Annotated in this window: 57 protein-coding genes and 1 pseudogene (2 of these 58 only partly in view); 47 read left to right on the forward strand and 11 right to left on the reverse strand. The window is 42.7% G+C overall.

Annotated elements, in window-relative coordinates; genetic code table 11:
- From hrpA to ACTJIX_RS00825, 6 genes and pseudogenes are all read left to right on the forward strand, one after another.
- Positions 1-2,080 carry the 3' portion of an ATP-dependent RNA helicase HrpA gene (gene hrpA, locus ACTJIX_RS00800; RefSeq protein ID WP_314295855.1) on the forward strand. Its footprint begins 1,808 nt before the window's first position, so 2,080 of the gene's 3,888 nt are visible here — the last part of the coding sequence; its start codon lies off the left edge, out of view; its stop codon occupies positions 2,078-2,080.
- Positions 2,081-2,110: 30 nt separating this feature from the next.
- On the forward strand, positions 2,111-3,223 hold the full coding sequence (locus tag ACTJIX_RS00805; protein WP_004892730.1) for a beta-ketoacyl-ACP synthase III: 1,113 nt from the start codon (positions 2,111-2,113) through the stop codon (positions 3,221-3,223).
- Between the two features lie 15 nt (positions 3,224-3,238).
- On the forward strand, positions 3,239-4,006 hold the full coding sequence (locus ACTJIX_RS00810) for a lysophospholipid acyltransferase family protein (protein ID WP_005222562.1): 768 nt from the start codon (positions 3,239-3,241) through the stop codon (positions 4,004-4,006).
- Between the two features lie 149 nt (positions 4,007-4,155).
- Positions 4,156-6,201: a hypothetical protein gene (locus ACTJIX_RS00815; RefSeq protein ID WP_314295846.1), complete on the forward strand. Its 2,046-nt coding sequence runs from the start codon at positions 4,156-4,158 to the stop codon at positions 6,199-6,201.
- Between the two features lie 53 nt (positions 6,202-6,254).
- Positions 6,255-7,970 (forward strand): AAA family ATPase, encoded by a 1,716-nt coding sequence (locus tag ACTJIX_RS00820; protein ID WP_440611074.1) that lies wholly within the window; start codon positions 6,255-6,257, stop codon positions 7,968-7,970.
- A 30-nt stretch (positions 7,971-8,000) separates the two neighbouring features.
- A pseudogene (locus ACTJIX_RS00825) lies at positions 8,001-8,327 on the forward strand (gamma-glutamylcyclotransferase family protein).
- A gap of 288 nt (positions 8,328-8,615) precedes the next feature.
- On the opposite strand, the gene ACTJIX_RS00830 reads toward ACTJIX_RS00825, so the two are convergent.
- A complete protein-coding gene (locus tag ACTJIX_RS00830) occupies positions 8,616-9,068 on the reverse strand; it encodes a DUF441 domain-containing protein (RefSeq protein WP_005222558.1) in 453 nt (150 codons plus the stop codon).
- A gap of 137 nt (positions 9,069-9,205) precedes the next feature.
- Between ACTJIX_RS00830 and ACTJIX_RS00835 the strand changes: the two genes are divergently transcribed.
- On the forward strand, positions 9,206-9,913 hold the full coding sequence (locus ACTJIX_RS00835; protein ID WP_005222557.1) for a pseudouridine synthase: 708 nt from the start codon (positions 9,206-9,208) through the stop codon (positions 9,911-9,913).
- A gap of 10 nt (positions 9,914-9,923) precedes the next feature.
- On the opposite strand, the gene ACTJIX_RS00840 is transcribed toward ACTJIX_RS00835, so the two are convergent.
- From ACTJIX_RS00840 to ACTJIX_RS00850, 3 genes are all read right to left on the reverse strand, one after another.
- Positions 9,924-10,367 (reverse strand): GNAT family N-acetyltransferase, encoded by a 444-nt coding sequence (locus ACTJIX_RS00840; RefSeq protein ID WP_005222556.1) that lies wholly within the window; start codon positions 10,365-10,367, stop codon positions 9,924-9,926.
- Positions 10,368-10,460: 93 nt separating this feature from the next.
- Positions 10,461-10,805 (reverse strand): type II toxin-antitoxin system RelB/DinJ family antitoxin, encoded by a 345-nt coding sequence (locus tag ACTJIX_RS00845; RefSeq protein WP_004892749.1) that lies wholly within the window; start codon positions 10,803-10,805, stop codon positions 10,461-10,463.
- A 114-nt stretch (positions 10,806-10,919) separates the two neighbouring features.
- Complete coding sequence (locus ACTJIX_RS00850) at positions 10,920-11,822, reverse strand: pseudouridine synthase (RefSeq protein WP_005222555.1); 903 nt, start codon at positions 11,820-11,822, stop codon at positions 10,920-10,922.
- Positions 11,823-11,949: 127 nt separating this feature from the next.
- Here ACTJIX_RS00850 and tsaE point away from each other — a divergent pair, with 127 nt between their 5' ends.
- From tsaE to hfq, 4 genes are all read left to right on the forward strand, one after another.
- On the forward strand, positions 11,950-12,429 hold the full coding sequence (gene tsaE, locus ACTJIX_RS00855) for a tRNA (adenosine(37)-N6)-threonylcarbamoyltransferase complex ATPase subunit type 1 TsaE (protein WP_034434048.1): 480 nt from the start codon (positions 11,950-11,952) through the stop codon (positions 12,427-12,429).
- On the forward strand, positions 12,419-14,410 hold the full coding sequence (mutL, locus tag ACTJIX_RS00860) for a DNA mismatch repair endonuclease MutL (protein WP_005222553.1): 1,992 nt from the start codon (positions 12,419-12,421) through the stop codon (positions 14,408-14,410). Before tsaE ends, mutL begins: the two co-directional genes overlap by 11 nt.
- Positions 14,411-14,416: 6 nt before the next feature.
- Entirely contained in the window at positions 14,417-15,361 is a 945-nt protein-coding gene (gene miaA, locus ACTJIX_RS00865) for a tRNA (adenosine(37)-N6)-dimethylallyltransferase MiaA (RefSeq protein WP_005222552.1), read from the forward strand.
- A gap of 92 nt (positions 15,362-15,453) precedes the next feature.
- Positions 15,454-15,975, forward strand: a complete 522-nt coding sequence (hfq, locus tag ACTJIX_RS00870) for an RNA chaperone Hfq (protein ID WP_004892762.1) — start codon at positions 15,454-15,456, stop codon at positions 15,973-15,975.
- 114 nt (positions 15,976-16,089) lie between these two features.
- Here the strand turns inward: hfq and ACTJIX_RS00875 are convergent, their stop codons facing one another.
- Positions 16,090-17,394, reverse strand: a complete 1,305-nt coding sequence (locus ACTJIX_RS00875; RefSeq protein ID WP_314295849.1) for a peptidylprolyl isomerase — start codon at positions 17,392-17,394, stop codon at positions 16,090-16,092.
- The gene (locus ACTJIX_RS00880; protein ID WP_314295850.1) at positions 17,394-19,853 is read right to left on the reverse strand and encodes an LPS-assembly protein LptD; all 2,460 of its coding nucleotides are present in this window, start codon (positions 19,851-19,853) and stop codon (positions 17,394-17,396) included. Before ACTJIX_RS00880 ends, ACTJIX_RS00875 begins: the two co-directional genes overlap by 1 nt.
- 121 nt (positions 19,854-19,974) lie before the next feature.
- On the opposite strand from ACTJIX_RS00880, the gene ACTJIX_RS00885 reads away from it, so the two are divergent.
- From ACTJIX_RS00885 to ACTJIX_RS01025, 29 genes are all read left to right on the forward strand, one after another.
- Positions 19,975-20,988: an aminoglycoside phosphotransferase family protein gene (locus ACTJIX_RS00885; RefSeq protein ID WP_180185082.1), complete on the forward strand. Its 1,014-nt coding sequence runs from the start codon at positions 19,975-19,977 to the stop codon at positions 20,986-20,988.
- Positions 20,989-21,678: an N-acetylmuramate alpha-1-phosphate uridylyltransferase MurU gene (murU, locus tag ACTJIX_RS00890; RefSeq protein WP_440611075.1), complete on the forward strand. Its 690-nt coding sequence runs from the start codon at positions 20,989-20,991 to the stop codon at positions 21,676-21,678.
- Positions 21,679-21,763: 85 nt separating this feature from the next.
- Positions 21,764-22,396, forward strand: a complete 633-nt coding sequence (rsmG, locus tag ACTJIX_RS00895) for a 16S rRNA (guanine(527)-N(7))-methyltransferase RsmG (RefSeq protein ID WP_076753747.1) — start codon at positions 21,764-21,766, stop codon at positions 22,394-22,396.
- A 25-nt stretch (positions 22,397-22,421) separates the two neighbouring features.
- Complete coding sequence (locus ACTJIX_RS00900; RefSeq protein WP_004815561.1) at positions 22,422-23,204, forward strand: ParA family protein; 783 nt, start codon at positions 22,422-22,424, stop codon at positions 23,202-23,204.
- A complete protein-coding gene (locus ACTJIX_RS00905) occupies positions 23,201-24,088 on the forward strand; it encodes a ParB/RepB/Spo0J family partition protein (RefSeq protein ID WP_004815563.1) in 888 nt (295 codons plus the stop codon). Before ACTJIX_RS00900 ends, ACTJIX_RS00905 begins: the two co-directional genes overlap by 4 nt.
- A gap of 29 nt (positions 24,089-24,117) precedes the next feature.
- A complete protein-coding gene (locus ACTJIX_RS00910; RefSeq protein ID WP_440611076.1) occupies positions 24,118-24,756 on the forward strand; it encodes a MotA/TolQ/ExbB proton channel family protein in 639 nt (212 codons plus the stop codon).
- An 8-nt stretch (positions 24,757-24,764) separates the two neighbouring features.
- A complete protein-coding gene (locus ACTJIX_RS00915) occupies positions 24,765-25,187 on the forward strand; it encodes an ExbD/TolR family protein (protein ID WP_004815566.1) in 423 nt (140 codons plus the stop codon).
- Entirely contained in the window at positions 25,187-26,914 is a 1,728-nt protein-coding gene (msbA, locus tag ACTJIX_RS00920; RefSeq protein ID WP_440611077.1) for a lipid A export permease/ATP-binding protein MsbA, read from the forward strand. The genes ACTJIX_RS00915 and msbA overlap by 1 nt, the downstream gene beginning before the upstream one ends.
- Before the next feature lie 2 nt (positions 26,915-26,916).
- Positions 26,917-27,921 carry a tetraacyldisaccharide 4'-kinase gene (lpxK, locus tag ACTJIX_RS00925; RefSeq protein ID WP_440611078.1) on the forward strand — a complete coding sequence of 335 codons (1,005 nt, stop codon included), beginning with the start codon at positions 26,917-26,919 and terminating at the stop codon, positions 27,919-27,921.
- Between the two features lie 12 nt (positions 27,922-27,933).
- Positions 27,934-28,695, forward strand: coding sequence for a 3-deoxy-manno-octulosonate cytidylyltransferase (gene kdsB / locus ACTJIX_RS00930; RefSeq protein WP_440611079.1), 762 nt, complete (start codon positions 27,934-27,936; stop codon positions 28,693-28,695).
- Positions 28,696-28,709: 14 nt separating this feature from the next.
- A complete protein-coding gene (locus ACTJIX_RS00935) occupies positions 28,710-29,693 on the forward strand; it encodes a DNA polymerase III subunit delta' (RefSeq protein ID WP_071320091.1) in 984 nt (327 codons plus the stop codon).
- Between the two features lie 17 nt (positions 29,694-29,710).
- Entirely contained in the window at positions 29,711-30,052 is a 342-nt protein-coding gene (locus ACTJIX_RS00940) for a PilZ domain-containing protein (protein WP_004815576.1), read from the forward strand.
- Between the two features lie 26 nt (positions 30,053-30,078).
- A complete protein-coding gene (locus tag ACTJIX_RS00945; protein ID WP_004892792.1) occupies positions 30,079-30,852 on the forward strand; it encodes a TatD family hydrolase in 774 nt (257 codons plus the stop codon).
- 40 nt (positions 30,853-30,892) lie between these two features.
- Complete coding sequence (locus tag ACTJIX_RS00950) at positions 30,893-31,507, forward strand: TetR/AcrR family transcriptional regulator (RefSeq protein ID WP_004892793.1); 615 nt, start codon at positions 30,893-30,895, stop codon at positions 31,505-31,507.
- Positions 31,508-31,516: 9 nt separating this feature from the next.
- Complete coding sequence (locus ACTJIX_RS00955) at positions 31,517-32,074, forward strand: type II secretion system protein (protein WP_005222521.1); 558 nt, start codon at positions 31,517-31,519, stop codon at positions 32,072-32,074.
- A gap of 169 nt (positions 32,075-32,243) precedes the next feature.
- Positions 32,244-32,792 (forward strand): type II secretion system minor pseudopilin GspI, encoded by a 549-nt coding sequence (gene gspI / locus ACTJIX_RS00960; RefSeq protein ID WP_171063882.1) that lies wholly within the window; start codon positions 32,244-32,246, stop codon positions 32,790-32,792.
- Complete coding sequence (locus ACTJIX_RS00965; RefSeq protein ID WP_004815587.1) at positions 32,789-33,424, forward strand: type II secretion system protein GspJ; 636 nt, start codon at positions 32,789-32,791, stop codon at positions 33,422-33,424. Before gspI ends, ACTJIX_RS00965 begins: the two co-directional genes overlap by 4 nt.
- Before the next feature lie 9 nt (positions 33,425-33,433).
- Positions 33,434-34,381: a type II secretion system minor pseudopilin GspK gene (gene gspK / locus ACTJIX_RS00970; RefSeq protein WP_005222518.1), complete on the forward strand. Its 948-nt coding sequence runs from the start codon at positions 33,434-33,436 to the stop codon at positions 34,379-34,381.
- Between the two features lie 147 nt (positions 34,382-34,528).
- Entirely contained in the window at positions 34,529-35,125 is a 597-nt protein-coding gene (locus ACTJIX_RS00975; RefSeq protein WP_004892805.1) for a 6-pyruvoyl trahydropterin synthase family protein, read from the forward strand.
- A 45-nt stretch (positions 35,126-35,170) separates the two neighbouring features.
- Positions 35,171-35,887 carry a uracil-DNA glycosylase gene (ung, locus tag ACTJIX_RS00980; RefSeq protein ID WP_005222516.1) on the forward strand — a complete coding sequence of 239 codons (717 nt, stop codon included), beginning with the start codon at positions 35,171-35,173 and terminating at the stop codon, positions 35,885-35,887.
- On the forward strand, positions 35,884-37,008 hold the full coding sequence (locus ACTJIX_RS00985; RefSeq protein WP_005222514.1) for an enoyl-CoA hydratase/isomerase family protein: 1,125 nt from the start codon (positions 35,884-35,886) through the stop codon (positions 37,006-37,008). Before ung ends, ACTJIX_RS00985 begins: the two co-directional genes overlap by 4 nt.
- 3 nt (positions 37,009-37,011) lie before the next feature.
- Positions 37,012-37,533 carry a tRNA adenosine(34) deaminase TadA gene (gene tadA / locus ACTJIX_RS00990; protein ID WP_004815596.1) on the forward strand — a complete coding sequence of 174 codons (522 nt, stop codon included), beginning with the start codon at positions 37,012-37,014 and terminating at the stop codon, positions 37,531-37,533.
- A 51-nt stretch (positions 37,534-37,584) separates the two neighbouring features.
- Complete coding sequence (locus ACTJIX_RS00995; protein WP_004892812.1) at positions 37,585-38,016, forward strand: SRPBCC family protein; 432 nt, start codon at positions 37,585-37,587, stop codon at positions 38,014-38,016.
- Positions 38,017-38,033: 17 nt separating this feature from the next.
- Positions 38,034-38,717 carry a (d)CMP kinase gene (gene cmk / locus ACTJIX_RS01000; RefSeq protein WP_004892814.1) on the forward strand — a complete coding sequence of 228 codons (684 nt, stop codon included), beginning with the start codon at positions 38,034-38,036 and terminating at the stop codon, positions 38,715-38,717.
- 115 nt (positions 38,718-38,832) lie between these two features.
- Positions 38,833-40,509 (forward strand): 30S ribosomal protein S1, encoded by a 1,677-nt coding sequence (gene rpsA / locus ACTJIX_RS01005; protein WP_004815604.1) that lies wholly within the window; start codon positions 38,833-38,835, stop codon positions 40,507-40,509.
- A 163-nt stretch (positions 40,510-40,672) separates the two neighbouring features.
- The gene (locus ACTJIX_RS01010) at positions 40,673-40,978 is read left to right on the forward strand and encodes an integration host factor subunit beta (RefSeq protein WP_004815605.1); all 306 of its coding nucleotides are present in this window, start codon (positions 40,673-40,675) and stop codon (positions 40,976-40,978) included.
- Between the two features lie 15 nt (positions 40,979-40,993).
- Complete coding sequence (locus ACTJIX_RS01015) at positions 40,994-41,359, forward strand: lipopolysaccharide assembly protein LapA domain-containing protein (RefSeq protein WP_004815608.1); 366 nt, start codon at positions 40,994-40,996, stop codon at positions 41,357-41,359.
- Positions 41,360-41,610: 251 nt separating this feature from the next.
- A complete protein-coding gene (gene pyrF / locus ACTJIX_RS01020) occupies positions 41,611-42,291 on the forward strand; it encodes an orotidine-5'-phosphate decarboxylase (RefSeq protein ID WP_005222508.1) in 681 nt (226 codons plus the stop codon).
- An 87-nt stretch (positions 42,292-42,378) separates the two neighbouring features.
- Positions 42,379-42,576 (forward strand): hypothetical protein, encoded by a 198-nt coding sequence (locus ACTJIX_RS01025; protein ID WP_005222507.1) that lies wholly within the window; start codon positions 42,379-42,381, stop codon positions 42,574-42,576.
- Positions 42,577-42,730: 154 nt separating this feature from the next.
- Here the strand turns inward: ACTJIX_RS01025 and ACTJIX_RS01030 are convergent, their stop codons facing one another.
- The gene (locus ACTJIX_RS01030) at positions 42,731-43,639 is read right to left on the reverse strand and encodes a lysine exporter LysO family protein (RefSeq protein WP_005222498.1); all 909 of its coding nucleotides are present in this window, start codon (positions 43,637-43,639) and stop codon (positions 42,731-42,733) included.
- 60 nt (positions 43,640-43,699) lie between these two features.
- Positions 43,700-45,184, reverse strand: a complete 1,485-nt coding sequence (locus tag ACTJIX_RS01035) for a flavin-containing monooxygenase (RefSeq protein ID WP_262478433.1) — start codon at positions 45,182-45,184, stop codon at positions 43,700-43,702.
- Between the two features lie 154 nt (positions 45,185-45,338).
- On the opposite strand from ACTJIX_RS01035, the gene ACTJIX_RS01040 reads away from it, so the two are divergent.
- The 5 genes from ACTJIX_RS01040 to ACTJIX_RS01060 all read left to right on the forward strand — a co-directional run bounded on the left by ACTJIX_RS01040 (position 45,339) and on the right by ACTJIX_RS01060 (position 52,476).
- Positions 45,339-46,346, forward strand: a complete 1,008-nt coding sequence (locus ACTJIX_RS01040; protein ID WP_034434039.1) for a helix-turn-helix domain-containing protein — start codon at positions 45,339-45,341, stop codon at positions 46,344-46,346.
- Positions 46,347-46,431: 85 nt separating this feature from the next.
- Positions 46,432-47,583 carry a cell division protein ZapE gene (zapE, locus tag ACTJIX_RS01045; RefSeq protein WP_004815619.1) on the forward strand — a complete coding sequence of 384 codons (1,152 nt, stop codon included), beginning with the start codon at positions 46,432-46,434 and terminating at the stop codon, positions 47,581-47,583.
- A 359-nt stretch (positions 47,584-47,942) separates the two neighbouring features.
- Positions 47,943-50,108 (forward strand): malate synthase G, encoded by a 2,166-nt coding sequence (locus ACTJIX_RS01050; protein WP_004815622.1) that lies wholly within the window; start codon positions 47,943-47,945, stop codon positions 50,106-50,108.
- A 183-nt stretch (positions 50,109-50,291) separates the two neighbouring features.
- Entirely contained in the window at positions 50,292-51,737 is a 1,446-nt protein-coding gene (locus ACTJIX_RS01055; protein WP_262478431.1) for an aldehyde dehydrogenase family protein, read from the forward strand.
- 79 nt (positions 51,738-51,816) lie between these two features.
- Positions 51,817-52,476: an SOS response-associated peptidase gene (locus ACTJIX_RS01060; protein ID WP_262478429.1), complete on the forward strand. Its 660-nt coding sequence runs from the start codon at positions 51,817-51,819 to the stop codon at positions 52,474-52,476.
- A 93-nt stretch (positions 52,477-52,569) separates the two neighbouring features.
- On the opposite strand, the gene ACTJIX_RS01065 is transcribed toward ACTJIX_RS01060, so the two are convergent.
- Complete coding sequence (locus tag ACTJIX_RS01065) at positions 52,570-53,034, reverse strand: MarR family winged helix-turn-helix transcriptional regulator (RefSeq protein WP_005222487.1); 465 nt, start codon at positions 53,032-53,034, stop codon at positions 52,570-52,572.
- An 821-nt stretch (positions 53,035-53,855) separates the two neighbouring features.
- Here ACTJIX_RS01065 and ACTJIX_RS01070 point away from each other — a divergent pair.
- Positions 53,856-55,382 carry a TerC family protein gene (locus ACTJIX_RS01070; protein WP_262478426.1) on the forward strand — a complete coding sequence of 509 codons (1,527 nt, stop codon included), beginning with the start codon at positions 53,856-53,858 and terminating at the stop codon, positions 55,380-55,382.
- A 425-nt stretch (positions 55,383-55,807) separates the two neighbouring features.
- Complete coding sequence (locus tag ACTJIX_RS01075; RefSeq protein ID WP_262478424.1) at positions 55,808-56,539, forward strand: hypothetical protein; 732 nt, start codon at positions 55,808-55,810, stop codon at positions 56,537-56,539.
- Between the two features lie 26 nt (positions 56,540-56,565).
- On the opposite strand, the gene thiM is transcribed toward ACTJIX_RS01075, so the two are convergent.
- Both thiM and ACTJIX_RS01085 read right to left on the reverse strand, forming a co-directional pair.
- Entirely contained in the window at positions 56,566-57,393 is an 828-nt protein-coding gene (gene thiM / locus ACTJIX_RS01080) for a hydroxyethylthiazole kinase (RefSeq protein ID WP_262478422.1), read from the reverse strand.
- Positions 57,394-57,426: 33 nt separating this feature from the next.
- Positions 57,427-57,671 carry the end of a hypothetical protein gene (locus tag ACTJIX_RS01085; protein WP_004892852.1) on the reverse strand. It continues 916 nt past the right edge of the window, so 245 of the gene's 1,161 nt are visible here — the last part of the coding sequence; its start codon lies beyond the right edge, outside the window — the gene reads right to left on this strand; the stop codon is at positions 57,427-57,429.

The raw sequence follows: 57,671 nt of genomic DNA on the forward strand, positions 1-57,671 counted from the left end.
AACCCATGAGCAATTGGTTGACCTCGCGAAGGGACTGAATCTGTCCTTTAATGAAAAGAAAGCCAGTTATGAAAATCTGCATCGTGCATTGTTAACCGGTTTGTTATCTTTCATTGCCAATAAGACCGATGAGCGTAACGTGTTTATGGCCGTGCGTCAGCAGAAGGCGCGTGTCTTCCCGGCATCTACTTTGCACAAGACCAATACCCCTTGGGTGATGGCTTTTGAAATGGTCGAAACCTCGCAGGTGTATTTGCGTACGCTTGCCAAGATTGAGCCGGAATGGATTTTGCTGGCTGCACGAGATCTGGTCAAACACCATTACTTTGAACCACATTGGTCGAAGAAAGCCGGTGTAGTGAATGCCTATGACCAGATTTCGCTCTTCGGTCTGATCATTGAACCGAAACGTCAAATTAATTATGAGAAAGTGGATCAGGAAGCTGCGCATGAAATCTTCCTGCGAGATGCACTGACCACAGGGTATTTGGGTATTACTCCGCCATTTTTAAAGCATAACCTGCTCAAACTTGAAGAAGTGGAACGGGTAGAAGACAAACTGCGCCGTCGCGATCTGGTGGTGGATGAAGAAACTATTTATCAGTTCTATGCCTCCAAAGTACCGCCAGAAGTGGCAAGTCGTCGTAGCTTTGAGGACTGGCGGGCTACGGTAGAACCGCAAGATCCCCGTTATCTGTTTATTGATGATGATGCCTTGTGGCTGAATGATCGTCCGACCACACAGCAATTCCCGGACTATCTGCGTAATGGTGAATTGCGTCTGGCGGCCAGCTATCGTTTTGATCCAAGCCATGATGAAGATGGGGCGACCGTTCGTATTCCGCTACAGGCCTTGCCGCAGGTAGATGAAAACCTCTGGTCTTGGGGAATTCCAGGCTGGCGTCAGGATCTCATTGAAGCCTTGTTAAAAGCTTTACCAAAAGACAAACGCCGTAATCTGGTACCGATTCCGGATACAGCACGTAAGCTGATGGCACGCATTGATGCGACCGATTTGCAAAAGCATATCTTTAGCTTCCTGGCATTCCAGTTGCGTGGTGAACAGATCACTGAGAAAGACTTTTCACTGGAACGTGTCGAGCAGTATCTATTGCCTTTAATCAAGGTGATCGATGAGAAAGGTCGTGTAATTGAACAGGGCCGTGATCTGGAAGAGTTAAAAGCCCGTTGTCGTACAGAAACGCATAGTCCAGTCAAACAGCTGAAAGGCGAACACAAAACCTTCCCGGAAAGCTTTGTCTTTGAAGCATCGCAAAAAGTGACAGGCGTGGTGGTGAAGCAGTATCAGGCACTGGTACCAACTAAAGACTTTGCTGCGCTAGAACAGAAAGATGAATCTGGTGTGGTCATTCAGACCTTTAATGACCAGGCTGAAGCGATTCGTCAGCACCGTGCCGGTGTCATTCGTCTGGTGCACATGCAGCTGGGTGATCTGATTCGTCAACTGAAAAAACAGATTTCCAAGCCATTGGCATTGGCATATTCCCCATTGGGTGATAAAGCCAAATTGGAACAAATGTTAGTTTATGCCACACTGCAGATGGCAATAAAAGAGCTTCCTGTCAATGCGCAAGAGTTCCAAAAGTTGTTGGAAGATGTAAAAAAATCTTTCTTAACGCATGGTCAAACTGCCTTGCGCGATATCACTGATATCTATACCCAGTGGCAGGAAATACGCCGGAAATTGTTGGTTTTAGACGGTTCTGTCTTTGGCAAGAACATTGATGACATTGAGGATCAGCTGGATTTGATGAATCTTTCTGACTTTGTTTATTCAGTGCCAGCGGATGTCTGGATTGAATTTCCACGTTATCTCAAAGCACTGATTTTGCGTCTTGACCGTTTGCCAAATAATTTACAAAGGGATGATTCTGCCATTGATCAAATTGACCCTTGGATGGAAAAATTGTTCCAGTTTAAAAATGACGCTCGCCTGAAAGAACTGTATTTCATGGTTGAGGAATTGCGGATCTCTTTATTTTCACAACCGATGAAAACTAAAGCACCAGTTTCTCCGAATCGCCTACAAAAAGTATGGGATCGTCTTGGAATCAGTTAACATATAGGTAATTTCTAAAAGGAGTTTTACATGGGCATCCGCATTACAGGTACTGGTCTGTTCCATCCAACAGATTTCATTACCAATGAAGAGTTAGTTGAAAGTTTAAATGCTTATGTGGAACAGTATAACCTCGAGAATGCTGACAAAATCGCTGCGGGCGAAATTGAAGAATTGCGTGGTTCGAGTGCAGAATTTATTGAAAAAGCTTCTGGCATCAAACGCCGTTATGTCGCTGAGAAAACTGGTATTCTGGATCCAAAACGTCTTCGTCCTTTACTGCATGAACGTTCAAATGATGAATTGTCTATTCAGGCAGAGTGGGGCGTGGCTGCAGCGAAACAGGCGATGGAAAATGCAGGTGTAACTGCAGAAGACATCGATGTTGTGATTCTGTCATGTTCGAATATTCAGCGTGCTTATCCAGCGCTTGCAATTGAAATCCAGACCGCTCTGGGTATTCAAGGCTATGCATATGACATGAACGTGGCATGTTCTGCAGCAACTTTCGGGATTAAGCAGGCCGCTGATGCGATCAAGTCTGGTGCGCGCCGCGTATTAATGGTAAATGTTGAAATCACCTCTGGTCATACCGATTTCCGTTCACGTGACTGTCACTTCATCTTTGGTGATGTCGCTACTGCTTCAATCATTGAAGAAACTGAAACTAAAACTGGTTTCGAAATTGAAGATATTGAACTGTTCACCCAGTTCTCAAACAACATTCGCAATAACTTTGGTTACCTGAACCTAAGCGAAGTGGATGCTGATATCGATAACAACCGTTTCCGTCAGGACGGTCGTAAGGTATTTAAAGAAGTTTGTCCGCTGGTTGCGAAGATGATCACCAAGCAGCTGGAAAAGAACCAGATTGAACCGACTAATGTAAAACGTTTCTGGTTGCACCAGGCGAACGTGAATATGAATGAGCTGATTCTGAAACTGATCGTAGGTAAAGAACACGCGAAGTCAGAACTGGTACCATTGATTTTGGACGAGTTCGCAAATACATCTTCAGCAGGTGTCATCATTGCATTGCACCGTACGGCAAATGAAGTAAATGACGGCGAATATGGTGTGTTATGTTCATTCGGTGCGGGCTACTCTGTAGGCTCAATCCTGGTGAAAAAGCACGTCGCTTAAGCTAGAGCAGACATCTTGCAGGTTCAGCATGATGCAGCCTGGATCAAACGCTTAAGCGGGTTGTCCAAACTGTATTTTACGCCGACTTTTTTCGGTGCTGAGCACATTGATGCTTCACGACCAGCAATGTATGTCGGTAATCATTCGATCTATGGGGTGTTTGATTCACCCATGATTATTGATTACCTGTACAACGAACATAAAGTGGCTGTGGTCAGTATTGCGGACCATAGCCACTTTTATATTCCGCTCTGGCGGGAAATCTTCAGGAAGTTTGGTGCGATTGATGGTGTGCAGGAATATGTACGCGAAGTTATGCGCCAAGGTTATTCGATTCTGGTCTTCCCGGGTGGGGGGCGAGAAGTGCTGAAACGTCAAGGCGAGCAGTACCAGCTGATCTGGAAACAGCGTTATGGCTTCTTAAGGCTGGCGCAAGAATTTGACTACGATATCATACCGTTTGCTGCTCTGGGCGGTGATGAAATTTTCGAAATTGGCTTTGATGCCCGTCATGTCGTGGAAAATAAATATTTCCAGAAATTACTCAAAGTTTCTGCACTTAATAAACTCTTGCGTAAAGGGGATGTCATTCCTTCCTTGCCGAAAAGTCTTTTTCCAAAACGGTTACCTTTCTATTTTCAGTTCCAGCCAGCTTTATCTGTCTCTCATATCCAAAGCCAAGAAGATATGACACTATTCCGTGATCAGATTCAGCAACAGATCTATCAGGCAATTGAAGAATTAAAAAATATCCGGGCATCCGAGCTATCACCTAAATCCTGAAAAATAAAAATGAACTGGGTTTAAATGCGAGCTGTTTATCTGATTTATTTTATTTTGTGAATTATTTTTCTATATGAGCTATTTTACTGGTCTGTGTCAGATGACTTGAATATGCTTAAATGAGTTTATAGTCCATTTTAGGTGCGTGTATGGAACAGGAGAGTTTAGTACCGCAGTATCAGCAGCTCGCCAAGCAGTTGCTTCGTATTTCAGATTGCTTGCATGATATTTATCAGGATCAGTGGGACATTGTGGGGAATTTAAATGCCCAGAATATGTTCAAGCTGGATCATGAGCGATATCGGATCGTCTTGGCAAATGGCCTGTTTCATATCCAGCTGCATACGCCTCAGCACATTCAGCAGGGCACAGCGCAATTGCTGGCAGAACCACATTTTAGTGTGCAGCATCACAAGTCAGACACTCTGGAAGAGTTCTTTTTACAGGATATCCATTTCCTGACTGGTGATTTAAAACCCCAGCATTCCCTATTCTTGCGTGATAAAGCGCAACAGTTAAGTAAACTGCTGTTCGAACAGGTCTATCAATGGGTCAATGGGCCTGCACGTGTGCTGAAATTCGTGCAGCAACTTTCCGTTGTGCAGGCAGAAATCATTGATCATCTGATGAGAAGAGCGGGTCTGTATACCACGCCAGTAATGAGTGACTATGTCTTATATGGAAAAGAACCATCTCAAAACATCTTGCAGCAAATGCAGAAGATTTTTTCCTTAGAATATTTAGCGCCCGCTGACTTTCTTTCGATTCAGGGACTCATGCACAGTCTGGATGAATTCTGTTTTAGCGCAGCACAATTTCTGCATCCGGCAATCTACCGTATTATGAGTTTATCCTTTGAGGAGCGTTTTAATCTGCATGAGTTGAATGAACATGTAAACGATATTGAACTCCTGTTCAGGCACGCCTTGGAGCATAGCAATATGCTGGGTTTCGTGCGTTTGATGAACCGTGATACCTGGGGACGGGATGATCTGCTGAGCAAGAAGCATTTTCTGGAAAATAATCATCAGTTGTGGCAGAAAAAAGTCGCGAAACTGCCATTGTTTGACTGTAATCGGGCGATCAACTGGCTGTTCAAGCAGTCTGCTGAAGTGTTGGACTGGATTAGTACGAATATTCAGCACAGTAGTGTACGGGTTACAGTCACGGCGATCAGTTTCCTGAATACTCATCAGGTTCATCCACAGGTGCTGCTGGCGACCTTGCAATATTTTCAATATGCTTCGGCGCGGTTATTTATTCATAGTGTGCATCAGCATGCCATACAGTATAAATGGTTCACGCATCCGGATAATAAATCCGTAGTATTAAAAGGAACACGTCAGGCGATTAATGACCACCGTATTGCTATCAGTCCGTCAATTCTGTATCTGGACGAGTGGATCGGCCTGATGCGCGAAGTAGTCAAGATGGATGATTGCACCACCAAGAAGGTATATATGGGTTTAAGCCGGGTCATGCAGGCCTATATGCAGCATTTACATAAAGCAACTTCTCATCTGCCTGAAGCGGTACAGCAATATATTAGGCCAGCTACTCAACAAAATCGTGATTTTTATACCGAGTTGCAGCGTTATCGGATTCAGTTGACTGAGTTTCGACAGCTGTTTTATCTGCAAGATGCCAATGTGCGCGAATCAATTTTTGACAGTTATGTACGTGACTATCTGGCAGAATATTTTGCTATATATAAAAATATTCCAAAAAGTCTGACCTGGAAGGGTTTGTTTATTCAGGCCATTGCCTGGCATGACCAGATTCAGAAGCAGGAAATTATTGCCCGACTGAAAAAGGACTTTGCACTTAAGGACTGGAAAACTCTGACGAATGAAGCAAATTTCTATTATTTTGACTGGAAATTTGAAGAGTTAAAAAATATAGACCAGATTATTGAGGAAGCTCGGATTTTTCAGAACTGTCTGGCCGCCAGTTATGCACAGCGGATCATAGAAGGGGAATATGTTGCTTTTCATGTCAGTCATGCAGAATTATCTACGCCACTGCTCTTGGGTTGTCATATACAGGATCAGGAAATTATTTTTGATCAGCTGGAATATCCCCACAACCAAAAAGCAGATCCGCAATATATCGATATGGCAATTCATTTCATCAGCTGGTTTAACAGACGACTGCATACGTCGTGTATAGATTCTGATTTGGACCTGAATACTTAACTTTTGCCGGAAAAGTCGTTAGGCTATAGCCGTTCTTTCACGGTATAGGTCATATGAAACAGGAAACTGCACTTAAGTTACTCAAAGCGGGCGAAAATGTATTTTTAACAGGCTCGGCTGGTGCAGGGAAAACCTATACCCTGAATCAATATATCAATTATTTGAAAGCACGTAAGGTATCTGTTGCGATTACAGCGTCTACAGGTATCGCGGCAACGCACATGAATGGCATGACCATTCATACCTGGGCCGGTATCGGGATTAAGGACTTCTTGTCAGAAGAAGACCTGAAGCGTATGAAAGAGCGCAAATATCTGAAAGAGCATCTGGAAAATGCTCAGGTACTGATTATTGATGAGATTTCTATGCTGCATGCCAAGCAGCTAAATCTGGTTAATCAGGTATTAAAGTATTTCAAAGAATCTGATGAAGCTTTTGGTGGCATTCAGGTGATTGTTGCTGGCGATTTCTTTCAGTTGCCTCCAGTGGGTAAAAATGATGAACGCAACCGGGATAAATTCTGCTTTATGTCAGATGCCTGGGTCGAAGCCAAATTTCGCGTTTGCTATCTGACCGAACAGCACCGTCAGGGCAATGACTATCTGAATGATATTCTAAATGCAATCCGTGCGCAGGCGATTGGTACAGAACATCGAAATGCCTTGCAAAGAACACGTCATCAGGAGATTGGCGACACTTATACGCGTCTGTATACGCATAATATGGATGTGGACAGTATCAACTTCCGGCATTTAAATGAAATTGATAATGAGCCGCGCCAGTTTGATGCCCAGTGCGACGGCAATGACAAGTTGATCGAAACACTGAAATCTTCAGTGCGTGCACCAGAAACCTTAACGCTGAAAAAGCATGCTAAAGTCATGTTTGTCAAAAACAATTTTGACTTGGGTTATATCAATGGCAGTTTGGGTGAAGTTATTGGTTTTGAAGAAGATGATGAATTTGGGGTATTGCCTAAAGTCAAACTCACAGATGGGACGACGTTGCTGGTTGAGCCAGAAACCTGGTCAGTAGACAATGAAGCCGGTAAGACTATTGCCAGTTTCCAGCAAATTCCCTTACGTTTAGCGTGGGCGATTACGATTCATAAATCACAGGGTATGACCTTAGAAGCTGCCGAAATTGACTTGAGTCATACTTTTGAAAAAGGACAGGGCTATGTGGCACTTTCGCGTTTAAAAACTTTAGATGGTCTACGTCTAAAAGGTTTTAATGAGCAGGCATTGGAACTGGATAGTCTGGCAATTAAGGCAGACCGCCGTTTTCAGGAGTTGTCGAGTGAAGCCGAAGAACACTTTGAAAATATTGATTTAACCAAACAACATAATGCCTTTATCCGTCATTGCGGTGGTACGCTGAATGAAACTGAAATTCAGCGTAATGAAACAAAACTGGCGAAAAATGGCGGCAAGCAGAATTATGCTGCTGCAACGCTGGATGAAACGCGTGAGCTGTTTGAAGAAGGTTATGATATTGCCGATATCGCCACTGAGCGTGGCTTAACACCGGCAACGATTATCAACCATTTAGGTCGACTGCATAAAGAGCAAGGTTTAGATATATCTGTAGCTCATCCGGGTGAGGAAGTGGTTGAACAAGTGCGTAAGATCTATAAACGTCTGACTAAGCGACAGGATACCGATCATTTCAATGATGATGGGTCTATTAAACTGCGTCCGATTGTCGAGTTAACCAGTCCACGTATGGGTTATGACCAGGTGCGTTTGGCGCTACTATTTGTGGAATAATCATCAAGATTATATTTAAGAGTTCTTAAGATGCACAGTTTATTTGTATACGGCACGCTTCGTCCGCAGCAACCCAATGCCCATGTCATGGAAGGGATTGGAGGAAGCTGGAAAGCCGATTATATTTGTGGACATTTGCAGCAGCGTGGTTGGAGTGCTGAACTGGGTAGCCCGGGTATTCAGCTCAGTGATTTGGGAGAGACTGTTCCGGGTTAGGTATTCATATCCGAGAACCTTCCCCAATATTGGGATGAGCTGGATAAGTTTGAAGGTGATGAATATCAACGTATTCCGGTTAAAGTATATTTGGAAAATGGCGAGATGATAGAAAGTCTGGTCTATGCTTTGAAAGATTAGACTGGTATGTATCATTTATTGAATTTCAAATTTTTATCAGGTCAACGCTTTTAAAAATCATTCACTTTATTTTGCTTGAATTTCGAAAGGTCGAATTAATAAAGTATTCTGTTGATCTGATAGTATCTTCTGAGCAAGCCTGAAGTACTGCTTTATAGCTTGCGTAAGGTAATCAATGTGCAACCTCTATGTCGCTAGTCATATAATTTGATCTCTAAATATTTTTAGAAATCCGAGAAAGGTGGATGTTTGAATTCGTGTTAACTGAATAGAAATTTTATTTTAAACTTATTGCGTACTAATCAACAAAGATAAAATCCCAGCCGCAATTAAAGGACCGACTGGAACACCGCGTAATACTGCTACACCTGCTACTGTGCCTAATAATAGTCCGGCTACCACATCTGGCTGATTGGACATCAGCTTCACTCCACGTCCGCCCAGCCAGGCGACAAAGACGCCAATGACGATTGCTAGTAAAGACTTCCAGCTCAGGAAAGATTTGAGAATACTTTCTCCTGGAATTTTGCCACTGGCAATTGGTGCTAATACGCCAATGGTTAAAATAATCACGCCGATATTCAGGCCATGTGTCTGGACATAGGGCAGCATTTCATTCAGCGGTGTGATTTTTAATACGAGCAGCACACCTGCAGCAATCGTCACAGCGGTATTGTGGCTGAAGATACCACACGCCAGTAAAATCAAAAGTACCAGCAAATTCAGATCGAGTTGAGGCATAAGATAGGAGTTGAGAGAATAATCACGCTATTGTAGCCATTTTCAGCAACCGAAACTAACCTTATATAAAGCTGAATCCAGAGTGCACGGTTTCGGTATAGAATAGAGCTTGAATGAAATATCAGAGATTGAAGTTTATGCTTCTGGAAAAAATGTTGCAGTCACAAGGTTTTGGCTCGCGTAAGTATTGCCAGCAACTGATCAAGAATGGCGCTGTGAGCATCCAGGGTGAAATCATTGATAATCCAAAGCATAAACTTGATTTGGATCAGCTAGAGTTCAATGTGTATGACGAAATCTATCAATATCGGGAAAAAGTCTATATTGCCTTAAACAAGCCACAAGGTTATGAGTGTTCGCATCAGGCAACCCATCATTTTAGTGTCTTTGAGCTGTTTGATGACTTGCTCATGAATCGTGGAATTCAGTGTGTAGGTCGTTTAGACCAGGATACGACAGGCTTGCTGTTACTGACTGATGATGGTCAATTTTTGCAGGCATTAACTCATCCTAAAAAGCATGTTGCCAAGATTTACCAGATGGATACCGCAGACCCTGTTACGGATGAGCAGATCAAGCAGCTAGAACAAGGTGTTGAGTTACGCAATGAAAAAGGTATGTATGCTGCTACGGATGTCATTCGTCTGGAAGAAAAGCGTTTGCAAATGACAGTGCATCAAGGTGTTTATCATCAGGTGAAACGTATGCTGGCAGCTGTGGGGAATAAAGTTGAAAAACTACATCGGGCTCAAATAGGTCAATTGACTTTGAATGATTTGCCAGAAGGTGAGTGGATTTATTTAACTGAAGATCAAGTGATTCAAGCTAAATACCGTGCCGAATAAAGCGCTGGATTTACTTGAGAAAACAATGAAAAGTGACAAATTCATCATCTCGCATAAATCCCATTGATTCATAGAGTTTATGCGATTGGTGGTTGTTTTTCTGGGTATCCAGGCTAATACGCAGTGCATTTTCATGTCGGGCAAATAAAATAGCGGTATCAATCAGTTGTCGTGCAGCGCCATGACGGCGATACAGTGGAGTGATATACACATCATCCAGCACATAAAACTTTGAACAAGCTACTGAGGAAAATCTTAAATAAAGCAGAATAAATCCGGTAAAAATATCATCCTTGGTGTTGATAAAAATCACTGTTTGCTGGTCTTCAAATCGCTGTTTTAGAAACTGATAAGAAAGTTCCTGATTTGAGGAAGCTCCATAAAACTGGCGATATTCATTAAATAAAACTGAAAGCTGTTGCAGGTCTTTTACCTGAGCACGTCGAACAAGCATTCCTTACTCCATGTCTTATTATTATGTATTCATGGAGCATAACGAAATTTTGGGGAGGAGTAGCGTATGAAATTGTTTGAAAATGCGACAGTGTTAAATTTTGTCACTTTCACCCAGAATGGCATTCAGTTCTTCAAATAAATCAAAATGATCATCATCAGCATGTAGATCCAATGCTTCCTGTTCTGCAGTGTCTGCAATCAATCCGGCAGATGCAGGTTTGGATTCGCTTTGCTTTAGTTTGCGCAGCTTGATTAATTGTTCCAAGTTGATATTCTGATTTTCAATAGAGAAGGGGATAGATTTAGTCAGCACTACCTGCTTAAAAAACAGGCGGACTGCTTGAGCTGGTGTAATTCCCAATTGCTTAAATACGGCAAAGGCTTGTTTCTTTTCTTGAGAATCCAGGCGTATTTGGTAGACTTCAGTTTTTCTCATAATATATTCAAGACTTTAAAATACTTAACTTTTCGCATTCATTTTAATCCATTACATTTGAAATACAATCCTTATACGAATCAATTCTGAAAATAAATCGTAATGACAGCTGCATTACAGTGTCAGCACTTGCTCGGAAGAAAATTGCATCAATTGCTGGGTAATAGGGTCAACAAACTGGATATATTTGGCCAATAACTGTAAGGGCGCAGAAAAATCATTATCTGCTTTATGTGCAACGCTAGGATAAAACGGATCATTCAGAATCGGTATACCCAAAAAGTTTAAGTGCACACGTAATTGGTGCTGCTTGCCAGTATGCGGTTTCAGTTCGTATTTGGCTAAATGATCTTGCTGTTCTAATAAGGTGATTTCGGTTTCACTATTAGGCTCACCTTCCAAAACCTGCATAGTATAGAAAGGCTGACCTTTATCCATGCGTAAACGCACAATTTGCGGAAAGCGAAATTCTTCACGGTAACCTGCAATCGCATGATAGGTTTTCTGTACTTGGCGTGTAGCAAACAACTGCTGATAAAGTCCACGCGATGCTACATTTTTAGAGATAAGCACTACGCCAGCCGTCTCCCGATCCAGTCGGTGAATCGGAGTTAGGTGCTCAATCCCGGTCTGTTTCTTTAGACGAACCAGCAGGGTTTCCTGTACATATTGTCCGGTCGGGCTCATGGTTAGAAAATGTGGTTTATCAATCACCATAAAATGTTCATTTTCGAACAGGATTTGGTGTTCGAAAGGAACATGCACTTCGTGTCCCAGAAAGCGATAATAAAAACAGTGGCTATTCGCCTGAAAGAGGCTATTTAGATTTAAGCTATTTCCCTGTGCATCATAAACCAGACCCTCCTGAAAACGAGATTGCCATTCACTGGTCTGGATATGCGGAAACTGTGTACATAAATAGTCATAGACTGTTGCAGCAGTGGATGGTTGCAAGAAAACTTTGCTGGCACTGACGCCGTTGATCATCGGTGGGATAAATTCAGCAGAAGTATTCATATGGGGAAGTGGATCTCATTCAGGAAACAAATGCTATGAAAAAATACAGTTTCTCATGCGGCGGAATAGGCTTTTAAACTGCGGCGATGCTATCATATTTGTTCCTTTGAATCATGTCGTGAGTCATATGCCTTATTCATTTACTGTCACCTTAAATCATGAAGAAGATACCCAACAGCTGGCTAAGGTATTGGCCGCGAATTTTAGTACGGGAGTGATCTATCTGATCGGTGATCTGGGAGCAGGCAAGACGACATTGACGCGCTATTATTTACAACAGCTCGGTCATGAGGGTTCGGTCAAAAGTCCAACCTATACATTGGTAGAACCTTATAATATTCAAGGGAAGGATATTTTCCACTTTGACCTGTACCGTTTAAATGATCCCTATGAACTGGAACTGATGGGTATTCGGGATTATCTTGAAACCCCAAAGGCATTATTCTTGTTTGAATGGCCATCTAAAGGTGGTGATGAAATACCTGAAGCAGATCTGATCATTGAAATTCTTAAATCCGAAGATGAGTTGACTCGTACTGCAACGTTGACTTCATCAAACTCAGTATTACAGCAGGCTTTGGAGCAGCAATTCCCATATGTCGAATGATTTAAGCGTACGCCGTATCCGTTCACTTGATCCTGCACTGGCGAACCAGATTGCAGCGGGTGAAGTGATTGAACGACCTGCATCTGTAGTGAAAGAACTGCTCGAAAACTCGATTGATGCTGGTGCGACTGAACTGGTGATTCGTGTAGAACAGGGCGGTAGTACACTGATCGAAATTATTGACAATGGTCGAGGAATTCACCCGGAAGATTTAGCGCTGGCGGTCATGCGTCATGCCACCAGTAAAATTCAGACAGCAGAGGAATTGCATGCCATCACCAGTCTGGGTTTCCGTGGTGAGGCGCTGGCTTCGATTGCAGCCGTATCGCGTCTAACCTTGACCAGTAGCCAAAGCGAAGATGGCATTGGTTATCAGGTTGAAGTGAATGGTACTGCTTTTGACCATCAGGAAATTCAGGCAGTTGCTACTTCACGTGGTACCCATATCCGGGTGCAGGATCTGTTCTTTAATGTACCGGCACGTCGTAAATTTCTAAAAAAACCGGGCACTGAATTTGGTCATATTGAAGAGATTGTACGTCGTCTGGCACTGACCCATTTCGATATCCGTTTTGTGCTGGAACATAATGAAAGTATCAAGCTGAATCTGCCTGTGGCAGACAGTGGAGCATTACGTTTCCAGCGTGTGCAGCAGTTATTGGGGCGCCAATTTACTGAAAATGCTTACTGGATGGATGCAGATAGTATCAACATGCGTTTGTCTGGCTGGCTCGGTCATCCTTCGGATGCGCGTGCGCAAGCCGATATGCAATATGTCTATGTAAATGGTCGTATCGTAAGAGACAAGACCATTTCTCATGCATTGCGTATGGCGTATGACGGCATTCTGCATGGAAACCAGCATGCAGCTTATCTGCTGTTTCTGGAAGTAGATCCGGAAAATATTGATGTCAATGTACATCCAACTAAACATGAAATCCGTTTCCTGAATCAGCGTGAAGTACATGAGTTTGTACGTCATTATGCCAAAGAAACGCTAGCACAGTTCCAGACCGCAACAGCTAATCTGGCTGATGCAATGAAAACTGAGGAACCTGCACCACTTACGCCTCAGCCGCGTTATCAGGAACAGTTTAGCCTGCATCAGGCTGCACCGCAGTCCCCTCCTGAACCTTATGCAGTTCAGCAGCATCTACATCCTCGTAATACGCATAAATATATAGAAGCTGAAGCTTCAGATGTGCTGACTGACTTTGAATCTTCGCGTCCACAAACTGTGCATTATGTGCAGGATTATACCAAGCCTTATAGTGGTTCACAGCAGCTTAACAATGCCTTACAAAGCTATTTGGCACCACTTAGAGCAAACTCCGAAACTGAGCAGCTGAGCCCTGAGCAGTCTTTTCAGACACATGTGCAGGCCAAAGTAGATGAGCATCCTTTAGGCATTGCGATTGCACAGCTGCATGGGATTTATATCCTTGCACAAAACACAGAAGGTCTGATTATTGTAGATATGCATGCAGCACATGAGCGTATCGTCTTGCAGCAAATGAAGTCTGCCTGGGATAAACCGGAGTTCTGGACATCGCAGCAGCTTTTAATTCCTAAGGTGGTGTCTATCAGTCGTATGCAGGCCATGCGTGTAGAAGAGTTGAAGGAACAGCTGGCCCGATTTGGTCTGGAGATTGACCAGTATGGTGATGAACAGGTGATCGTGCGCGGAGTTCCTGCGATCCTGCACAAGGCAGATTTTGATGCCTTGATTCCTGAATTACTGGATGATCTGGACCCAACGGATCAGGCGCAAGGCCTGTTGCAAAAGCGTGACCAGATCTTGGCGGGCATGGCCTGTCATGGTGCGGTACGTGCAAACCGTATTTTAAGCCTGTCTGAAATGAATGCCTTATTGCGTCAGATGGAACAAACTGAATTTGCCAGCCAGTGTAATCATGGACGTCCAACATGGCGTGCTTTCCCACTGGCTCAACTAGATAAACTTTTTGCTCGAGGAGAGTAGTGGTACATGTCAAATCAATTGCCGGTCATCAACTTAATGGGACCAACTGCAAGTGGTAAAACCGCTTTGGCATGTGAACTCTATGAGCAAGGAAATTTTGAGCTGATTTCCGTCGATTCTGCACTGGTTTACCGGGAAATGGACATTGGTACAGCCAAGCCAACCAAAGCGGAATTAGAGCAATATCCGCATCATCTGATTGATATTATTAGTCCTTTAGAGGTCTATTCAGCAGCCAATTTTGTCGAAGATGCCTGTCGCCTGATTGATGATATGCATGCACGTGGCAAAACTCCAATTTTGGTTGGTGGAACAATGCTTTATTTCAAAGCATTGCTAGAAGGATTATCTGATAATCTACCCAGTGCAGATTATAAGGTACGTGCGGAAATTGAAGCAAAAGCCGAACGGGAAGGGTGGGAAGCAGTTTATGCGGAATTATGTACGGTAGACCCAATTGCAGGGCAAAAATTTAAAGTAAGTGACAAACAGCGCATTATTCGTGCTTTAGAGGTTTATAAGCTGACTGGCCAAGCTATAACAAAACTACAAGCAGAACAACCAAAAAATCAACCATATCGTTACAGTTTTCATAATTACGCGCTGATCCCAGACCGAGTAGAATTACACAAGCGTATTGAAAAACGATTAGAAATTATGTGGGAAATCGGTTTTTTAAATGAAGTGGAAAACTTGATGAAAAAATACGATTTTGATGAAAATCTTCCATCCATGCGTTCCGTTGGTTACCGTCAGGCGATCGAATTTATAAAAAACAGTGAGCGAAGTATTGAAAAACAGCGAGAAATGGAAGACAAGGCATTGTTTGCAACACGACAACTGGCTAAACGTCAATACACATGGTTAAGATCTTTGCAAGATAAGCATAAATTTACTACATATTTTACCGCACAGCAGGCTCAAGAAGACTTGCGAAACTGTTACGGATAAAGCAAAATTTACAGACTATCTTTTTTATAATTTTTAATTGAAAAATAAAGATAGTTTTTTGCGCTGATTTTAAAATTTTTTGGAGTTATAACATGTCTAAAGGTCAAACTTTACAAGATCCGTTCTTGAATTCCCTACGTAAAGAACGTATTCCTGTTTCTATCTTCCTGGTTAACGGTATCAAACTACAAGGTCATATCGAATCATTTGACCAATACGTTGTATTATTAAAAAATACTGTAAGCCAAATGGTTTACAAACACGCGATTTCTACCGTAGTTCCTGCACGTAACCCACGTCCTGCTGGTGCTCCTGCTGGTCCTCAAGGTGCTGGCTTCGGCGGTCAAGGTGGCTTCGGTGGCGGCCAACCTGGCGGCTTCGGTGGTCAAGGCGGCTTCGGTGGCGGCCAACCTGGCGGCTTCGGTGGTCAAGGAGGCTTCGGTGGCGGTCAACCTGGTGGCTTCGGTGGTCAAGGCGGCTTCGGTGGCGGCCAACCTGGCGGCTTTGGTGGACAAGGTGGCTTCGGTGGACAAGGCGGCTTCGGTGGTCAAGGTGCTGGCTTTAGTGACGATGCAAAATTCGAAGATTCTCAAGATGACGAAAACAACCGTTAATCTGATTTAAGAATCTAAAAAACCTCTCAGAAATGAGAGGTTTTTTTATGGTAATAGTCTTATATAGATAATAAAAAACCGGCCAAAAGCCGGTTTTTTTAAAGATGCTGAATATTAATTCTTTTTACGGTCCAGTTGTGGATCTTTAATCTCAACAAAGGCATTACTGCGGGTCTCACGTAACCAGCTATCCAGTTCTGTATCAAACTGACGTTCGCCTAAAAGCTGACGTGCCATACGTTCCTGGTATTCTGAAGTCATATCCTGTTGGCGCGTATCTGTCACCTGTAGAATATGCCAGCCAAACTGAGACTGGAACGGTTCACTGATTTGGCCCACAGGTGTTTTTTTCATACGTTCTTCAAATTCTGGGACCATCACACCTGGATTCACCCAGCCTAGACTACCACTGTCACGTGCTGAACCAGGATCATTGGAGAAGGTAGCCGCCAGTACGGCAAAGTCTTCACCATTTTTTAGGCGGGTATACAGACTGTCAATCATCTGTTTGGCATTTTCAGGACTCACTACTTCCGAAGGCTGAATCAGAATATGACGCGTCTGATATTGTTGTACGAGTGCACGCTTTTCACCCGCTTTACGATCAATCAGCTTAAGAATGTGAGCACCATCGCGGGCTTCAATCAGTTCAGAGGTTTGACCAGGCTGAAGGCTGGTTACACGTGATGCAAGCTCATCTGGAATATCTGAAATATTACGGAAGCCCATGTCAGCAGCTTCAACTTTGACACCATTTTTGGAGTATTTCTTCTCAATTGCTTTCAGGTCGGTAGAGCTTTCTAACTCTTTCTTTACCTCTGCTGCAACTTGAGCTGTATTGTCACCAGAAACACGGACATGTTGTACATGAACCTGACTACCGAGTAATGCCTGACCTTGCGGGGTTTTCAGGAAGTTTTCCACATCCTGATCGCTGATTTTGATACGGGAAGTCACAATCTGTTGACGTAAACGGTTAATCGCAAGGTCTTCTGCGATACGGTTACGTAGAGCAGCATAAGTATTTGGTGCAATTGAATCCAGCTTTTGCTGGAAAGCTTCCAGACTGGAAGAACCAGAGTCGCGTGCAACTTTTAATACTGCATCATTAAGCGCTTTTTCATCAGGACGAACATTATAACGCTTTACCTGTTCAAGTTGAGCCTGACGCAAAATCAGTTGTTCTAAAGCTTGTTGTTGCAGGATTTGTTGTGACGGCGCAGGCTTCTTTTGCTTTTCGAGTTGATGAGAAATCTCTGCAACGCTTTGATCCAGGTCACTACGAAGAATCACGCTATTGTCGACAACAGCTACAACTTCATCCTTGGTCTGTGCAACAGCAAAAGTAGGTATTGCTGCAGAAAGGCATAGCGCAAGTGTGGTTGCTTTAAAAAAATGTTTTAACTGTTTTGTCTTCATTAACGTTCTGTCCAAGTCTGATTGATATTATTAAAGCCCAGAATACGGTTTTCCAGTAGTGATGCCAATTTATTGTTGAATCCACCTAAGCCTCTAAGGCTGAGTTCTGCCATGATCATGCGTTTTGGTTTAACACCCGCTTCATTGATGTCATCCAGATCATTGTAATATGAGCGGCCATAGACGGAAACACCCCAACAGCATGACTCATAGTTCACGCCAAGTAAATATTCACGTGCAACGTTGTTTTCCAGATCGTATTGAGCATGACCAATCAGACGCCAGTTATTGAAAACAGGCTGAATGAATGAACCAACCACTTGATCATAGCTTTTTTGACGGTCAGTAATTTCATTGCGATAGAAATAGCCTACATTGTAGAGATTACCTTGTTCACCAGTGTAATAGGCTTGCACATCGCGCTGTGCATTCTGACCATTCGACATCCATGCTGAGTTAAAGTTGACATGGAAATTATTGGAAAGCTGGCTGGATAGTTGAATTACAGGACCAGTATGCGTTTCACGGTCATATTCATCAATATCCCGTTCTAAAGTCACGCGACGGTCTTCGAAGAAGAAACTTTGGCCTATACTGGCACGCAGGCGTTCTAAACCAACATCATTAAACAGGCTGTAGCTTAAGCCTACGGATGCAAAGTTATTGTCTTCTAAACGGTCATGACCATAGAAACGACGTGGGCTGAATAGCTGATCATAACTGATCGAGGCATTCACTGAGTCAAAATTTGGCTGACCTTCTTGATTCTCGTAAGGTGCGTAAGCATAAAACAGACGAGGTGTTAGTGTCTGTAAATAGCGTCCTTCTTTTTCAAAAATCAAACCAGCATCGAGAGTGAATTCTGGCACTACAATAGATTTATCTTCACTTGAAGAATTAGTTTGGTTCTGGTCTAAAAGATCAATCGTGTCCTTGTCATAGAAGGTATTAATGTTGCGCAAGGACAATTGAGGAAGCAGGAATAAACCAGGTGTTCGATGATTATAGCGAACTGCCAGATCGTTATAGATACGTGTACCACTCGGTTCGTAACTGCCTGTAGCTGGATTTATATTATTAACATCTTTTTTGAAATAGGCAGTATCGTGATTGGCTTCGAATTGCCAACCGAGCGGGTTGCCCGTTTTATAGTTGACCAGGAATTGTGGCAAACGCGCATAAGGACGGTCTTCATCTGCAACTTCTGGGTCTAGGGTCTGGAAATCTTCTACTTTTAACTGTGCTTTTAAGCCTGGAATACCATTTTTATAGTTAATTTCCCAAGCACGACGTAAATTCAGATCAGTTTTAGAATTTGGGTTGTTATTTAGATCTGAGAAGAAATCTTTATCTGATGCATAGTTATATTCAAGATTGGTTGAGAACTGCTCGTTAATCTGCCAGTCATGACGGAAATGCAGGTCTTTACGGTCTTGATCATCATAGCTACGATCTGAAGGTAAAATGCCCCCCCAGATTTGACCATAGCCAAAGTTCTCGGTCAAATAACGGAACTGTCCATCCAGCATTGCACCACGGTCAGCGATATAACGTGGTGTAATGGTAGCATCGTAATTTGGTGCTAGATTTAAATATACTGGAACGCCCAGTTCTAAACCACCATCATTGGTAAAACCAAAACTAGGGGTCAGAATCCCGGTGGTGCGACGATCATCAATCGGGAAGTTAAAATAAGGTACTGCAAGAACAGGCACATCTTTAACGTATATTTTGGTATTACGAGTTTCACCACGACCTGTTTCCTGATTCAGCTTGATGCGATCCGCCTGAATTTTCCAGGTTGGCTTCTGTTCAGGTGGGCAAGTAGTATAGGTCGCATTTTCCAGTTCAACTGTTTCAGTGGAGGTTCTGGCGATTTTTTCTGCACGTCCATGCGCATGTTGTTCTTCTGCAATATAAAAGCTGTTATTTAAGTCGCCTTGTTGGGTTTTTAGGTTGTAATTAATGTCATCACTTTGTGTGAGTAGACCTGCTTGTGCCAGCTGTACTCGACCTTGAGCTTTTGCGTAGGTCTGGGTCTGGTCAATGGTCACTTGATCTGCACGAATCTGACGACCTTGCTGATCAATGATGACATTGCCTTCTAAGTAAGAATCGCCATTCGGATTATAGTGGCCATAGTCAGCAGTAACGGTAGAAGTCGCTTGATCTGGAGCAACTGCTTCAACTGCAGGTGAAACTGGAGTAATCCAGGTGCCTTGACAATAGGCAGAACTTAAATACTGCCCCTGACGTTGTTGTGCTTCAGGCGTGGATTTGTCAACATAATATTGAGAGAAAAATGCTTCACCAGGATAGGTCTCCTGTAAGCTTTGATTAAGCTGCTGATTGTTGATGTTGGATGAGTCATTTTCTGCAGCATAGCCTGAAATTGAGCTACCACATAACAAAGTTAAGATCGCAGTCGCTAAAGGATTATATTTAAACTGATGCTTCATTTGTCTCATTAACCAATCATGCTTTTATCGCAATTAATTATTGTCGCATCATAGAGAAAAAGTTGATAAGTAGCTACACTTAGTACTTTAAAAACTCAGCCTGTACTAGAATTTATTGCAAATGAATACTCAACGCGAACAATTGATACAATCTTGGATTGCTTCTGTACTCGGTTCAGATCAATTTGAAACTCATTTTTTAGCAGGCGATGCCAGTTTTCGTCGTTATGCACGAATCAAACTGAATAATAAAACATTTATGCTAATGGATGCACCACCAGAAAAAGAAGATTGTGTGCCTTTTGTGACGATAGATGAATTTTTTGATGCGAATGGTGTTCGCGTGCCGCACATTGTGGCGAAGGATCTGGAAAATGGTCTATTACTGCTCGAAGATTTCGGCAATGTGATGCTGTCTGATCTGCTTAATGACGCCACTGTCGATGCTTATTATGAACAGAGTTTTAAACAGTTAGTTCAGTTACAGTCTATTCAGGGCGAAGGATATTTTCCTGAGTATTCTTATGAAAAACTGATCTCGGAAATGGAACTGCTGACTGACTGGATGTTACCGGCTTTAAAAGTCATTCCGACCGCAGCAGAAAGTACGCTGATTAAGCGCACCTTTGCCATTCTGGCGAATGCAGCATTAGCTCAACCTCAAGTGATAGTGCACCGTGATTTCCATAGCCGTAACCTGATGCAGATTGCAGGTGAAACAGATCTGGGCGTGATCGATTTTCAGGATGCAGTCATTGGTGCGGATACTTATGACCTGATCTCGATTACCCGCGATGCCTATGTACAGTGGAATGCTGACCGTGTCTATCGCTGGTTTGAAACTTTCTATAACTTATTGCCGGCTTCTGCCAAAGAGGGTCGTGATTTTGGTCAGTTCAAGAAAGATGCCGACATGATGGCCATTCAACGTCATATCAAGATTTTAGGTATTTTTGTGCGCCTGTTTGAACGTGATGGTAAATCGGGGTATTTGAAAGATTTGCCGCGTGTGATGTGGTATCTGCTGGAAGAAAGTAAACCTTATGCAGAATTGCAGCCGTTTATGCAGTTTATCAATGAGCGTGTATTGCCAGCCTTTGAAGAAAAATATGGTTCATATGAGGTGGCTGCATAAATGAAAGCGATGATTTTGGCTGCAGGCCTAGGTAATCGCATGCGCCCTTTAACGCTGCATACACCAAAGCCACTCTTGGAAGTAGGTGACAAGCCTCTGATCGTCTGGCATATCGAAAAGTTGACGGCGATCGGTGTGAATGAAATCGTCATCAATACCGCATGGCTAGGTGAAAAACTTGTGGAAGCTTTGGGGGATGGTTCGCAGTTTGGTGTCAAGATTTTATGGTCACATGAAGGTGAGGGGTTGGAAACTGCTGGTGGTATTATCAACGCTTTGCCTTTATTAGGGGATCAGCCTTTTATTCTGGTGAATGGTGATGTCTGGACCACCATGGATTTTGCGCCATTATTGACAGTGGAGCTGGGTGAAAACCTGGCACATCTGGTATTGGTGCAAAACCCACCTCAGCACCCACAAGGTGATTTTAGCTTGGTTGAAGGTAAAGCTTATACCTTTGATCAGAATGTTCAGGGTGAAAATCTGACCTTTAGTGGTGTATCTGTGATTGACCCGAAAATGTTTGCAGGTCTGGAAGCAGGTAAGCGTCCACTGGCGCCATTACTTAAAGAGGCGATGCTGGCAAATCAGGTTGCCGCATCAAAGCTGACGGGTAATTGGGTTGATGTAGGGACGCCAGAGCGTTTAGCTGCACTGGATACTGAAATTCGTGAAGGGAAATATGCTTAAGTGAATATTCACTAAGCACTCCCTACTGTGCCAATATAGAGAAAGCGGTATACTTTCTTCTAATTTTTTCGAGCGTTAATTGTTTATGCATACGTTTTTTCAGGAATTAAAGCAGGGTAGCCAGGCTTTAGGTTTAGCATTGAGTGATGAAACTTTAAATTTATTACTCAAGTACCAGGACGCTTTGGTGCTGTGGAATAAGGCATACAATCTGACTGCCATTCGTGATCCGAAAGAAATGCTGGTCAAGCATCTGCTAGACAGCTTAAGCATTTTAAAGGATCTGCCATCAGGCCGTCTGCTCGATATTGGTACCGGCGGCGGGATGCCGGGCATGATCATTGCATTATGTCAGCCGGAACGTAACTGCGTACTATTAGATTCAAATGGCAAGAAAATCCGTTTCCTGAAGCAGTTTATTGCTGACCTGAAGCTAAAAAATGTGATTGCGGTGCAAACACGCGTTGAAAATGAAGACAGTATTAATGAACTCGGGCAGTTTGATGTGATTACCAGTCGTGCCTTTGCATCATTGACCGATTTTGTAGACGCATCGAAACCTTATATGCATGAGCAAAGTATTATTGCTTCCATGAAAGGTCTGATTCCACAAGATGAAGTTAGTGCTTTAAAAGATGAATTCAGTTGTGAGATTATTGAACTAAAAGTTCCGCGCTTAGACGAACAACGTCATTTACTTTTATTAAAACGTATTTAAGATTTTCAAAGGAATTGGGGTCAACATGGCACAAATTATTGCGATTGCAAACCAGAAGGGTGGCGTTGGCAAAACCACAACCGCAGTAAATTTGGCGGCATCTCTCGCAGTATTAAAAAAACGTGTGCTGCTTGTGGATATGGATTCACAAGGTAATGCTACGATGGGCTCGGGCATTCAGAAAAATGATTTACTTTATTCAGTAACGGATGTGTTGCTTGGTGAAGTGCCGATTGAAACGGCAATTACCAAGGCGGAAGTTGGATATAAAGTATTAGGCGCCAACCGTGATCTGGCTGGTGTAGAGCTGGCAATTGCCGAACAGGAAGGCCGTGAATTTATTCTGCGTGATGCCCTGCAGGAAATTGAAAAATCATTTGATTATATTATTGTAGATTGTGCACCAAGTTTAAGCCTGATTACCGTGAATGCCTTAGCTGCCGTGGATGGCGTAATTATTCCAATGCAATGTGAGTATTATGCATTAGAAGGATTGGCTGATTTGACTCAGACCATTGACCGGATTCAGCAGGCTTTAAATCCTGATCTACAAATCGTGGGTGTATTACGTACCATGTATGATGCGCGTAATGCACTGACACGTGATGTCTCTGAAGAATTACAACAATATTTTGGCAAGAAACTTTACGATACCGTGATTCCACGTAATATCCGTCTGGCTGAAGCACCAGCACATGGTTTGCCAGTGATTTATTTTGAAAAAAGTTCTAAGGGTGCAGTTGCTTACCTCAATCTGGCGGCTGAAATGTTAAAGAAAAGCAAAGTGAAAAAAGGAAGTAAAGCATGACCGTGAAGAAACGTGGACTCGCCAAAGGTCGTGGTTTGGATGCATTACTGGGGTCAATTCAAAAAGAAAAATTACAGCTTGAAGCACAAGGTCTGGATCATGGTCAGCTGAAGCAGATTGATGTGAATCTGTTGAAACGTGGTGAATACCAGCCACGTCGCTATATCAATGAACAGGATTTGCAGGAACTGGCTGCTTCAATTGAGAAGCATGGCATCATGCAGCCGATCGTCATCCGTCCGGTAGATGATGAACGCCATCCTTATGAAATTATTGCGGGTGAGCGTCGCTGGCGTGCAGCACAATTGGCAGGCCTTACAGAAGTTCCTGCGATTGTGCGTGATCTGAATGATCAGGTGGCAATTGCGCTAGCTTTGATTGAAAATATCCAGCGTCAGGATCTGAATCCAATTGATCAGGCAATGGCGCTGCAACGTTTCCATGAAGAATTTGGTCTGAGCCATCAGGAAATTGCCGATACAGTAGGCAAGGCGCGTACGACAGTCAGTAATTTACTGCGTTTGCTGACCCTGGCTGAAGAGGTCAAAGACTTTATGCAGCAAGGGTTGCTTGATATGGGGCATGCGCGTGCGATCCTAACTTTGAAAGCCAAAGACCAGCTGAAAGTGGCTGAAATGGTAATTGAGAAGAGCCTGTCCGTACGCCAGACTGAGCAATTAGTGCGTGATTTTAATACTCCAAAACAGGATAAACCAAAGCCAGTCGTAGCGCCGGATATTCAACAACTGACACAACGTCTGTCAGAACGTTTTAGTGCAGAAGTGAAAATTGATTATAACAAGCAGGGCAAAGGCAAACTGGTCATTAGTTATCATTCACTGGAAGAGCTAGACGGTATTCTTTCGATCCTGGATGACGAATAAAACTTGATTCTTGATTGGGGACAAATCAGATGTGGGAATTGGTAAAAGCAGGTGGGTGGCTGATGCTACCCCTCGTATTATGTTCGATTTTCATGGTGGCCATCTCATTAGAGCGATTTATTCGCCTGAAAAAGAGCCTGATATTACCTAAAGCGCTTTTGATGGGTCCTGGGCAAAATGCCAATCAGGTGATACAAAAACTAAATGTAGATAAATCCCTGCAAGGGAGTACATTAGGCCGTGTTTTTGCAGCAGGTGCTGCCAGCCAGCAACAGACCGAGCAATATGCAAGTGCCCAGATGGAAGTCGTTGCTTCGCAGGAAATTGGTTATCTGGAAAGAAATATCAATTTTTTGGGAACTTTAAGTGCAGTTGCACCTTTGCTGGGTTTGCTCGGTACAGTGATCGGAATTATTGAATCTTTTCTTATGATTGACGTGGGTACTACCAGCGATCCAGTGCTGATGATGCCGGGGATTTCCAAGGCGTTAATTACGACAGCTGCCGGGATGCTGATCGCGATCCCTGCCTTATTTGCACATCGTTATTTTCAGCGTCTGGTACAGGAATATGTGGCCGAGCTGGAGCAGCAGGCCACTTTATTTCATGCTGACCTGTTTTATTCGCATGCTTCAGAGGCGGATGAAAGTCTTCAGAAGGCGAGCTGAGGTGAGTCATGAAATTCAAACGCAATCAGGTTGAAGATGTTCATATCAACCTCACTCCGATGATTGACTGTCTGTTATTTATCTTGGTATTTCTATTGCTTTCTACGACTTTCAGTCAACTCAGCCGTATGAATTTGACCTTGCCAGACGCGCAAGGAGTTCCACCGAAAAACTTTGATCAAAAGGTTGAAGTCACTGTGGATGCAAATGGGCACTATGCAGTGAATGGGCAGTCATTGGCGAGCAAAGAAGTGGCTGATTTAAATACCGCAATTAAACAGATTTCTAACGAACGACGTGATTTAATGTTCGTGATTGCTGCTGATGCAAAAGCAGCACATCAGGATGTGATTCGCGTTATGGATGTTGCAGGGCAACTTGGCTTTGTGAACATCAACATCAGTACGAAAGTACCTACCCGAGGTTATTAGTGAAGCAAGATTTAAAAGTCTATTTACGTCTTCTCAGTTATTTAAAACAATTTTGGGGATTGGCCTTACTGGTTATCCTGGGTTTTTCCATCAATGCTGCAACAGAAGTCTCGGTTGCCAAGTTGCTGGAATATATTATTGAAGCGATTCAGACTCGTGATCAGGGTTTTACGACGATCTTCCCGTTTCTGGTGGTCTTGCTGATCTTTTTCCGCGGTGTAGGTTTGTTTTTAGGTGGCTATTTTACTGCAGTCATTTCCCGAAATCTGGTCTTTAATATTCGTCAGGAAGTCTTTGCCAAGCTGATGCGTCTGCCTTCGCAATATTTTCTGGATAATACCAGTGGTCATATTACTGCTAAAATTATGTATAACGTTGAGCAGCTGACTGCTGCCTCAAGTGATTCACTTAAAGTGATTGTGCAGCAAGGTCTGATCACAATCGCGCTGATTGGTTATCTGCTTTATACAAACTGGCGTTTAACGTTAATTATTCTGATTTTTGCACCGATCATTGGTCTGCTTATTCGCAAAGCTGCACAGCGTATGCGTAAGCTGTCCAAGCAAGTGCAGAACACCATGGGGGATGTGAACCATGTGGTACAGGAATCTGTAAATGCCAATATGGTGGTAAAAGCCTTTGGCGGTCAAACGTACGAGCAGGAACGTTTTAGAAAGCACTCTCTAGAAAACTTGCGTCGTGGCTTGAAAATGGTTGTGGTGAAAGAGCTCAACAGCCCGATCGTACAGCTCATTATGTCTATTGCGCTGAGTATTGTCATGTTCCTGGCTTTGCGCCCGGAAATTTTACGTGACACGACTGCAGGTGAATTTGTCGCTTATATTACCGTGGCAGGTATGTTGTCTAAACCGATCAAGGCACTTACTGAAGTCAATGAAAAAATTCAGCGTGGTATGGCGGCAGCTTATTCAGTGTTTGAATTACTGGATATGCCGGAAGAAAAAAATGCAGGTACTTTTAAAGATACTTTAAAAGGTAATATCCAGCTGAAAAATGTGAACTTGACTTATTCTGATGGGTATCAGGCATTAACCGATCTGAATCTTGATGTAAAAGCCGGACAAACAGTAGCATTGGTAGGTCGCTCAGGTGCAGGTAAAACTTCACTGGTAAACCTTTTAATGCGTTATCAGGAAGCAAGCTCCGGTCAAATCCTGTTTGATGGCAAAGACATTAAAGATTTTGAGCTGAATGCTCTGCGTACCCAGATCTCGATGGTAAACCAGCAGGTGGTGCTGTTTAACCGTACCGTGCGTGAAAACATTGCGTATGGTCAGTTGGAAGATGCTGCAGAAGAAGATATTATTGCCGCGGCTAAAGCTGCTTATGCCCATGACTTTATTATGGCTTTGCCAAATGGTTATGATACTGAGCTGGGCGCACAAGGTCTGAATCTGTCTGGCGGTCAGCGCCAGCGTATTGCGATTGCGCGTGCTATTCTGAAAAATGCACCAATTTTAATTCTGGATGAAGCAACCAGTGCGCTGGATAATGAATCTGAATACTTCATTCAGCGTGCTTTTGATGCGGCAATGCAGGATCGTACCACTATCGTTATTGCTCACCGCTTATCTACGATTGAAAATGCCGACAGTATTGTCGTCATGGATCAAGGTCGCATTCTGGAGCAGGGGACCCACCAGGAATTGATCAACCGCAAGGGTGCTTATTACCAGTTGCATCAACGCAACTTCGAGGAACAATAAGTATGTCACTGGCACAGGTCATTCAGGATGCCTGGAATACACAGGCTAAATGGCTGATTGTATTTCGACCATTGTCCTGGCTGTACCAGATCGGATTTAGCTTAAATAAAGCCTTATATGATAAAGGTTTTAAAGCAAGTTATACCGCACCTGTACCTGTGATGGTGATTGGTAATATTACTGTGGGTGGGAGTGGGAAAACTCCATTACTGATCCATTTGGTTGAATATCTAGAAAAACAAAATGTCCGGGTTGGCGTGATCAGCCGGGGTTATGGAGGTAAAGGTCCATTTCCTTGCTATGTCGATACGCAGGCGACCGCAGAAAGTGTGGGGGATGAACCCGCACTGATTGTCCAGTCGACGGGTGTACCGATGGCTGTTGGTCCTAATCGTCAGCAGAGTATAGAGCTGCTATTGTCCAAACATGATCTGGATTTGATTATTTGTGATGATGGTTTACAGCACTGGGCTTTGAATCGTCAGATTGAGTGGATCGTACTGGATAATAATCGTGGTCTGGGCAATCAGAAACTTCTGCCTGAAGGTTATTTACGTGAGCCAGTTGAACGTCTAAAAACCGGTACTGTAATTGAGCATACGGCTCATCCGCAATCTGACTTGCATATGCATTTGGCTCCCTCACAGCCGTATTTACTCAATCGGGCAGGGTTGCAGACTTTTGATCCGAACTTACCTTTTTATGCCGTCGTCGGGATTGGTTTTCCACAGCGTTTCTATCAGACCTTGGAAAGCCTGGGTATTCAGCAATTCCAGTGCCATGAATTTCCGGATCATCATGACTATGAAATTGAAGATCTGCAGTTTGAAGATAATTATCCGATCATTACCACTGAGAAAGATGCAGTAAAGATTATGACTTTACTCAAACAGAATCCGGAATTTAATCGTGATATCTGGGTGGTGCCTGTTGAGGCAATATTATCGCCAGCCTGTTATGCGATCTTGCAGCAACAACTTGGTGAATACGGTATTTCTATTTCTTAAGGTTTATTCATTATGAAACACATTGTCATTCCTGCACGCTTTGCCAGCTCACGTCTGCCGGGTAAACCTTTATTAGAGATTCATGGTCGTCCAATGATTCTGCGTGTGGTTGATCAGGCGCGTAAAGTAAAAGGTTTTGATGATCTATGTGTAGCGACAGATGATGAACGTGTTGCAGCCGTATGTCGTGCTGAAGGTGTGGATGTTGTCATTACTTCACCTGATCATCCATCGGGAACCGACCGCCTAAGTGAAGTAGCAAAAATTAAAGGTTGGGCAAGTGATGATATTATCGTTAATGTCCAAGGCGATGAGCCGTTATTACCTGCGCAACTGGTTCAGCAGGTGGCTCAGCTACTGGTCGATCAGCCAGAATCGTCTATGTCGACACTTTGTGAGTCGATTCATCAGCTTGAAGAATTTCAGCGTGACAGTATCGTGAAAGTGGTGATGTCAAAGCACAATCAGGCGCTGTATTTTAGCCGTGCAACGATTCCTTATGATCGTGATGGAGCAAAACAAGCTGAGCAGAAACTGCATGATCAGGCCTATCGTCATTTGGGGCTGTATGCTTATCGGGTGAAGTTGCTTCAGGAATATGTAACCTGGGAAATGGGCGTTCTGGAAAAGCTGGAATCTTTAGAACAGTTGCGTGTGCTGGAAAATGGTCACCGTATTGCCATCTCTGTTGCTGAAGTGAGTTTGCCCCCTGGTGTAGATACCCAGCAGGATCTGGATCGTCTGAACCAGCTTGATCCATCTGTATTCGCCTAATTTGAGAATTTAGCATGCCGCTTGATGCCACCGCACAAATTTATCCTTGGCAACAACAAGTCTGGGATACGCTTACTGGGCGTTTTCCCCAGCTTGGGCATGGACTACTGTTTTATGGCAAAAAGGGTTGTGGTAAGGAAGCTTTTACCCAGCAATTTCTAGCATGGGTATTATGTCAAAATCGTCATATGCGCAATTTGCCATGTGGTGAATGTGGCAGTTGTCAGTGGCTTAAAGCAGATACTCATCCCAATTATGTTTATATCAGTACCGATGAAGAAAACAAAAAACAGAATGCCAAAATCAAGATTGAAAAGATCCGGGATTTATTGCCATTTGTGCAGCAAACTGTTGATGGTTGGCGTGTTATTGTCATAGAGCCTGCTGAAGCACTGAATATTGCCTCTTCCAATGCTTTGCTGAAAACCCTGGAAGAGCCGGGTGAAAATATTGTCATTATTCTGCTGGCTGATCATTACTTAAAATTACCCGCGACAATTCGTAGCCGTTTACAGCATTTTGCTTTGGATCGCATTACATCAGATCAGGCCACAAATTATTTAAACGAATATTTACCAGATGCAGGATCTTCCCAACAACAATTATTAATGAATCTGGCCAATCAGATGCCGTTACAGGCGATTGAAGTGGCTCAGAGTGCCTGGATGCCGATGCGTCAGGATTTTTTGCAAGACTGGAAAAAACTGGTTATAGAAAAAAATATGCCGATCGCAATTGCGACGCGATGGAACAAAAGCCTGAACTTTAGTGATTTTGGGCAGATGTTTGAATACTTGTTGTCGGATTTGATTTGTGTCAAGCTAAATCAAGCCGTTAAAAACATCGATTTGGAATTTGATGTATTGGCTCAACAATATTCATTAGAACAGCTTTTTGATATTTATGGGGAATTTCAGCAGTCCAAGCAGTATCTGGAACAGAATGTACAAAGCAATCTGGTTCTGGATCAGCTCTGTATTCGACTGATGAATCTTTAACGAACAAGGAGAAGAATATGCAATCACGTATGGGGGGGATTATTCAGGCCAATATTCCTGATATTGAAACTCTATTTGCCAGTTATATGCCATTTGTTGCAGGCGGTGGTCTTTTTATTCCTTCCAATCAGACAGTAAAGCTCGGGGATGAAGTTTTCGTTCTGACTACTTTACCTGAACAATCACAAAAAATTCCTTTAACCGGTAAAGTCATCTGGGTATCACAAAAACAAAATGGCATTAAACCACAAGGTTTTGGCATCCAGTTAAGCGGTGATAAAGGCATTTTCTTTAAAAATGAGGCCGAACGACTGACTACGGGGCTTAAATCTGCAGGGCGTAGAAGCTACACTATGTAATTCTCCCTGCTGAAAAGGACTACACCGTGTTTGTAGATACGCATTGTCATTTAACTTTACTCGACTTAACGCCTTACAGCGGTGATCTGGATCTGGCATTGGCACAGGCACGTGAAGCAGGTGTTTCCAAGTTTATGAGTATTTCGGTAGATCTTGATGATCATATCGAACTGGCCAAGATTGCGGCACGACATGCTGATGTAGGCTACACCGTGGGTGTGCATCCTTGTGAAGATGCTGCAACCATGGCGCGCGCAACTACGGATTATCTGGTTGAGCTGGCACAGCCAGAAAAAGTTTGGGCTTTAGGTGAAACAGGTCTGGATTATTTCCATAGCACTGATTTTATCCAAGAACAGAAAGAATGTTTTGCACGCCACATCCATGCTTCTCAAGTCGTGAAAAAACCGGTGGTGGTCCACACCCGTTCAGCCAAGCATGACACAGTAGATATCATTCGCGCTGAAAAATCTACACATGGCATCTTACACTGTTTTACCGAAGACTGGGAAACAGCCAAAGCAGTTCTTGACTGTGGTTATTATGTCTCTTTTTCAGGCATTGTTTCTTTCAAAAATGCGCAGGATTTACGTGATGTGGCGAAGCAGGTTCCACTGGATCGCGTGTTGATAGAGACAGATAGTCCTTATCTGGCACCCGTGCCTTATCGGGGTAAATCAAATGAACCGAAATACGTTCCATTTGTAGCCAAAGCCTTATGTGATGTATATGATAAGAGCTTGGAAGAAATGGCTGCAATCACAATGCAGAATTTTGAAAATCTTCTAAGTTTTAAGTAATACGAATTAAATAAGAGCAGAAGAGAGTTATAGGGTGAAGATGGATCGTCAGGCTCAGTTTCGAGCAAGAGAAACCTTGATTTTTCAAGTGGCAGAACAGCTGCTACTTGAAAATGGTGAAGCCGGTATGACGCTAGATGCGTTGGCTGCAGAACTGGATTTGGCTAAAGGCACACTCTATAAACATTTCCAAAGCAAAGATGAGCTGTACATGCTGCTCATTATCCGTAATGAACGTATGCTGCTGGAAATGATCCAGGATGCGGAAAAGGCTTTTCCAGAACATTTGGCTTTCTTCATGTTGCATCATCTGCATCATCCGGAGCGTACGGTACTGTTTCATCAGATTGAGGAGCGCTTATCGACGACTGGGGTGGGTATTCAGCAATTATTTACTGAGCTTTACCAGATCCGGAAACAGCGTTTACGTCTGATTATTCGCATGACAGAAAGCTATCTGGAATCAATTCAAAGCAGTATGCCAGTACGTGATTATCTTGCTTCGATCTGGTCGCTAACTCATGGTGCAGCTGCAATCCTGAACTCCAGTTTCTATCAGCGTTACCTTGGTTCTCGTGATACTTTACGTGTGGCCTATATCGACCAGGCTCTGGCTTTACCCAAAAAAATTAATTCGGTTGAGCAGTTTGCTTAAAGGCATTCCATGAAAATCCAGTCTCTATCATCAAATCGTGGTTTTACACTCATTGAATTGATGGTGGTGATTGTCATTATGGGAATTCTGGCATCTCTGGTGATGCTGAATATAGGTGGGGTAGATCAGCGTAAAGCGATGCAGGCACGTGAAGTGTTTATGCTGGATTCACAACGCATTTTACGTGAAGCGAATGATCAGGCGCGGGTGCTCGCCTTGCAGACCCAGCCGGCAACGGATGTCAGCCCATTTCAGTACACTGTGGTGGAATATCAAAAAAATTCTGCCAATACTGATTTTAGCTTAAGTAGCACATCACAGAAATGGATTCACTATACTGAATTTAAGACCCAAGCTTTGCCAGATAAAGTATCTTTGCAGATTCAGCTCTTGGACCAGCGTTATGAAAATGCACAAAACCGGGATTTGACCATGCAGGATGCGCCAAAATTGATTTGGCTCGGCAATGGGGAAGTGAAGCCGGTACGGATTCAGTTTTATCTTGATAATAATGAAGTCGGCTCTGCGATTGAAATCGACCACCTGGGTAAAATCAATGAAATTTAAATATTTCAAGCAAAGTGCTGGAGCTGATGCAATCAAGTCATTTAAGACGAGTACTGATCGATTTCATTATGTGTACCTCGAGCATAGCTCTTTATCTTACACAGCGGTGAAGCAGCATTACACTCATCGCAGTTCCTCAAGCACAGCTTTTGGACTTTCTTGTGCGACAATGCCGCTCAAGTCGAGTATTGCTCGATTTAATCGTATGCACTCCGAACAGAGTTCGTCATCTTGCGCTCGAACGAAACGTTGTTTTGTTTATCGCTGCTCCTCAAGCATAGCTTTCGGACTTTCTTGCGCGACGATGCCGCTCAGGTCGAGTGTTACTCGACTTAATCGTGCCTCAGGTTTTACTTTGCTGGAAGTCATGGTCGCACTGGCAATCTTTGCTACCGCAGCCATGGCACTGACTAAAGTGGCAATGCAATATACCCAGTCGACTTCCCATGCCATCTTACGCACCAAAGCTCAGTTTGTTGCTTTAAATGAAGCAGCACAAATGGAAGTCAATCAGGAATGGCTAACAGGAACTTCATCCCGGCAGATTACCCAGCAGGGTGAGTCCTGGCAGATTGATAAGAAATCTGAACCAACTATTAGCCCAAATGTACAGCGTGTTGATATTCAGGTCGGTATTGTCGATGCTGATACTGGGCAACTGGAATCTGGTGTCAGTAGTCTGGTGTTTTTTAATCATCGGGTGAATCAGATACAATGAAAAAAAATGGATTTACCCTGGTTGAGCTGCTGGTTGCGATTGCGATCTTTGCCGTATTGTCTGCATTAGGATGGCAGGTCTTTGATCATATCCGGGTCACGCGCGATCAAAATACCCTTCATGAACAAAAGTTAAATCAATTACAGCAGGGCTATCAGCAGATTCTGCGTGATATGGTGCAAACAGTACCCTTAACCGCAAATGTAAATGGTGATATTCAGCCAGCTTTAGTATTGCAAGATGGTCGTTTTAATTTTAGTAAGACTGGTGTTACGGATCCACTGGAACAAGGCATTGCACCGGATGAGCGGGTAGAATATCAATATCGGGCGGATGAGCAAAAAGTCTATCGGCTTAAATTCAGGAACCTGAACCAGACCGGACGCGATCAACCGGAATCGAGCATATTGCTGAGCGATGTAGAACAGTTTCAAATTACTGCACTGAATCCAAATGAAATCACACAATGGCCGGAAAGTGGACTGGATTTAAATCGTACTGAAAACAAGCAGCTTTTACCGAAAGGCATCAAGATCAATCTGATTGTACAGGGTGTGCAATATGAATGGTTGTTCAGTCTGCTGAACACAGATTATCTGTCAAATAATACCAATAATATAGGCAGCTCATAGGATCGAAGTATGAAGCAGCAACAGGGCATCGCATTAATAACCATTCTGGTGATGGTTGCACTGGCAACCATCCTGGCGGCAACGATTGCCAAACGTCAGGCTGCGACTGCGGAAAGTACAGCTTATCTGATGCGCCAGAATCAGTCCTTGATGTATGCCAAAAGTGCTGAAGCCTTCTTTTCCGAATTGCTTGTAAATGACGCTGAAAATGCCGCTGATATTGATCATCTGAACGAAACCTGGGCACAACAGATGCCTCCTTTTCCTGTGGATGATGGCTATATTGCTGGCAGGCTAGAGGATGAGTCGGGCAAGTTTAATCTGAACAGTCTGGTGGCTGAAGATGGAACCGTAAATGAACCGGCGAAAAAATGGTTTGAACTGATTTTGAAACGGGTTGGATTACCGGAACAATTAAGTGAAGCAGTGATTGACTGGCAGGATCAAGATGAACTGCCAATTGGTGCTATGGGAGCAGAATCCATTCATTATCAAGGTTTGCCAAATGCTGCATTGCCACCCAATGCCAATTTTCATAGTATAGAACAACTCAAGCTGGTACGAGGTTTTGAAGAGAGCCGCTATAAACTGCTGCTAAAATACGTAACGGCAGCCCCGCTAAAGGATACGCAAGTGAATATCAATACGGCACCAGCGGCTTTGCTGGCAAGTCTGGATGACAAGCTGGATGTGAATGCTGTGCAACAAGCTTTGGATCTTAAATTTGGTAAACAGGAGCACTTTGCTAATGTATCTGAACTTTGGCAAGTTGCTCCTTTTGATCAGATAGCTGCTGAAAATCGTAACCAGTTTGCCACATTATTGGGCGTAAAGTCCCAGTTCTTTAAAGCACGGATTGAAGTGATGCTGAGTGAACGTAAGCGTCAGTTTAGCAGTGATCTGATACGGCAAGATAAGCAAGTCTATGTCTCGTATCGCAGTATGGCGCCATTTTAAATTATCTTCATACTTCAGCCAGAGTGCGTAGAAGCTGTATATGATCCGTTTTGTCTATTAACGTGAACTGCAAAATTAATCCTCCTTCTTCTAGTTTTGCTTTATAATTGTAGTGAATTCACCTATTTTTTGACGACATTACGGCACATGTTAATTCGTAAGCTATTTAAGTTTGAAAATGCTCATATCGTGCGAAATTGCACATCGGATCGCTGTAAGCGTTCGATCCATGGTCATAGTTATAAAGTAGAATTATTACTGAAAGCCTCTAAGCTCGATCATGGTCAGATGGTATATGACTTTGGCTTGCTAAAAGGTGTCATCAAGGACTTTTTTGATTCATTCGATCATGCTATCTGCTTTTGGCAGGACGATAATCCCGAATACATTCAGGCCTGCAAGAATTTTAGTGCACGTTGGGTGTCATTGCCAGTATCGCCGTCTGCTGAACAGTTCTCGCGTATTTTCTTCTTTTTAGCGCAGCAAGTGCTGGCTTCAACCATTACCCAGAATGGTGAAGGAGATGTCGAGGTGTATTCCGTGATTGTGCATGAAACCGATACCGGTTACGCGCAAAGCTTTTTGGAAGATATCGAAAATGAGCAAATGGGGCTACTTAACCTGGATCAGATTGAATTTTCTGAACAGGTACAAGCTGAATGGACTGATCCTGATATGTTCAGCAAGTTGAAACAGGGGATTCCATTCCACAATCCAACCGTAGACTTACAGGTAAAAGTTTAAGCTGTTTCAGTTTTAAACTGCATGACATCAATTTAGGATGAAAAAATGTCTTTATTAACTGAACAGCAAATTGCAAAACTGAATAAAGTCCAGCTGGATGAAAGCTGGAAATATAGCCTGAGTGATTTTTTACTCGGTGCAAAAATGGATGCACTTAAAAATTTTCTGATTGAAGAAAAAAAAGCAGATAAAGTTATTTATCCACCGAATCATCTGATTTTTAATGCGCTAAATACGACACCGCTGGATCAGGTGAAAGTGGTGATTTTAGGGCAAGATCCTTATCATGGTCCAAATCAAGCACATGGCTTGAGTTTCTCGGTGCAAAAAGGGGTTGCATTGCCTCCATCTTTGCGTAATATTTTTCATGAGTTGCACTCGGATCTGGGCGTGCCTATTCCTAAACATGGCAACTTGACCCATTGGGCAGAGCAAGGTGTATTGCTCCTGAATGCAGTATTAACCGTAGAAGCGGGCCAGCCGACTTCACATCAAAAACGTGGCTGGGAAGAATTTACTGATCACGTGATTGATGTCATTAATGAACAACGTGAAAATGTAGTCTTTATTCTTTGGGGTGCTTACGCGCAGCGTAAAGGACAACGCATTGACCAGAATAAACACCTTGTACTTAAAGCCGCACACCCGTCGCCGTTGTCGGCAAACCGTGGCGGATTCTTTGGTTGTAAGGTATTTTCCAAAGCAAACAATTATCTTAAACAACATGGCATTGAGCCTATAGATTGGCAGCTGGACGCATGACATATTCTCCTGTATCAAAACAATATCACTCGGATCTGATTGTCGAAGAAGCCCAAAATGGATGGCGCATCGTTCGATTAAATCGTCCGAAATCACTACATGCACTGGATGAAACCATTGCATCGGCCTTGCTTGAGGTTTTTGAAGATTTTCATCACGATGACAATGTAAAAGCAATCTGGTTCGATTCGACTACCCCTAAAGCATTCTGTGCAGGTGGGGATGTACGTAAATTGCGTCAGTTAGTCATTAATGACGAAGTTGCAACTGCGAACAAATTCTTTGAGCAGGAATATGCTTTAGATCTGTTGCTACATAACTATGCCAAACCAGTGCTGGTATGGGGTGAAGGTTATGTGATGGGTGGTGGTCTAGGTTTATTTATGGCGGCACCGTTCCGTCTGGTAACGCCATATTCCCGTCTGGCCATGCCTGAAATCAATATCGGTCTGTATCCAGATGTTGGTGCAACGCGTTTCCTAGCAGACCGTGGTGCGATTGGTTTATTTACCGGTTTAACTGGTTCAATCATGACTGCGGCTGGTGCTTATGGTATTGGCTGGGCAACCCATATCTGCGATATGCAGCGCGATGCCGTTCTGCACAAAATGGTCAATGTTGACTGGGATCATTATCCGGCGGGAGATTTCCGCGCTATTGATGATACGTTAAACAGTATGCATCGTCCTGTAGGGCCTGGACCATTGCAAAATTCACTTGATGTTATTCATAGTGTCTGCCGTGGCGTTAATTTTGAACATGATTATGAAGCTATTGTTGGTTTAAGGGATGCGCGCAGCGACTGGCTGCGTCAAGCCAGTGAAAATCTTCAAAAAGGCTCTCCAGCAACTGCTGCTTTAACTTGGCTATTATGGCAATGGGGTAAACAGGTACATTCCTGGAATGAAGTTTTTGAGCTGGAAATCCAGATTTCTGACTGGAAAATTCGTCATCCGGACTTTGTCGAAGGTGTGCGTGCACGTCTGGTCGATAAGGACCTATCTCCGGAATGGGAGAAAGGTGCTGACCTGAGTCTGAAAGGTATCTTTGGCAATAATCCGCCAGTTACTCAAATTGACAGCTGGAATGCGCTATTAAGACAGTATGGTGTCATTAGCTGATTCATGACTGAATATATTAAAACCGATGCAGAATGGATGCAGTTTGCCTACGAGCAGGCTGCATTAGCGGCAGCGCAGGGAGAAATTCCTGTGGGTGCAATTATTGTCAGTAATAACCAGATTATTGGTCAAGGCTTCAATTCTCCAATTTCATTGAATGACCCTACCGCACATGCAGAGATTGTGGCCATTCGTGAAGCCTGTCAAGCTATTCAAAACTACCGTCTACCTGATGATGCAGTTCTCTACGTGACTTTGGAGCCTTGCACCATGTGTGTAGGGGCACTGGTACATTCACGGATTTCCCGCGTGGTTTTTGGTACCACAGAGCCGAAAGCAGGCTCACTGATCAGTGCACGTAAGCTCTTTGAAACTGGCTACTACAATCATGTTTTTGAGTTTGAATCGGGATGCTTGCAAGCTCAGTGTGCCGGGCAGCTCAGCGATTTCTTTAGAATGCGCCGGGAACAGAAAAGACAATTAAAGTTACAAGAAAGGCAAATGAATGCTCAGAATCAGGCCTGAATTCTGTTTAATATTAACCCTTAAAAATAACAACCCCAACCAGGACTTATGATGAACGCCATACAAGTAAAAAAAGAATTTCCTGCACCTTTAGCGCAGGTGTTTGACCTGTTGTCTAAACACGCAACTTATAATGTAGCCTTTGCCCCGATTCAGGTGGAACGTATCAAGGATTCTGCGGATCCTGAACGTCCTGATGGTCTGGGGTCAATTCGTAGCCTGGGCATTGGGCCGATCAAACCGTTAAAGGAACAGATCACACTGCTTGAGCCGAATTCGCGGATTGAATATAAAATTATTAAAAATCCGCTGGTGAAACATCACTTGGGTATTATTGAGTTTGAAGCAGTTTCAGATGATAAAACGCTGGTGACCTATACTATTGAATTACAGACTCGTGCACCCTTTGTCAGCAAATTAATCCTTGCACAGCTAAAAGCAGGGATTAAACTAGGCTTCGCGAAACTCGCAAAATCTGTTTAAACAACAATGGAAAAGCAATGACAGTTCAAATTATTACCATTGATGGACCAAGTGGTTCGGGCAAGGGGACACTCGCTGCGAAAATTGCAGCACATTACGGTTTCCATCTGTTAGATTCAGGTGCGTTATATCGCCTGCTTGGATTGTCATTGCAGCAGCAGGATTTGCTGGACTCATTAGATAATGAACTGGAAAAATGCGTACACATTGCTACAAATTTAGACATCCAGTTTACAAGTACTGCAACCGGAATACAGGTATGGTTAGAAGGTGAGGATGTGACCCATACTATCCGTACTGAACGTGTTGGTGAGTTTGCCTCAAAAGTTGCCGCAATTCCTGAACTTAGAGCTGCTTTAGTGGGTCGTCAGCATGCTTTTGCACAAGAACCAGGTCTGGTGGCAGATGGTCGTGACATGGCAACCAGTATCTTTCCGAATGCCCAAGCCAAGATATATTTGACCGCATCGGCTGAATCACGTGCGAACAGACGAGTAAAGCAGTTGCAGGGCATGGGGCTGGATGCTAAAATAAGCGACATTTTAGCTAATATACAGGCTCGAGATAAAAGAGATATGGAACGCACGGTCGCTCCGCTCAAGCCGGCAACAGATGCTTATATCATCGACAGCTCAGAACTGGGTATCGATGAAGTATTTAATCTGATGACCGCTTATATCGACAGCCAGTTAGCTCATTAACCGAATTATCAAATTCAGCAGACGCATAGCTCGATCAGTTTTATATGGGACTATGTAGACGCTTAACTAAACCGGCCTTGTCTGATCCAAGACCGCTGACTTTATCGGAAATATCATGACCGAATCTTTTGCAGCCCTCTTTGAAGAAAGCGAATTAAACCTCAACGTTGAAAAGGGTGCAGTCATCCAAGGCGTTGTAGTAAGCATCGACTCTGACTGGGTAACTGTTGACACTGGCCTTAAATCTGAAGGCGTTGTTGACCGTGCTGAGTTCTTAAATGAACAACGCGAACTTGAAGTTCAAGTTGGCGACACTGTAGACGTAGTTGTTGAAGCACTTGACAACGGTATGGGTCAAACTGTTCTTTCTCGCGAAAAAGCTAAACGCGCTGAGACTTGGACTAAACTTGAAAAAATCTTTGAAGACGGCGAAATCGTTACTGGTGTTATCTCTGGTAAAGTTAAAGGCGGTTTCACTGTTGACATCGGTCCAGTACGTGCGTTCCTTCCTGGTTCTTTAGTTGATACTCGTCCTATTCGTGATACGACTCACTTAGAAGGCAAAGAGTTAGAATTCAAAGTAATCAAGCTTGACGCTAAACGTAACAACGTTGTTGTTTCACGTCGTGCTGTTATGGAAGCTGAATCTTCAGCTGACCGTGAAGCGCTTCTTGCTCAGCTTGAAGAAGGTCAAACAGTTACTGGTACGATTAAGAACCTTACTGACTACGGCGCGTTCGTTGACCTTGGCGGTATCGACGGTCTTCTTCACATCACTGACATGGCTTGGAAACGTATCAAGCACCCATCAGAAGTTGTTGAAGTTGGTCAAGAAGTTACTGTTAAAGTACTTAAATTCGACCGCGAACGTAACCGCGTATCTTTAGGCCTTAAACAATTAGGCGAAGATCCATGGTTAGCGATCATGAGCCGTTACCCTAAAGGTTCTATCGTTAAAGCTCGCGTAACTAACCTAACTGACTACGGCTGTTTCGCAGAAATCGCTGAAGGCGTTGAAGGTCTAGTACACGTGTCTGAAATGGACCACACTAACAAAAACATCCACCCATCTAAAGTAGTTCAGATCGGTGACGAAGTTGACGTTATGGTTCTTGAAGTAGACGAAGAGCGTCGTCGTATTTCTCTTGGTATCAAACAAACTCGTGCTAACCCATGGGAAGAGTTTGCTAAGAACCACGACAAAGGCGAGAAAGTATCTGGTACGATCAAGTCTATCACTGACTTCGGTATCTTCATCGGTTTACCAGGCGGTATCGATGGTCTAGTTCACTTGTCTGACATCTCTTGGAACGAACAAGGCGAAGAAGCGATTCGTCGTTACAAGAAAGGTGACACAGTTGAAGCGGTTATCTTGTCTGTAGATGCTGAAGGCAACCGTATCAGCCTTGGTATCAAACAATTGAACAGCGATCCATTCAACGATTTCTTAGCTGCTAACGAACGCGGTGCGCTTGTTAAAGGTACTGTAACTGCTGTTGACGCTAAAGGCGCTACAGTTAAGTTAGCTGACGAAGTTGAAGCGACTCTTAAAGCATCTGAAATCAACCGCGACCGCGTTGAAGATGCAACTAAGTTCCTTGAAGTTGGTCAAGAAGTTGAAGCTAAGATCATCAATGTAGATCGTAAATCTCGCTCTATCAATTTGTCTATCAAAGCGAAAGACGAAGCTGAAGAGAAAGAAGCTGTTGCTAACTTGAAAACAGCTGCTGCTGGTCAAGAAAATGGTCCTAAGACTATTGGTGACCTGATCAAGGCGCAAATGAGCAACTAAGTAAGCACAGGAAATGTATTGTTAATGTAAGTTAACTAATATTTTCTGAACGATTACTGTAAACGGTAGCGTAGTATTTAATTATTGCGCTACCGTTTTGTATTTAAACAGGTTATTATCGCCATAGAGAGTCCAAGTAGCTTGATAATTAAAGAGGTCGCAGATGACTACTGAAGCACTTAATAAGTCTGATTTAATAGAGCGTATTTCCCTAAAGAACCCGCATTTAGCTGAGCCTTTAGTTGAAGAAGCTGTGAAGATCATGATCGATCAAATGATCGAAGCATTATCGACAGACAACCGTATTGAGATTCGTGGGTTTGGCAGCTTCGCATTGCATCATCGAGAGCCACGTATTGGCCGAAACCCGAAAACCGGTAAGTCTGTTGAAGTCGCAGCAAAAGCAGTTCCACACTTCAAACCAGGTAAGGCACTACGTGATGCTGTAAACGAATCAGCAAACAAATAATTCAAGGGGCGTGTTATGCGTTACGTACTCGTCGTTTTATTACTCGTTGTATTTGGGTATTCACTGGCACTGGTATTGCAAAATGGAACTGAACTATCTGTAGACCTGTTATTTACTCAGGTTCCTGCAATGCGTTTAGGCCTGTTATTGTTGTTGACACTGTCATTGGGTGTCATTCTTGGCCTACTGCTGGGTGTACAGGTATTTAAAGTTTTCCAAAACAGCTGGGAAATTAAGCGACTGCGTAAAGACATAGACCATCTTCGTAAAGAGCAGCTGAATACAGCGAAACTGATGGCAGCAGAAGCAGCTGCTCATTCACGCCATGAAAAGACAGTTGTTGATATCCATCCTCAGGATCGACCTTCGACACCTTTATAAGGATGTGATGTCATAACTTTGACTATTTAAACTTCTCCTGATTATATTTAAAGCACTCTGAGTCTTGCTCAGGGTGCTTTTTTATGCCTTTAAGTTTTATAAACCCATTGAAAATAAAATTAATTAAAAAAATTGTTTTACAAATAAGAGATTTAAATTGAATTAGGAAACGGTTTTCATAATTTATATATTTGTTCATACAGCTGAAATCCGTATAATGCCTTAATTTTGTCAATTTGAAGGGTCTTGTTATGAGTATTATCGTTGCCTTGGATGCAAAAAGCCAATATGACGCATTAACGATTGCCGAGCAATTAGACCCTGAGCTTTGCCGTGTAAAAGTTGGTAAAGAGTTATTTACCCATGAAGGCCCATCAGTCGTCAAAGCACTGCAAGATAAAGGTTTTGAAGTTTTCCTTGATTTGAAATTTCACGATATTCCAAATACTACTGCGCAGGCAGTATGTGCAGCCGCAGACCTGGGTATATGGATGGTGAATGTACATGCTTCTGGCGGTCGTAAAATGATGGAAACCTGTGTCGAGCGTCTTAAAGCTGGGAATTATAATACTCAACTGATCGCGGTAACGGTATTAACTTCAATGGGTCGTGAAGATTTAAAAGATATTGGTCTGGATATTGAACCCTTTGAGCATGTGAAACGTCTTGCTACTTTGACCAAAGACAGTGGTCTAGATGGTGTGGTGTGTTCAGCACAAGAAGCAAAAATGCTACGTGAAACTTTAGGACAAGATTTTGCTTTGGTAACGCCGGGGATCCGTCCGGAAGGCTCAAATGCAGACGACCAAAAGCGTATTGTGACACCGAAACAAGCAATGTTGGATGGTTCCACACATTTAGTGATTGGTCGTCCGATTACCAAATCTGAAAATATGCGTCAGACTTTAAAAGATATTCTGGCAACCTTGTAATTCTATCAATCCGATAAAAAGCCTTTCAAACGAAAGGCTTTTTTTATACATTGAAAAAACAGTATAAAAATAAAAAAGGAATTTACAGTGAAAACGCGAGAACAAAAATTACTGGAACAAAATCATGAATTGGAAAAAATAGCAGATCAGCTTGAACGGCAAACACTTCAGAAACAGTATAACTCTGCGAGTTCATGGAATTGGATGGCACGTCTTGATGGCGTTGATATTGTAGAGCTGGCTTCAGAGATGGTTGATACAGTGGAAGAGCTATTAGGAGATTAACTTAAGTATTTGAAAATGATTCTTCAATATTTTCCCTCACCTTTGCGAACTCAAAATATATTTTGAGGCTCCTCATTTCCCAAGGGGGCTTCTTCTATTATTTTAAAAGCTTCACTTCTCTCCCTTTGGGAGAGATTTAAAGAGAGCTAATGCATTAGATGGCTGCTAAAACACTGACCGTCATCGGTGCCAATACCGACAAAATAAAACCGCTTAACATGGCATGCGGAATAAAATCATTCCCACAGGCCTGTTTTACCATCGGTAAGGTGACATCCATAGATGTTGCACCTGCAGCTGCAATTGCGGCACGTGGATAGCGCCAGCCAAGACAATACATCAGTAAAATTGCAAAGATTTCCCGAAACAGATCATTCATCAGTGCAATACTGCCCAATTCAGCATTTCTGAGTTCAGTTATCACAATACCGCTCATCGAGTAGAAGCCATAACCTTGCGATAGCATAATCAGGTCTTGAAGTCTGATATCAGATTGCCATGTCGCATAGAGCAGTACACTCAGTAGTGAACCGAGAATACAACCGAGTGGTACCAGCAGAATTTTCCAGTTTAGCCATGAGCGGTCGAGTGGGGAATAGGCAAGATCGAGTCCGATCAGGAACATAAATACCAGCAGTAAATGCCAGGTACTGATTTGTGCCTGAATATTTAAGCTACCTAAACCCGCATGCAGCAAATAACCTATGCCGAGCGCAATAAAGGCATAACTGATATTGATGAGTGATTTAATTACCAGTTGTGTAGAAACCCGTCCTGAGGAAGGTTGATAGCCTGCCCACTTAAACAGTAGATAACAACAGGTAAAGGCACCCAGTGAAGTGATTGCTGCAATACTGAGAGAGGTACTCAGAATTTGATAAGGGTGCTTTAGTTCGTCGAGAAGTTGTGAAAACTCAAAAGCTATCGCGATCAGTAGCACATAACTAAAATAGGGTAGAACGGCAAAAGATACTTTAACAACAGTTTGAGGTAACTTTCTGGCACACAAAAAGCCGATCGCCAGACAGAACAGTAATTGGAAGATAAGCCAAAAGGATTGCATAATCGGGAAAAATAAAAATTTTCTATATTATGCCATCCCTTTAACGAATATGTTGTTGCTTTAACTGGCTTTACTCAGTAAGTGGTAATCTGATGGATTAGCCCACTTGGTTTTCAGCCAGTATTTCCAGGTGTAGGTGGGCCATAAGGCAAAATTTTTGCCGCCATCCTGTTGATACCAGCTCACGCAGCCCGATTGCCAGACAGTATTCTCCATCATGTGTTGTACCTGTGCGTTAAACTGCTCATGTACTTCATCTTTGACCAAGATTGCCTCAGTATGCGATCGTTCAACCATCTGGATTAACTGCAGGATATATTCTACTTGTGACTCGATCATAAACAGTACCGAGTTATGCGCCAGCACAGTATTTGGACCAAGCAGTTGGAACAAATTCGGAAAACTCTTGATACAGATACCATAATAGCTTTCCGCACCATCTTTCCAGACCTCATTGAGCTTGATGCCATTTAGACCAGTGCATTCAAAGTTTTTCAGATAAATACGCGGATCAGTAATAAAACCTGTGCCATAAATCAGGCAGTCAATCGGCCGTTTTTTACCATCTGCAGTAATAATGCTGTCTTCTGTCAGTTCCCGAATTGTGTCAGTGACCAGTTCGACATTAGGTCGATTAAAGGTGGGGAAATATTTATTGGAAACCAGAATCCGTTTACAACCCATGATGTAATCTGGGATTAACTTTTGTGCAACTTCCTTATCTTTGACCTGATAGCGGATATAAGCTTCAGCCAGTTTCTGTGTATATTTCATCACGGTCGGTTTTACGATGGGGACGACACGAGATTCATTCGACCAGTACAGACGAATACGATGTAATTTACGAAACCAGTCAAAGCGTGTAAAAAGCTTCTTTTCAAAATCATGATACAGCCGCTCATCACGTGGAATCACCCATGCTGCGGTTCGTTGCATCACATAGAGCTGTTTGCATTGTGGAGCGATTTCTGGAATGTACTGAATGGCACTGCCACCTGTTCCAATCGAAGCGACATTTTTACCAGTGAGGTCATAGCTGTGATCCCATTGAGAGGAGTGAAAGATTTTACCTTTAAATTTTTCGATTCCGCTAATCTTCGGAATTTGCGGTACATGCAAAGGGCCGGATGCAAAAATGACATATTGTGCTTCCAGCTGTTCATCTTTATTTAAAGTTAATGCCCAGCGACAACGCTTTTCATCATAATGTGCAGCTTTAACTTCGGTATTTAGACGGGTAAATGCAGGAACATTGAATTCTTTGACCAGTTGTTGAATATAGGCAAAGATTTCCGGCGCTTCCGCATATCTTTTTGACCAGTCAGCTTTCGGTGCATAAGATAGAGAATACATGTGAGATTGCACATCACAGGCTGCACCTGGATACTGATTTTCACGCCAAGTACCGCCAAAATCATTGGACTTTTCAAGAATTATAAAGTCTGTAATTCCTTGTTGTTGCAAACGAATGGCCATTGCAATTCCGCCAAAACCTGCACCAATAATAGCAATTTTGGTTGTGTTATTTTTCTTTGTAGTATTCATGCTGTGCAATCCGTGCATATTCAGATTTATTAGAATATTGTAAAGTTCTAAGATCAAACATGATTAATAAGACGACAAAATTGATCAAAACGGCAATAGAGAATTTGTAAAATTTATAGTAAAACAGGAACAATCCTATTAAATTCAAATCGCAATGAAGAGATCGATACTCAGTTTGATGTACTTGATTCAGGGGATGCGCAAGGCAGGCATTGCATTGGAGCATAAGCTGGACAATATCGGGCTGCGTATAGATGACCTTGATCCTACGTCGATCATTCATCCCAGTCTGGAATATGATGTACTCAAAGTTGTAGGTGAGGGAGTTGCACCAGAAAAAGGGATCTTGATCGGACAGCATTATGCACTGGCAGGATATGGCCCGCTGCTCATGCTACTGGTGACTAGTCCTACCGTGAGAGATGCACTAGTTCATGGTATCCGTTTTCAGCAGTTAACCCATCTGACTGGGGAAATGAGTTTCAAGCAGGCTGGGCATCGCATTGCACTTTGCTATTGTCCAAGTAATGTGCAGGACCAATTAGGTCAGCTGGTCGCGCAGGCTGAAATCTCTGGGACTTACAAGTTTATTCAGGACCTGTACAAGATGATGGGGCTTTCGGTGCCTGAAGTAAGGATTGAATTGCCATTTCCAAAGCCGGAAGAGTTAAAACAGTTACAGCTTTACCATGATTATTATGGGCATCAGGTACAGTTCAATACCGATCAGGCTGCTTTCTGGTTTGATGAAGCGGTGTTAAATGTCAAGATTCCTTCAGCAGATGAGATGACCTTCAAGCTGTATGAAAAGAAGTGTATTGCTGAACTGGAACGATTGCGTGAAGATGAAAAGACACCTTCATTAATCCAACGGGTGCAGGACTATCTGGAGCTGCAAAGTGGAGGAATGCCGACCATGGCAGAAACTGCGCAAGCCTTGAATATTCCGGAACGGACCTTACGGCACCAGCTACAGCAGCTGAATACCAGTTATAAGCAGATCCGTGAAGATATCATTAAGGATAAAGCCTTAAGAATGATTGAATATAAACAATATTCAATTGAAATGATTGCAGAACTGCTAGGATATTCTGAACCGGCGGCGTTTAATCACGCATTTAAACGCTGGTTTGGTCAGAGTCCGCGTCAATATGTAAAATAGCCTAAGTTTGCTAATGCCAAAGTGTTATGGCTTGAAGTTAAATCTTCGCTATAATTTTTTATGAATCTCAATAGTAATGAACCTTATGTCCGACTTAAATTCACATCAGCACAACGCCTTTAGCCCCTTATCTCCTGCAGAACGTTATGCACAGGCACTGTCTTCGGGTCAGTTCATGCCGGATGATGCACAAGCGATTGCAGTACATGAGCTAGACCGTGTCTGGGTGGAGTTAATTCAACGCTTTAAGGCTTCCAAGAAAGCATTCCGCCGTTTCCGCCGTCAAACCTCACCGAAAGGTGTGTATATGTGGGGTGGTGTAGGTCGTGGTAAAACCTGGCTGATGGATCAGTTCTACGATTCCATTCCATTTCGCCGTAAAATCCGCATGCATTTTCACCACTTTATGCAGCATGTGCATCGTGAGCTGAACAAATTATCCGGTCAACGTAACCCGCTAGATTTAGTGGCAGACCAGATTTATAAAGATGCCGTGGTCATCTGTTTTGATGAATTTTTCGTATCGAATGTAACCGATGCCATGATCCTTAGTGATCTGTTCCAGAAACTGTTTGAGCGCGGCATTACCTTGGTCGCGACCTCGAATATTGCCCCAGATGGCCTATATAAAAATGGCATCCACCGTGACCGTTTTATTCCGACCATTGAGCTGGTAAAAAAGAATTGTGTAATTCTAAATGTCGATGCAGGTGTGGATTATCGTTTGCGTGTACTCAAACAGGCACAGTTATTCAAGTTCCCGTTAACGCATGATAATAAAAACTGGATGGCACAGCGTTTTAGCGCACTGACCCAGACCCAGCAGCATTCCGATGAACCGATCATCATCAATAATCGTATTGTCGAAACTGTGGCACATACCGAAGATGTATTGTGGTGTGAATTCGCAGAACTCTGCCTGAAACCGCGTAGTCCGGCTGACTTTATTGAAATCGCCAATATCTATAATACTGTGCTGGTCAGCAATGTGCCGCACCTGACCGACTTCTTGAATGATGGTACACGCCGTTTCATTTACCTGGTAGATGAATTCTATGACCGTGGTGTGAAATTGTTACTCACTTCTGAAGACAATATCGTTGACATTTACCAAGGTGAAAAACTGGCTTTCGAGATTGAACGGACCCGTTCGCGTCTGCTGGAAATGCAATCAGATGAATACTTGCATTCGGAGCATCGCCAGATTGAGAAAATTGCCTCCAGCAATGCTGAATAAAGCTTCAAAAAGCGTCGGTTATCCGGCGCTTTTTTTATGCAAAATTACTGGGCAGTTTATCGACAATAAGCACATTTCATGGCTTAATCGTGCTTCAAGAATGACAATGTATATGGAAATGCGTGATTTTTGCGCGAAAATCTGAACTTAAGTCTAATTTCTACATTTCGAAAACTTTATACACTGTCATTAGGGTATTTAGTGAATTGATGACGAAACATTCCGATCAATATTAGCGGACATGAGGGTGACGCTAAATAAAATGATCATTATTTAGGAATGTGATAGTACTATTCAGCTAAATTTTAATCGTTATACTAGAATCTCTTGTATAAAAAGTAGCAATATCAGGAAAGACAATGACTGCACGTATTCAAAAAGGCAAGTTAGCGATTGCTAAAGAACTTTACGATTTTATCGAAAATGAAGCACTACCAGGTTCTGGTTTGGACAGCGAAACATACTGGAAGAACTTTGAACAAGTCGTTGTTGATCTTAGCCCTAAAAACAAAGCACTTTTGGCTAAGCGTGATGACATTCAGGCGAAAATCGATGAATGGCACCGCAATAACACATTTGAATTACAAGCTTACAAAGCTTTCTTGACTGAAATTGGCTACTTGCTACCAGAAGTAGAAGATTTTCAAATTACGACTGAAAACGTAGATGAAGAAATTGCACTATTGGCAGGCCCACAGTTAGTGGTACCTGTACGTAATGCACGTTACTGCTTAAATGCGGCAAACGCACGTTGGGGTTCTTTATACGATGCACTTTACGGTTTTGACGTAATCTCTGAAGAAGATGGCGCAGAAAAGGGTAAAGGCTATAATCCAAAACGTGGCGAAAAAGTTATCGCATTTGCGAAAAACTTCTTAGACGAAACTTTCCCATTGGCAAATGGTTCACATGCCGATGCAACCAAATATGCGGTTGAAGGAAATGCGCTTGTTGTAACGCTAAAAGATGGCTCTACAACAACTGTTGCAGATGCATCTAAATTCGTCGGTTATAACGGCGAAGCTGCTGCACCGACAGAAGTTGTACTTAAAAACAATGGTCTACATGCAATCATCCAAATTGATGCAGCAAGCGCAATTGGTCAAACTGATGCAGCTGGCGTAAAAGACGTAGTTCTTGAAGCTGCTGTAACGACAATCCAAGACTTGGAAGACTCAGTTGCAGCCGTTGATGCTGAAGAAAAAGTAGAAGGTTACCGTAACTGGTTAGGCTTGATGCGCGGTACGCTTGAAGAGTCAATTGAAAAGAACGGTAAGACAGTTACCCGTAAACTGAATGCTGACCGTACCTTCAAAAATCTTGAAGGCGGTGAGACTAAAGTTCACGGCCGTTCATTGATGTTACTTCGTAACGTAGGTCACTTGATGACTAACCCGGCGATCTTGGTAGATGGCGAAGAAATCTATGAAGGCATCATGGATGCATTGGTTACTCCGCTTCTTACGATTGCTGATATTCGTGGTGAAAACACGATCAAGAACTCACGCAAAGGTTCGATGTACATTGTGAAGCCAAAAATGCATGGTCCTGAAGAAGTGGCATTTGCAGTAGAACTGTTCGAGCGTGCTGAACAAGCGCTTGGCTTGCCTGCAAAAACCCTGAAAATCGGTATCATGGATGAAGAACGCCGTACTTCTGTTAACCTGAAAAACTGTATTGCTCAGGCCAAAGACCGCACGATCTTCATTAATACCGGTTTCATGGACCGTACTGGTGACGAAATCCATACCTTCATGGAAGCTGGTCCATTCGTTCGTAAAGGCGAAATCAAAGGTCAAAAATGGTTCCCGGCTTATGAAAACCGTAACGTAATGATCGGTTTGCAAACAGGTTTACGTGGTAAAGCACAGATTGGTAAAGGTATGTGGCCGAAACCGGATATGCTATTAGACATGTACAAAACCAAGACTGAGCATCCAGAAGCAGGTGCAAGCTGTGCATGGGTACCGTCTCCAACAGGCGCAGTGATTCACGCGATTCACTACCATCAAATTAATGTGGCAAACCGTCAGCAAGAATTACTTGCAACTGAAGCATTGCCTCTTGATGACTTGTTAACACCACCATTGGCGGCCAACACCAACTGGACAGAAGAAGAGAAACTGAAAGAACTGGAAAATAACTGTCAGGGTATCCTGGGTTATGTGGTTCGTTGGGTTGATCTGGGTGTGGGTTGTTCAAAAGTGCCTGATATTAACGATGTAGGTTTGATGGAAGACCGCGCAACTTTACGTATCTCTTCTCAACACGTTGCAAACTGGTTACGTCACGGTATCGTAACTCGTGAACAGGTTGAAGAAGTGATGCAGCGTATGGCAAAAATTGTGGATGAGCAAAATGCCAATGATCCATTCTATACGCCAATGGCAGCTGACTTTGATAACAATATTGCATTCCAGGCTGCTTCTGACCTGATTTTCAAGGGTGGTGAGCAACCTGCAGGTTATACAGAGCCTTTACTTCATGCAGCGCGTTTAAAATTGAAAGGTTATACAGGTGACTAATCCTGTCTGATCTAAAAAAGCCTCTTCGGAGGCTTTTTTTGTTGGCTGTTTAAAATGAATCAGTTATTAAAAATAGAAAACATATAAATTTGTCGATAAAAGCGTAACAATTCGTCGCTCAGCTCTGATCTATAAAATTGTTCTGATAAAGTAGAGAAAAATTCACAAGTTGCAGGGATGGAAATGACAGCCTATCAAAATCTAGATCAACAATTTATTGGCGGGCAATGGCAGCAAGGCGGCTCGATCCACACGATTCAAAATTTTAATCCCTATACTCAACAGGAAATTTTTACCTTGCAGGCAGCAAGTACTGAAGATGTAGATACTGCTTATCAGGCAGCGCTGGCAGCGTTTGAGCAAGGTGTCTTAACTTCGGTTCAGGTGCGTAAAGGGCTAATCCAAAACCTGGCCAATATCATTCAGCGACGCCGTGAAGAGATTGTAGACTGGTTGATCCAGGAATCTGGTAGTACGCGCTTTAAGGCAAATCTTGAAGTAGATGCATCGCTGGGAATCATTCAGGAAAGTGCCAAATTCCCGGATCTAATCCAGCCCGAAGAGCTGGAAAGCCGGGATCCGGAGCGCCGCAGTTTTATCGTACGTAAACCGCTTGGTGTGATTGCAGTAATCAGCCCTTGGAATTTCCCTTTTCATTTATCCATGCGTTCAGTTATTACCGCAATCGCTTGCGGAAATACGGTGGTACTCAAGCCGGCCAGCGATACGCCAGTCACGGGTGGAACACTGCTTGGAAAATTATTTGAAGAAGCGGGTACACCACATGGCGTCTTTAATGTGGTAGTCGGTGCTGGTAAAGAAATCGGTGATTATTTTGTCGAACATCCTATTCCAAAAATGATTTCATTTACCGGTTCAACTGAAGTTGGGCAGGGGGTGGGAAGTAAAGCACTGTCAAGTTCGCGTATGAAACGTCTTGCACTGGAATTGGGTGGTAATGCACCACTAGTAATTCTGGATGATGCGGATCTGGATCTGGCAGTAGAACTCACCGTGATGGGACGCTTTATGCATCAAGGACAGATCTGCATGAGCACCAATCGGGTCATTGTTGATCAGAGCCTGCATGATGCTTATGTAGATAAACTGATAGAGCGGGTGAAAACCATCCCTGTGGGTAATCCAGACTTGCCAGAAACCATCATTGGACCAATTATTAATCAGAGCCAAGTTGAAAAGCATCGCAAGATTATCGAACATGCCAAACAACTAGATGCACAGTTGGTCTATGAAGGCGGTATAGAAGGAAATGTAGTGGCACCGCATATCTTTACTCATGTCGATCCTTACTTTGAAATCGCTCAGGAAGAAAGTTTTGGTCCGATTCTACCGATCCTAAAAGCAGATGATGAAGAACATGCAGTGAATTTGGCAAATAACTCCCGCTTTGGGCTTTCCAGCGCAGTCTGTACCTCAAATATTGAACGCGGTGAACGTTTTGCTGCTCAGATAGATGCGGGTATGACGCACATTAATGGAATTACGGTTGCAGACCAACCAAATGCACCATTTGGTGGGGAGAAAAACTCAGGTCTGGGGCGTTTTAATGGACGTTGGATCTTTGAGGAATTTACCCGTACACATTGGATGACCTTGCCAAAACAATAGTCCTGTTAGCAAAAACACACAGGTCTGTGATCACCGAAGTATTATAATATTTCGGTGATTTTTTGTTTTTAAAGATTTTATGTGCGCTAACTTTAAACCGCTCACCTTGCAGCAACTGCATGACCTTAATCTTCCTGAAATTCCGTTTGAATATCCAGAAGAAGTCTATCCCAATTATCAGCTGCCTTTATTATTCAAGTCAGAATTTGGTTTGGAATGGCGCTCGGTGAATTTTGGTTTGATTCCAAAATGGGCTGAGGATAAAACCATCGGAACTCGCACTTATAATGTCCGTAATGAAACCTTGCTACAGAAGCCTAGTTTTGCCGAGGCAACAGCGAAATGTAAATTTGGCGTAATCCCGGTAACAGAGTTTTATGAGTCTAAATATTTCGATAATAAGCCACAGCGCTGGGGTGTAAGACGTAAGGATGGGAAAGCATTTTATATTGCTGCCCTATATGAAATTGCGCGCGTGCAGGATGAGATCGTACGTTCAAGCACCATGATTACCATGGACGCAATTGATCATCCTATGATGAAGGATTTCCATGAACCGGGAAATATCAAGCGTTCTGTTATTGTGATTCCACATCAGCGTATGGATGAATGGCTAAATCTGAAATCACCGAATATACAGTCTTTTGTTGAGGGATTTCCCGTAGAGGAGTTTGAGTGTTCACATGTACCCAAGGAGGTGATCAAAAAAATCAGTCCCCAAATGAATTTTTTTGAATGATTCCTGGAGAAGCAGAAAGATAAAGCTAGCCTATGAATTCATCTTTCTGCTTAAGTCACGCTAGTGCCTGATCAGTTTTTTATAGTTTTTAGATCAGCGCGCAAGGTTTTTGAAGATGTGACGTAAACTTTCCATAGTTTTTTCGATTTGAAGTGGTGTTAGGCCTTCAAATGACTGTTCCAGAACAATGTTAGTCAGGTCATTAATCTTATGGAACATCTCATGTCCTTTTTCTGTAAGAACCACACGCGTAATACGTGCATCGTCTTCACAAGAATAAGTATCAACCAGGCCTTCGTCTTTAAGACGATAGACGATTTTCGTGGTGGTCGACATTTTAGAAACCACCATCTCGGAAAGATCAGACACGCTTGCATGTGGTTTCGCTTTTAAGGCAAGCAGAATACGGCGACGTGAATTGTCAACGCCATATTTCTTGAGCGCGTGATCAACATTTAAAACATATTGTGCGTGGACTTGAGTAACCCAATAGTAGGGAAAATTTTCTAAAGTAAATTCTTCTGTTGAAGGTAAAAACTTCGCATACTTTTTAGTCATGGTAGATTCCTTGTATTTATTTTTGTAAGGCAGTTACATTCTATGAAAATGTTTATATAAGTTTCAACCATTATTTTTAAAAAATGCGACAAAATGTGAATCAATGTTTTTAATAATGCTAATAATTGACACAAATTATCGGCTGGTCGAGAAAGACCTAAGTTTACCTATTTTTAACTCATCTGTTACCTATTCACTTCTGCCATACATCGGGAAATTTGTTATGAATTTTGATCCAATTAGAAATAAAATTATATGAAAGAAAGATTTAGTAATAAGAGTTAAACTTGAAGGTGTATTTAACCCGATGAATGTCATTTTAATTTTTAAAATAAAATAAGAAAACGTGGGGAAGATCACTGATGTGAGGATAGTGCCGTCTTTATTAAGTCATTCTTCATTCCGCTATTCAGAAATTTGTTACTAAAACTATTTATGAAAATATCTCTAAGCGTTATCTCTATTTAGGGATATATCTGAGAAAAGCTGGTACTGATATTGATGATGAGAGGGTGATTGTTTACGAAAACTGATGAGTGACTTGGAAAGCAACATTTTTTTCGTATATCAGCTAAATTAATACGACGACAGGGATTAAGTGAAGCACTGAAGAACAATCCTGGTTATTAATTACTGACCAGTTTGCATAGACTTCTATATAAACAAGTATTTACCGAATTAATATAAAAAGACCATTACAAATTAAAAGCTTTGTGCATAATAAGAGAGTCTTAAGTCAAAAAGGTTAAAATTATGGATCCCTCGCCGTGCGTTGATCTTCCATCTTTATTTCTAGCTTACTCGAACGGGGTAATTCTCTAATGGAGTTTTTATTAGATCCCGGAATCTGGGTGGGTTTAATTACACTTATTATTCTTGAAATCGTTTTAGGTATTGATAACCTAGTCTTTATTGCCATTCTGGCTGAAAAATTACCTCCTGAACAACGCGATAGAGCCCGTGTGATTGGTTTATCTCTGGCGTTGTTTATGCGTTTAGGATTGTTATTTGCAATCTCTTGGTTGGTTACCTTAACCGAACCTTTAATTACCATATTTGATAAAACATTCTCTGGTCGAGATCTGATTCTCTTGGGTGGTGGCTTGTTCCTGGTCTATAAGGCTGTGGGAGAGCTGCATGAGAAGATGGAAGGCAAGCCTGAAGTCAAAGTCACAACGAATGTCGTCTATGCAGGTTTTACTGCCGTTGTTGCTCAAATTGTGATTCTAGATGCAGTCTTCTCGCTCGATTCGGTGATTACCGCAATTGGTATGGTCGACAACATCTATGTGATGATGGTGGCAATGGTTGTCGCAATGATGGTGATGTTGCTTGCATCCAAACCTTTAACTGCCTTTGTCAATCGTCATCCAACCGTCGTGATTTTGTGTTTAAGTTTCTTACTCTTGATTGGTATCAGCTTGATTGCAGAAGGTTTTGGCTTCCATATTCCAAAAGGCTATATCTATTCAGGTATTGGTGTTGCTATTGCTATTGAGGCGTTTAACCAGTTTGGTCAGCGCAATGTTGCAAAACATGAAGCAAAAATTCCATTACGTCATCGTACTGCCGACTCGATTTTAAAATTGATGGGCGGCCGAGTAGAAACCAGCAGTCCAGATATGAATGCTGAAGCACAAGAAACCTTTGCAGATGAAGAGCGCTATATGATTGGTGGCGTGCTCACTTTAGCGGAACGTTCTGTAGCATCTATTATGACACCGCGGGGCCATATTTCCTGGGTAAATCTTGATGATAGCCCAGAGCAGATTCGTGAAAAAATCTTGTCGGTACCGCATAGTCTGTTTCCAGTCTGTCGTGGCAGTCTGGATAAGGTGATCAGCGTTGTTCGTGCCAAAGAATTGCTGGATGTACTGGAAGAACCAGAAGCGTTAAAAGCATTGATTAAGCGTCATCGTCCTATCTTTATCTTTGAAAATATGAAGGTTATTGATGCAATTAATACCTTGCGGACTTCTAAAGGTTCTTTGGTTCTGGTGAGTGATGAGTTTGGTCATGTACAGGGTCTGATTTCACCACTAGATGTATTTGAAGCGATTGCAGGGGAATTCCCGGATGCAGACGAACAGCTGGATTTGGTTCGTGTGGATGATACGCATTGGATTGCTTCAGGCATGCTGGATCTGTATCAGCTGGAACTAGAGCTAGGTATGCTGGATCTAATTGAAGAAGATGCTGGTTATATCAGTGTTGCAGGTCTGATTCTGGATAAAACCAATGGTCATGTAGAAGTTGGTACAACACTGGAGCATCAACAGGTTACTTTCCAAGTGACTGAAATGGAAAACAATCGTATTAAGTCGGTGAATATCCATTACCAAGGTTAAGTTTGATGTTCTGACTTAAACTGGTTTATCCAGGAAAAGCCAGCAAGTAGTTACTTGCTGGCTTTTTTATGCCTAAATACTGTGATACAGACAGTAGAAAAATTTTAAGCTTGGAAATTAGTCAGTCAGCTAAAAACTATAAAAATTGCTTATTTTCTTCAAAAAATTAAGGTTAAAAATACATAATTAAATAAAAGCTTGATACAGGTCTCATAATTTATATATAATAACTATTAAATTCAATAACTTAAATTTATAGTGAACTATTTGGTAATTGATAAGTCTGATATTGTGTATAAGAACTTAAAAATCCTATGCTAATCTGCCAAATCAGAAGATTTACTAATCACACGCTTTTAGCTCGGAATCAGTAGAAAAGTATCATGAATTAACTGATCTGCCTGCCGCTTCAATGGATGACATACATGAAAATCAGAGAAACCATCATTGATTTTGCAACTTTGCCAGCCCAGCAGAAACATGATTTTTTTCAGCAGATGCTGGAATTTGATCAACTCATTTTTCCCTTTGCGTCTGTTGAACAGCTATATCAATATGTGCATGATCCAGAAGCAGTTTCTGTACCAGTCATACAGTATTTCGTCGGAGAGCGGCTGATTGGCCAGAATATTATGCCAATTCTCAAATTGCAGCTGCAGGACAAACCTATTTTTGTGGTGACTTCACGTGCCGGAGTACTTGAACAGTATCGTCGTAGTAATCTGACTTTAAAGACTGCCATTCGTGTGGCTTTACGCTATCGTTTACGTTATCCGGCCATTCCACTTTGGTTTGTCACTACCTTGATGCAGCCGAAGGTCTATACCTTGTTTGCATCACGTAGTCGTTATTTCTATCCAAGAAAGGGTTACACCATGCCGACTGCTCATCAATCCGTACTTGAGCTGATGCACAGATACAAGTCTCAGGTAGATAAACGCGGGCAGGGTATTTATGTTGCACCGGCACTAATGCCTAAAGTCACGCCAGATCAGTTGATTCGACTGCGCAAACGCAGTGATGTTCATTACCAGTTCTTTATGCAGCACGTGCCAGACTATTTTGATGGGAAAGGATTGATGTGTGTTTGCCGCTTAGATTTCAAAACAATTTCTGAAACAATTATGAATCTGGCTTTCGGGAAATCTGTGCACTAGACACAGCTTTCCTTAATGATAATAAATCAAAGCAGCTCAAAATCAGCATATTGTTGAATAATTTCAGGATTCAACAGATGAATCTGATCGATAAAGGCAACATTAAAGCTGCCCAGTGTAGAGGTAATTTCAGCAGCCTTTTTACCGGCAATCGCGAAATGCAGATGTGCAGCAGTTGCCGCAATTACGGGGTTAGCCACAGCACTATAAGCTGCAATCAATGCACCCAAGGCACAACCTGTTGCAGTCACACGTGGCTGTAATTCTGATCCGCCCATCACCTTAATCACAGGATAATCCTGCGATATAATGTAATCTGATTCTCCGGAAATGGCGATGCACTGGCATTGTGCCAGCAATGATTTAGCTTGTTGATAGACTTCTGAGCTGTCTAATGTCGTACCTACACCTTTGCCTGTAACCTGTTTGCCTGCCAGAGTACCGATCTCGGAGGCATTGCCACGTACGATAGTTGGCTGAAATGCCATTAATTGATCAGTCACTTCTGAGCGCCAGTGCAGAATTGAACCATAACCAACGGGATCCAGCACCCAGGGTTTTTTAATCGCATTCGCAGTCTGTGCAGCAATCAGCATAGCCTGAACTTGTTCAGATGTTGGTGTTCCCAGATTCAAACTGACGGCCGCTGCAATTCGGGCAAAATTTTCAGCTTCAAAAGGATTGTCAATCATGGCAGGTGCAGCATTCGCAGCCAGTAGAACATTCGCTACATAATTACTGGCAACAGCATTGGTCATGATATGCACTAAGGGTTGCTGTTGTTGTAATGCTGTCCAGGCATCACAAACACCTTCTAGAATGTCATGGTGCAGTTGGGAAAGATTGGTATTCATATTGATATTCACAGTGCGTCTGCGCTGAATCCATCAGCGGGTAAAATAATGGTCTTGATGTTTGCAGTTGCGGCAGCAGAGACTGACATAGTCCGTGGCATCATAATCCACGGTCAGTTCCTCGGAACCACAATGCATACAGCGTTTATTGGAATAGAATTTTAAACGAGGCTCAATCTGCTGCCATGAACGCCAGATTGGCTGGAAGAAAATATTTTCATCATAGCCAAGAAAATGAAAGAACAGAATTGCACTCATTTTGCTTAAAGGCAATTGTG

Origin of the sequence: Acinetobacter sp. 22323 (assembly GCF_052044895.1) — a bacterium.
GTDB lineage: Bacteria > Pseudomonadota > Gammaproteobacteria > Pseudomonadales > Moraxellaceae > Acinetobacter > Acinetobacter schindleri.

Excerpts from the sequence above, each read along its gene's own strand:
- ACTJIX_RS00805 (WP_004892730.1), top strand. The coding sequence starts at position 2,111 with ATGGGCATCCGCATTACAGGTACTGGTCTGTTCCATCCAACAGATTTC.
- ACTJIX_RS00815 (WP_314295846.1), top strand. The coding sequence starts at position 4,156 with ATGGAACAGGAGAGTTTAGTACCGCAGTATCAGCAGCTCGCCAAGCAG.
- ACTJIX_RS00820 (WP_440611074.1), top strand. The coding sequence starts at position 6,255 with ATGAAACAGGAAACTGCACTTAAGTTACTCAAAGCGGGCGAAAATGTA.
- ACTJIX_RS00830 (WP_005222558.1), bottom strand. The coding sequence starts at position 9,068 with ATGCCTCAACTCGATCTGAATTTGCTGGTACTTTTGATTTTACTGGCG.
- ACTJIX_RS00835 (WP_005222557.1), top strand. The coding sequence starts at position 9,206 with ATGCTTCTGGAAAAAATGTTGCAGTCACAAGGTTTTGGCTCGCGTAAG.
- ACTJIX_RS00840 (WP_005222556.1), bottom strand. The coding sequence starts at position 10,367 with ATGCTTGTTCGACGTGCTCAGGTAAAAGACCTGCAACAGCTTTCAGTT.
- ACTJIX_RS00845 (WP_004892749.1), bottom strand. The coding sequence starts at position 10,805 with ATGAGAAAAACTGAAGTCTACCAAATACGCCTGGATTCTCAAGAAAAG.
- ACTJIX_RS00850 (WP_005222555.1), bottom strand. The coding sequence starts at position 11,822 with ATGAATACTTCTGCTGAATTTATCCCACCGATGATCAACGGCGTCAGT.
- tsaE (WP_034434048.1), top strand. The coding sequence starts at position 11,950 with ATGCCTTATTCATTTACTGTCACCTTAAATCATGAAGAAGATACCCAA.
- mutL (WP_005222553.1), top strand. The coding sequence starts at position 12,419 with ATGTCGAATGATTTAAGCGTACGCCGTATCCGTTCACTTGATCCTGCA.
- miaA (WP_005222552.1), top strand. The coding sequence starts at position 14,417 with ATGTCAAATCAATTGCCGGTCATCAACTTAATGGGACCAACTGCAAGT.
- hfq (WP_004892762.1), top strand. The coding sequence starts at position 15,454 with ATGTCTAAAGGTCAAACTTTACAAGATCCGTTCTTGAATTCCCTACGT.
- ACTJIX_RS00875 (WP_314295849.1), bottom strand. The coding sequence starts at position 17,394 with ATGAAGACAAAACAGTTAAAACATTTTTTTAAAGCAACCACACTTGCG.
- ACTJIX_RS00880 (WP_314295850.1), bottom strand. The coding sequence starts at position 19,853 with ATGAAGCATCAGTTTAAATATAATCCTTTAGCGACTGCGATCTTAACT.
- ACTJIX_RS00885 (WP_180185082.1), top strand. The coding sequence starts at position 19,975 with ATGAATACTCAACGCGAACAATTGATACAATCTTGGATTGCTTCTGTA.
- murU (WP_440611075.1), top strand. The coding sequence starts at position 20,989 with ATGAAAGCGATGATTTTGGCTGCAGGCCTAGGTAATCGCATGCGCCCT.
- rsmG (WP_076753747.1), top strand. The coding sequence starts at position 21,764 with ATGCATACGTTTTTTCAGGAATTAAAGCAGGGTAGCCAGGCTTTAGGT.
- ACTJIX_RS00900 (WP_004815561.1), top strand. The coding sequence starts at position 22,422 with ATGGCACAAATTATTGCGATTGCAAACCAGAAGGGTGGCGTTGGCAAA.
- ACTJIX_RS00905 (WP_004815563.1), top strand. The coding sequence starts at position 23,201 with ATGACCGTGAAGAAACGTGGACTCGCCAAAGGTCGTGGTTTGGATGCA.
- ACTJIX_RS00910 (WP_440611076.1), top strand. The coding sequence starts at position 24,118 with ATGTGGGAATTGGTAAAAGCAGGTGGGTGGCTGATGCTACCCCTCGTA.
- ACTJIX_RS00915 (WP_004815566.1), top strand. The coding sequence starts at position 24,765 with ATGAAATTCAAACGCAATCAGGTTGAAGATGTTCATATCAACCTCACT.
- lpxK (WP_440611078.1), top strand. The coding sequence starts at position 26,917 with ATGTCACTGGCACAGGTCATTCAGGATGCCTGGAATACACAGGCTAAA.
- kdsB (WP_440611079.1), top strand. The coding sequence starts at position 27,934 with ATGAAACACATTGTCATTCCTGCACGCTTTGCCAGCTCACGTCTGCCG.
- ACTJIX_RS00935 (WP_071320091.1), top strand. The coding sequence starts at position 28,710 with ATGCCGCTTGATGCCACCGCACAAATTTATCCTTGGCAACAACAAGTC.
- ACTJIX_RS00940 (WP_004815576.1), top strand. The coding sequence starts at position 29,711 with ATGCAATCACGTATGGGGGGGATTATTCAGGCCAATATTCCTGATATT.
- ACTJIX_RS00950 (WP_004892793.1), top strand. The coding sequence starts at position 30,893 with ATGGATCGTCAGGCTCAGTTTCGAGCAAGAGAAACCTTGATTTTTCAA.
- ACTJIX_RS00955 (WP_005222521.1), top strand. The coding sequence starts at position 31,517 with ATGAAAATCCAGTCTCTATCATCAAATCGTGGTTTTACACTCATTGAA.
- gspI (WP_171063882.1), top strand. The coding sequence starts at position 32,244 with ATGCCGCTCAAGTCGAGTATTGCTCGATTTAATCGTATGCACTCCGAA.
- ACTJIX_RS00965 (WP_004815587.1), top strand. The coding sequence starts at position 32,789 with ATGAAAAAAAATGGATTTACCCTGGTTGAGCTGCTGGTTGCGATTGCG.
- gspK (WP_005222518.1), top strand. The coding sequence starts at position 33,434 with ATGAAGCAGCAACAGGGCATCGCATTAATAACCATTCTGGTGATGGTT.
- ACTJIX_RS00975 (WP_004892805.1), top strand. The coding sequence starts at position 34,529 with ATGTTAATTCGTAAGCTATTTAAGTTTGAAAATGCTCATATCGTGCGA.
- ung (WP_005222516.1), top strand. The coding sequence starts at position 35,171 with ATGTCTTTATTAACTGAACAGCAAATTGCAAAACTGAATAAAGTCCAG.
- ACTJIX_RS00985 (WP_005222514.1), top strand. The coding sequence starts at position 35,884 with ATGACATATTCTCCTGTATCAAAACAATATCACTCGGATCTGATTGTC.
- tadA (WP_004815596.1), top strand. The coding sequence starts at position 37,012 with ATGACTGAATATATTAAAACCGATGCAGAATGGATGCAGTTTGCCTAC.
- ACTJIX_RS00995 (WP_004892812.1), top strand. The coding sequence starts at position 37,585 with ATGAACGCCATACAAGTAAAAAAAGAATTTCCTGCACCTTTAGCGCAG.
- cmk (WP_004892814.1), top strand. The coding sequence starts at position 38,034 with ATGACAGTTCAAATTATTACCATTGATGGACCAAGTGGTTCGGGCAAG.
- rpsA (WP_004815604.1), top strand. The coding sequence starts at position 38,833 with ATGACCGAATCTTTTGCAGCCCTCTTTGAAGAAAGCGAATTAAACCTC.
- ACTJIX_RS01010 (WP_004815605.1), top strand. The coding sequence starts at position 40,673 with ATGACTACTGAAGCACTTAATAAGTCTGATTTAATAGAGCGTATTTCC.
- ACTJIX_RS01015 (WP_004815608.1), top strand. The coding sequence starts at position 40,994 with ATGCGTTACGTACTCGTCGTTTTATTACTCGTTGTATTTGGGTATTCA.
- pyrF (WP_005222508.1), top strand. The coding sequence starts at position 41,611 with ATGAGTATTATCGTTGCCTTGGATGCAAAAAGCCAATATGACGCATTA.
- ACTJIX_RS01030 (WP_005222498.1), bottom strand. The coding sequence starts at position 43,639 with ATGCAATCCTTTTGGCTTATCTTCCAATTACTGTTCTGTCTGGCGATC.
- ACTJIX_RS01035 (WP_262478433.1), bottom strand. The coding sequence starts at position 45,184 with ATGAATACTACAAAGAAAAATAACACAACCAAAATTGCTATTATTGGT.
- ACTJIX_RS01040 (WP_034434039.1), top strand. The coding sequence starts at position 45,339 with ATGAAGAGATCGATACTCAGTTTGATGTACTTGATTCAGGGGATGCGC.
- zapE (WP_004815619.1), top strand. The coding sequence starts at position 46,432 with ATGTCCGACTTAAATTCACATCAGCACAACGCCTTTAGCCCCTTATCT.
- ACTJIX_RS01050 (WP_004815622.1), top strand. The coding sequence starts at position 47,943 with ATGACTGCACGTATTCAAAAAGGCAAGTTAGCGATTGCTAAAGAACTT.
- ACTJIX_RS01055 (WP_262478431.1), top strand. The coding sequence starts at position 50,292 with ATGACAGCCTATCAAAATCTAGATCAACAATTTATTGGCGGGCAATGG.
- ACTJIX_RS01060 (WP_262478429.1), top strand. The coding sequence starts at position 51,817 with ATGTGCGCTAACTTTAAACCGCTCACCTTGCAGCAACTGCATGACCTT.
- ACTJIX_RS01065 (WP_005222487.1), bottom strand. The coding sequence starts at position 53,034 with ATGACTAAAAAGTATGCGAAGTTTTTACCTTCAACAGAAGAATTTACT.
- ACTJIX_RS01070 (WP_262478426.1), top strand. The coding sequence starts at position 53,856 with ATGGAGTTTTTATTAGATCCCGGAATCTGGGTGGGTTTAATTACACTT.
- ACTJIX_RS01075 (WP_262478424.1), top strand. The coding sequence starts at position 55,808 with ATGAAAATCAGAGAAACCATCATTGATTTTGCAACTTTGCCAGCCCAG.
- thiM (WP_262478422.1), bottom strand. The coding sequence starts at position 57,393 with ATGAATACCAATCTTTCCCAACTGCACCATGACATTCTAGAAGGTGTT.